The 57,671-nt window shown below is 56.9% G+C and carries 45 protein-coding genes and 1 pseudogene (1 of these 46 running past the window's edge); 19 read left to right on the plus strand and 27 right to left on the minus strand.

The features are described from left to right. The 5 genes from A8O26_RS21765 to gspG all read right to left on the minus strand — a co-directional run. Positions 1-1,409 (minus strand): secretin N-terminal domain-containing protein (locus tag A8O26_RS21765; protein WP_301336282.1); only part of this gene is annotated, 1,409 nt, incomplete at its 3' end. Then, on the minus strand, positions 1,406-1,951 hold the full coding sequence (gene gspM / locus A8O26_RS21770) for a type II secretion system protein GspM (RefSeq protein WP_064119807.1): 546 nt from the start codon (positions 1,949-1,951) through the stop codon (positions 1,406-1,408). The genes gspM and A8O26_RS21765, both read right to left, overlap by 4 nt. Continuing rightward, positions 1,944-3,122 (minus strand): type II secretion system protein GspL, encoded by a 1,179-nt coding sequence (gene gspL, locus A8O26_RS21775; RefSeq protein WP_064119808.1) that lies wholly within the window; start codon positions 3,120-3,122, stop codon positions 1,944-1,946. Before gspL ends, gspM begins: the two co-directional genes overlap by 8 nt. Continuing rightward, the gene (gspK, locus tag A8O26_RS21780; RefSeq protein WP_064119809.1) at positions 3,119-4,078 is read right to left on the minus strand and encodes a type II secretion system minor pseudopilin GspK; all 960 of its coding nucleotides are present in this window, start codon (positions 4,076-4,078) and stop codon (positions 3,119-3,121) included. Before gspK ends, gspL begins: the two co-directional genes overlap by 4 nt. 8 nt (positions 4,079-4,086) lie before the next feature. Beyond that, positions 4,087-4,545 carry a type II secretion system major pseudopilin GspG gene (gene gspG / locus A8O26_RS21785; protein ID WP_007918211.1) on the minus strand — a complete coding sequence of 153 codons (459 nt, stop codon included), beginning with the start codon at positions 4,543-4,545 and terminating at the stop codon, positions 4,087-4,089. A gap of 147 nt (positions 4,546-4,692) precedes the next feature. On the opposite strand from gspG, the gene gspI reads away from it, so the two are divergent. From gspI to A8O26_RS21800, 3 genes are all read left to right on the plus strand, one after another. Beyond that, positions 4,693-5,079, plus strand: coding sequence for a type II secretion system minor pseudopilin GspI (gspI, locus tag A8O26_RS21790; protein ID WP_064119810.1), 387 nt, complete (start codon positions 4,693-4,695; stop codon positions 5,077-5,079). A 593-nt stretch (positions 5,080-5,672) separates the two neighbouring features. After that, positions 5,673-6,146, plus strand: a complete 474-nt coding sequence (locus A8O26_RS21795) for a hypothetical protein (RefSeq protein ID WP_064119811.1) — start codon at positions 5,673-5,675, stop codon at positions 6,144-6,146. Positions 6,147-6,316: 170 nt separating this feature from the next. After that, complete coding sequence (locus A8O26_RS21800) at positions 6,317-6,706, plus strand: hypothetical protein (RefSeq protein WP_064119812.1); 390 nt, start codon at positions 6,317-6,319, stop codon at positions 6,704-6,706. Positions 6,707-6,863: 157 nt separating this feature from the next. Here the strand turns inward: A8O26_RS21800 and A8O26_RS21805 are convergent, their stop codons facing one another. Both A8O26_RS21805 and A8O26_RS21810 read right to left on the minus strand, forming a co-directional pair. Then, positions 6,864-7,223, minus strand: coding sequence for a DUF6124 family protein (locus A8O26_RS21805; RefSeq protein ID WP_008087957.1), 360 nt, complete (start codon positions 7,221-7,223; stop codon positions 6,864-6,866). 430 nt (positions 7,224-7,653) lie between these two features. Further along, positions 7,654-8,370, minus strand: a complete 717-nt coding sequence (locus A8O26_RS21810; RefSeq protein ID WP_064119813.1) for a hypothetical protein — start codon at positions 8,368-8,370, stop codon at positions 7,654-7,656. 128 nt (positions 8,371-8,498) lie between these two features. Here A8O26_RS21810 and A8O26_RS21815 point away from each other — a divergent pair, with 128 nt between their 5' ends. Further along, positions 8,499-9,041, plus strand: coding sequence for a hypothetical protein (locus A8O26_RS21815; protein WP_253756983.1), 543 nt, complete (start codon positions 8,499-8,501; stop codon positions 9,039-9,041). A 157-nt stretch (positions 9,042-9,198) separates the two neighbouring features. On the opposite strand, the gene A8O26_RS21820 is transcribed toward A8O26_RS21815, so the two are convergent. From A8O26_RS21820 to A8O26_RS21840, 5 genes are all read right to left on the minus strand, one after another. Then, positions 9,199-9,558, minus strand: a complete 360-nt coding sequence (locus A8O26_RS21820; RefSeq protein ID WP_064119814.1) for a DUF6124 family protein — start codon at positions 9,556-9,558, stop codon at positions 9,199-9,201. Positions 9,559-10,379: 821 nt separating this feature from the next. Continuing rightward, a complete protein-coding gene (locus tag A8O26_RS21825) occupies positions 10,380-11,213 on the minus strand; it encodes a DUF4435 domain-containing protein (RefSeq protein WP_064119815.1) in 834 nt (277 codons plus the stop codon). Beyond that, positions 11,206-12,609 (minus strand): AAA family ATPase, encoded by a 1,404-nt coding sequence (locus tag A8O26_RS29530; protein ID WP_081265236.1) that lies wholly within the window; start codon positions 12,607-12,609, stop codon positions 11,206-11,208. Before A8O26_RS29530 ends, A8O26_RS21825 begins: the two co-directional genes overlap by 8 nt. Positions 12,610-12,720: 111 nt before the next feature. Next, the gene (drt2, locus tag A8O26_RS29535) at positions 12,721-14,013 is read right to left on the minus strand and encodes an antiviral reverse transcriptase Drt2 (RefSeq protein WP_081265237.1); all 1,293 of its coding nucleotides are present in this window, start codon (positions 14,011-14,013) and stop codon (positions 12,721-12,723) included. 632 nt (positions 14,014-14,645) lie between these two features. After that, positions 14,646-15,077, minus strand: a complete 432-nt coding sequence (locus tag A8O26_RS21840) for a type II secretion system protein N (protein WP_064119818.1) — start codon at positions 15,075-15,077, stop codon at positions 14,646-14,648. A 120-nt stretch (positions 15,078-15,197) separates the two neighbouring features. Here A8O26_RS21840 and gspH point away from each other — a divergent pair, with 120 nt between their 5' ends. Together gspH and A8O26_RS21850 are read left to right on the plus strand one after the other, a co-directional pair. After that, positions 15,198-15,644, plus strand: a complete 447-nt coding sequence (gene gspH, locus A8O26_RS21845) for a type II secretion system minor pseudopilin GspH (protein WP_064119819.1) — start codon at positions 15,198-15,200, stop codon at positions 15,642-15,644. After that, complete coding sequence (locus A8O26_RS21850) at positions 15,641-16,249, plus strand: prepilin-type N-terminal cleavage/methylation domain-containing protein (protein ID WP_064119820.1); 609 nt, start codon at positions 15,641-15,643, stop codon at positions 16,247-16,249. Before gspH ends, A8O26_RS21850 begins: the two co-directional genes overlap by 4 nt. 145 nt (positions 16,250-16,394) lie before the next feature. Here the strand turns inward: A8O26_RS21850 and A8O26_RS21855 are convergent, their stop codons facing one another. The 9 genes and pseudogenes from A8O26_RS21855 to A8O26_RS21890 all read right to left on the minus strand — a co-directional run bounded on the left by A8O26_RS21855 (position 16,395) and on the right by A8O26_RS21890 (position 25,894). After that, positions 16,395-17,915 (minus strand): S-type pyocin domain-containing protein, encoded by a 1,521-nt coding sequence (locus A8O26_RS21855; protein WP_064119821.1) that lies wholly within the window; start codon positions 17,913-17,915, stop codon positions 16,395-16,397. Positions 17,916-18,023: 108 nt separating this feature from the next. Next, a pseudogene (locus tag A8O26_RS30475) lies at positions 18,024-18,101 on the minus strand (bacteriocin immunity protein); the annotation flags it as partial. Positions 18,102-18,138: 37 nt separating this feature from the next. Beyond that, on the minus strand, positions 18,139-18,615 hold the full coding sequence (locus tag A8O26_RS21860) for a DUF6392 family protein (RefSeq protein ID WP_064119914.1): 477 nt from the start codon (positions 18,613-18,615) through the stop codon (positions 18,139-18,141). Positions 18,616-18,900: 285 nt separating this feature from the next. Continuing rightward, positions 18,901-19,383, minus strand: coding sequence for a DUF6392 family protein (locus A8O26_RS21865; protein WP_064119822.1), 483 nt, complete (start codon positions 19,381-19,383; stop codon positions 18,901-18,903). A 146-nt stretch (positions 19,384-19,529) separates the two neighbouring features. Beyond that, the gene (locus A8O26_RS21870) at positions 19,530-20,009 is read right to left on the minus strand and encodes a DUF6392 family protein (RefSeq protein WP_064119823.1); all 480 of its coding nucleotides are present in this window, start codon (positions 20,007-20,009) and stop codon (positions 19,530-19,532) included. Further along, positions 20,006-22,579 (minus strand): S-type pyocin domain-containing protein, encoded by a 2,574-nt coding sequence (locus tag A8O26_RS21875; protein WP_081265238.1) that lies wholly within the window; start codon positions 22,577-22,579, stop codon positions 20,006-20,008. The genes A8O26_RS21870 and A8O26_RS21875 overlap by 4 nt, the downstream gene beginning before the upstream one ends. A 1,131-nt stretch (positions 22,580-23,710) precedes the next feature. Further along, positions 23,711-24,649, minus strand: a complete 939-nt coding sequence (locus tag A8O26_RS21880) for a FecR family protein (RefSeq protein WP_064119824.1) — start codon at positions 24,647-24,649, stop codon at positions 23,711-23,713. Between the two features lie 31 nt (positions 24,650-24,680). Beyond that, entirely contained in the window at positions 24,681-25,232 is a 552-nt protein-coding gene (locus A8O26_RS21885) for an RNA polymerase sigma factor (protein WP_064119825.1), read from the minus strand. Then, a complete protein-coding gene (locus A8O26_RS21890; protein ID WP_064119826.1) occupies positions 25,229-25,894 on the minus strand; it encodes a secretin and TonB N-terminal domain-containing protein in 666 nt (221 codons plus the stop codon). The genes A8O26_RS21885 and A8O26_RS21890 overlap by 4 nt, the downstream gene beginning before the upstream one ends. 207 nt (positions 25,895-26,101) lie before the next feature. On the opposite strand from A8O26_RS21890, the gene A8O26_RS21895 reads away from it, so the two are divergent. Then, positions 26,102-26,416 (plus strand): hypothetical protein, encoded by a 315-nt coding sequence (locus A8O26_RS21895; protein WP_064119827.1) that lies wholly within the window; start codon positions 26,102-26,104, stop codon positions 26,414-26,416. 19 nt (positions 26,417-26,435) lie between these two features. On the opposite strand, the gene A8O26_RS21900 is transcribed toward A8O26_RS21895, so the two are convergent. Next, on the minus strand, positions 26,436-26,876 hold the full coding sequence (locus A8O26_RS21900; protein ID WP_064119828.1) for a carboxymuconolactone decarboxylase family protein: 441 nt from the start codon (positions 26,874-26,876) through the stop codon (positions 26,436-26,438). A gap of 311 nt (positions 26,877-27,187) precedes the next feature. Here A8O26_RS21900 and A8O26_RS21905 point away from each other — a divergent pair, with 311 nt between their 5' ends. From A8O26_RS21905 to A8O26_RS21925, 5 genes are all read left to right on the plus strand, one after another. Next, a complete protein-coding gene (locus tag A8O26_RS21905) occupies positions 27,188-28,621 on the plus strand; it encodes a PLP-dependent aminotransferase family protein (RefSeq protein WP_064119829.1) in 1,434 nt (477 codons plus the stop codon). A 123-nt stretch (positions 28,622-28,744) separates the two neighbouring features. After that, positions 28,745-29,038 (plus strand): putative quinol monooxygenase, encoded by a 294-nt coding sequence (locus A8O26_RS21910; protein ID WP_016984406.1) that lies wholly within the window; start codon positions 28,745-28,747, stop codon positions 29,036-29,038. Between the two features lie 240 nt (positions 29,039-29,278). Continuing rightward, positions 29,279-29,683 carry a cupin domain-containing protein gene (locus tag A8O26_RS21915; protein ID WP_064119830.1) on the plus strand — a complete coding sequence of 135 codons (405 nt, stop codon included), beginning with the start codon at positions 29,279-29,281 and terminating at the stop codon, positions 29,681-29,683. Positions 29,684-29,911: 228 nt separating this feature from the next. Further along, on the plus strand, positions 29,912-30,625 hold the full coding sequence (locus tag A8O26_RS21920) for a hypothetical protein (RefSeq protein WP_064119831.1): 714 nt from the start codon (positions 29,912-29,914) through the stop codon (positions 30,623-30,625). A gap of 224 nt (positions 30,626-30,849) precedes the next feature. Continuing rightward, entirely contained in the window at positions 30,850-32,151 is a 1,302-nt protein-coding gene (locus A8O26_RS21925) for a hypothetical protein (RefSeq protein WP_064119832.1), read from the plus strand. A gap of 56 nt (positions 32,152-32,207) precedes the next feature. Here A8O26_RS21925 and A8O26_RS21930 read toward each other — a convergent pair whose 3' ends face one another. Both A8O26_RS21930 and A8O26_RS21935 read right to left on the minus strand, forming a co-directional pair. Continuing rightward, positions 32,208-37,103, minus strand: a complete 4,896-nt coding sequence (locus A8O26_RS21930) for an NAD-glutamate dehydrogenase (protein WP_064119833.1) — start codon at positions 37,101-37,103, stop codon at positions 32,208-32,210. A 480-nt stretch (positions 37,104-37,583) separates the two neighbouring features. Next, positions 37,584-38,978, minus strand: a complete 1,395-nt coding sequence (locus tag A8O26_RS21935; protein ID WP_064119834.1) for a hypothetical protein — start codon at positions 38,976-38,978, stop codon at positions 37,584-37,586. A gap of 282 nt (positions 38,979-39,260) precedes the next feature. On the opposite strand from A8O26_RS21935, the gene A8O26_RS21940 reads away from it, so the two are divergent. The 7 genes from A8O26_RS21940 (at position 39,261) to A8O26_RS21970 (ending at position 46,727) form a co-directional block, all read left to right on the plus strand. Then, the gene (locus A8O26_RS21940) at positions 39,261-39,614 is read left to right on the plus strand and encodes a hypothetical protein (RefSeq protein ID WP_064119835.1); all 354 of its coding nucleotides are present in this window, start codon (positions 39,261-39,263) and stop codon (positions 39,612-39,614) included. Positions 39,615-39,884: 270 nt separating this feature from the next. After that, a complete protein-coding gene (locus A8O26_RS21945) occupies positions 39,885-40,844 on the plus strand; it encodes an AAA family ATPase (protein WP_007913915.1) in 960 nt (319 codons plus the stop codon). Between the two features lie 5 nt (positions 40,845-40,849). Beyond that, positions 40,850-41,794, plus strand: coding sequence for a DUF58 domain-containing protein (locus tag A8O26_RS21950; RefSeq protein WP_064119836.1), 945 nt, complete (start codon positions 40,850-40,852; stop codon positions 41,792-41,794). Further along, positions 41,791-42,288: a DUF4381 domain-containing protein gene (locus A8O26_RS21955; RefSeq protein ID WP_064119837.1), complete on the plus strand. Its 498-nt coding sequence runs from the start codon at positions 41,791-41,793 to the stop codon at positions 42,286-42,288. The genes A8O26_RS21950 and A8O26_RS21955 overlap by 4 nt, the downstream gene beginning before the upstream one ends. Then, positions 42,281-43,360, plus strand: a complete 1,080-nt coding sequence (locus A8O26_RS21960; RefSeq protein ID WP_064119838.1) for a vWA domain-containing protein — start codon at positions 42,281-42,283, stop codon at positions 43,358-43,360. The genes A8O26_RS21955 and A8O26_RS21960 overlap by 8 nt, the downstream gene beginning before the upstream one ends. Beyond that, positions 43,357-45,093, plus strand: a complete 1,737-nt coding sequence (locus tag A8O26_RS21965) for a vWA domain-containing protein (RefSeq protein WP_064119839.1) — start codon at positions 43,357-43,359, stop codon at positions 45,091-45,093. The genes A8O26_RS21960 and A8O26_RS21965 overlap by 4 nt, the downstream gene beginning before the upstream one ends. After that, positions 45,090-46,727, plus strand: a complete 1,638-nt coding sequence (locus A8O26_RS21970) for a BatD family protein (RefSeq protein WP_064119840.1) — start codon at positions 45,090-45,092, stop codon at positions 46,725-46,727. The genes A8O26_RS21965 and A8O26_RS21970 overlap by 4 nt, the downstream gene beginning before the upstream one ends. A 201-nt stretch (positions 46,728-46,928) precedes the next feature. Here A8O26_RS21970 and A8O26_RS21975 read toward each other — a convergent pair whose 3' ends face one another. The 3 genes from A8O26_RS21975 to A8O26_RS21985 form a co-directional block, all read right to left on the minus strand. Then, complete coding sequence (locus A8O26_RS21975) at positions 46,929-47,384, minus strand: hypothetical protein (RefSeq protein ID WP_081265239.1); 456 nt, start codon at positions 47,382-47,384, stop codon at positions 46,929-46,931. 117 nt (positions 47,385-47,501) lie between these two features. Next, positions 47,502-47,843: a hypothetical protein gene (locus tag A8O26_RS21980; RefSeq protein ID WP_064119841.1), complete on the minus strand. Its 342-nt coding sequence runs from the start codon at positions 47,841-47,843 to the stop codon at positions 47,502-47,504. Continuing rightward, on the minus strand, positions 47,840-57,671 hold the 3' portion of the coding sequence (locus A8O26_RS21985) for a hemagglutinin repeat-containing protein (protein WP_253756986.1). It continues 3,227 nt past the right edge of the window; only the last 9,832 of its 13,059 coding nucleotides appear in the window; the start codon falls outside the window, past its right edge; it ends in the stop codon at positions 47,840-47,842. The genes A8O26_RS21980 and A8O26_RS21985 overlap by 4 nt, the downstream gene beginning before the upstream one ends.

Raw genomic sequence — 57,671 nt, forward strand, 5'->3', positions numbered from 1 at the left:
GCACGGCGCTGGTCGAGCAGATCGATCACCTCGCGCAGGTTGCGATACAACGGCTCCGGCGCGGAAATCAGCAAAGTGTTGGTGGTGGCGTCGGCCTGAATGGTTACGCCACCGGCACTGAAGGCGACGTTCTGTTCGCTGTTCTGCGTACCGCCGCTGCCGGTTGCGCTGCCGCTGCTGCCCTGCGCGTAACTGCCGCCCGTGCTGCCGCTGCTGTTAGTCGATGCAGTGCCGCTGCTTTGCGTGCTGCTCTGGCCGTTCTGCCCAGCGCTGCCACCGGTGCTGCTGCCCATCGAGCTGAGCACCGAACGCGCACTGTCACTGGTGCCGCTGTCACTCTCACCCGTCAGCAAACCACGCAAGGCCTGCGCCAGTTTCGCCGCTTGCGCGTTACGCAGATAAACCACGTGCAGATTGCTCGGATTGCTCTGCGCGTTATCCAGTTTGTAGATCAGATTACGCGCCAGCTCCGTGCGCTCTGGGCTGCCAGCGCGAATGATGATGGTGTTGGAACGCGGGTCACCAATCACGGCGATTTTCTGCGTCGGATCATTGCCCGGCGCATCGAGTAAATCCGCGACCATCGGCGCAATGTCGGCAGCGATGCCGTTCTGGATCTGCACCACATCCGTGTCGATCGCACTCGGCGAATCAATGCTCGCAATCAACTGCGCAACGCGGGTCAGGTTCTCGGCGTAATCAGTGATGACGATGGTGTTATTGCCGGGGTAAGCGTTGATCGGATTGTTCGGCGAAACAATCGGCCGCAGCACCGGAATCAGGTTCACCGCGTTCTCGTATTGCAGGCGAAACGTGCGGGTGAGCATGCCGTTACCCGCCGGTTTGTCGGCGCTGTAAATCGGCCCGCCGAGCAACTTCGCATCCGCCTCCGGCACCACCTGCGCGACACCGCCAACATCAACCACGCTGAAACCCTGCATGCGCAACGCCGCCAACAACATGTCGTAAGCCTGCCGCGCCGGCACCTGACCTTCCGAGACCAGCGTCAACGTGCCCTTGACCCGAGGGTCGACCAAAAACTGCTGCCCGGTCGAACGTGCTAACGCCCGAACCACCGCTTGAATATCGGCGTCGACAAAATTCAGCGTCACCGGTTGATCGCCCAACGGATTGCTCGGCAAGGCAATGCCCGAAGCCGCCGCACCGCTACGCGCACTCTTGCTGATGTTGTGCAATTGCTTCGGCACAGGGCGCGCTTGGGCCTGCGCACGTTCGCGGTCGAGCACCGCGTCGCCGCTGCGCTGGGTGTTGGCCAGCGGCCGCCCGAGTTCACTGTCGACCAGCAACGGCGGCTGATTCTGTGGTGTGGTGGTGTTGCTGCACGCGCTCAATGCCATCAGCAGCATCGGCAACGCCAGACGTGCCGGTTTGGATCCTGACCCCTTCATGAAGCTTCCTTAGCGCCCAGCGCCTGATCCATGCGAACGGTGCCTGACAAAGTGCCGGCGGTGACTTCGGTCGAGGGGTTGTCTGCGCGTTGCAAACGGGCCTCGACCACTTGCAGAGAAAGTTGTGCCGGGTTGCTCAACAGCCAGTCGAGCACGGCATCGGCCGGCGCCGCGTCAAAGGTCAATTGCCAGGCGCCCTGTGCCTCCTGTAATTGGTAATGCCCCGCCAGGCCGCTGGCCTGAAGGGTTTGCTCCAGCGACTGCGCCACGCTTTGCCCATCCGGGCGCACGCTGACTTCGCGCAGCAGCACCTCCAGCGCTTCGGTCTGGGCGCGCAGTTTTGGCGTTTCGGCTTGCCAATAAGCGATTTTCTTCAGCGGCGGCTGGACCAGCGCGACCCACAGCAGCAGGCCGATCAGCGCAATGGCCATGCCGGCGACCATGCGTTTTTCACGCAGGGCCAACGGCTGCCACCGCGCCTGCAGCTGAGCGTTAAAGCGTTGCCACTTGGCGCGATAAACCGCGAGCGAGGCCTTATTCATCTTCTTCTGCTCCGCCGCTGTCATCGCTTTCACTTGGGCTGGCTTCAGTGGCCGGACGCAAGGTCCAGCCCTCGTCGTCTGCCGTCACGCTGATACCGGCCTGCGCCAAGGTGCTTTGCCACTCCTGATCATTGCCGCCACGACGGGCTTCACTCAGCAGACTCAGTTGCAAGACGCCGTCGACAAATGTCAGCCGCTCGACACTGCCAGCCATCGACTGCATGCCGCTGCCCGCCTGCAACACCAGACGATTGAACGTCTGCGCCGGATCATCCGCCGCGCCCTTCTGCCGCGCCGCCAGTTGCTGACGCGCCTGTTGCAACGGGTTGAGGATCACCGGCAACTCGGGAAAGGTCTGCTTAACCCGCAGGTTCATCTGGGCTTTCAACTGCTGGCCCTGCCCGGCCTCGCGAGCGGCATACAGATTCAAACCGATCACCCAAACCGCCACGGCCAACGCTGAGAGGGCGATCGCCCTGCCCCAGCCGCGATGCTCGGTTTTTTGCTGCTGGACCGCGCCATGCATTCCCCAACCGGGTAACGGCCCGGTCCAGCGCTGCGCATCCGCCATCGGCAATTCAGCACCCGTCGGTGGTTGATCCCCGATCCAGTGCACAGTCGCACCCGGTTCCCACACGACACCGTCGAGGCCGTCATCGAACAACGGCTGCACCCGCGCCACTTGCACGCTATCGCGCAACAACAAATGCCCATCCTGCACGCAAGCAACGGTGCCCGGTAGCACCGGCAAGCTGTAAGGCGCCGGGTAGAGTCCGCGCAGGTTCAGCCCAGCGCTTTTCAGCAACTGGCCAAAGCGCAACAACGCCTGCCGAGGCGCCCAGGCGATCTGCACCTGCCCGGCCTCGTCCCGCGAGCTGTGCGCGATGTGCATCTCGCTGCTGTCGCCCAGCATCAACGCCTGCGCCGCACACTGCACCGCCGCGACAATCTTGTTGGCCGGCAGCGGCGGTAAATCGAGACTCGCCAACAGGCTGTCAGCCGGGTGCAGAAAACACATCAGCGGCGGCAGTTTCGACTGCTGGCTCAACTGGCTCAGACTGAGGCGATCTTCCCGCGTGACCTGGCCCTGACGATCCAGCCACGCGCAGTGCAACTCACTGTGCAAATCCAGTTCCGCCAAGGGCGGCAACGCGACTTTCAACTGGCTCATACGCCCACCCGCGACCAGATCACCTGCGGCAAGCGGTCCTGACTGCGATGCAACAACGCCTCAAGGCTGACCCGACGCTGATCGCGCCGCGCCTCACCGCGCAGGCGAAACCAGTCACTGGTGATGCCGACCTTGACGCTGGTCAGCTCCAGTTGCGGCATGCGCAAGCGGTTAACAAAATCGCCACGGTTGATAAACCAGCGCCCGGCATCACGCTCGGCGATCAGCGCATTGGCACGCTCCAGCGACAGCCCCGGCACAAACGCGGCCAAGACCGGCGCGGTGGCGGTGTTGCCGTTGAGCCACGTCGTCGCGGGAATCACCGTCAGGTACGGCGCCAGTTTGCCCATCACCGCCTCATTCACGCCGTCGACACCACGCAAATCATCGATGCTGCGCAGCATCGGCAGCGTCGGATTCTGCGGTTTGTGTGAAGCCCTTGGCGACGTCGCGCGGCCACTGTCGAAACCGCTTTTCGGCGCCTCGGCGATCTGCGCATTCAGCAGTCGTGGGTAGGACGCAATCACCCGCTGACTGATGCGCTGACTCAACCCGGCGCTGACTCCGATCAACTCGCACAAGCGCTGAAACGCCGCCACCTGCGCCTCATCGACCCGCTCATTGGCCACCAGATTGCGCAGGTTGAACTTGCCCTGCTCATCCTCCAGTCGTCCTTCAAAACCTTGCGCGGAGAGACGCTGCGCCCACGGCTGATCGAGCCGGGTCAACGGGTCGCGCTGACGTGCGTCCCACAACAATTGACGGCTGATCTCCAACCCGCCCAGCACCACCCAGCGTCCCTGCACACGCTGCTGATCCGCCTCCAGCGCACGGGTCGACACGCCCTGGCGCGTCAACATGCCCGCCGCAATCACCGCCACCACGGCCGCAATCAACAACGCGCTGATAATCGCCATGCCCTGTTGCTTCGCCCCCTCAGGCGAGCGGCTGTTCATGGCCGGCCTTACAACTGCCAGGAACCGATATCGGCATTCACGCCGTCGCCGTCCGGCTGACCGTCGGCACCGAGGGAAAAGATGTCGATCTCGCCATTCGCGCCGGGGTTGAGGTACTGATAAGGCCGCCCCCACGGATCGTTCGGCAAGCGCTCCAGGTACGAGCGCCAATTGCTGTTCTTCGCATCCGCCGGCCGCTCCACCAACACCTTCAGCCCCTGGTTCATGCTCGGATAAGTGCCGTGATCGAGGCGATACAACTTCAACGCCTGCATCAACCCACCAATATCCTGCTTCGCCGCCGTCGCCCGCGCCTGATCCGGCCGGTCCAGCACCTTAGGCACTACCATCGCCGCCAAAATCCCCAGAATCACCACGACCACCATGATCTCGATCAGGGTAAAACCCTGCTGACCACGCGGCGTGCGCAACGGTTGCTGAAGCGATTTGAAAGGTGCGATATCCATCTCGACATTCCCTGGCTTGATTCGATTCGACGCGCAGTGTTGCAAGAAGATATGTCAGGGATGTTGAAAATCCTCGGGTGTTTTCGTCGTCAAGCCGTCAAGGACGGGGGTTAGCGTCGAGGGCTGGGTTTTGGTTTTGGGCGGTTTATGCGTGCGCGTTCGCGGGAAGCGGGTTTCACGTTGATTGAGGTGCTGGTGGCGCTGGCGATTATTGCCGTGGCGATGTCGGCAGCTGTGCGAGTGGCGGGGTTGATGACGCAGAGCAGCGGGATTTTGCGGGATCGGTCGGTGGCGATGATTGCGGCGCAGAGTCGGATGGCGGAGTTGCGACTGGAAGGCAGGTTGCCGATGGGGATGAAAGCGCAGGAGTGTGATCAGGGGCGGTTGTTGTTGCGATGTGAGCAGGTGATTGGTGCGGCGGAAAATGGGCGGTTGCTCAAGGTTGGGATTCAGGTGTTTGACCGCAACCAGGATGCGCCGCCGTTGGCCAGGCTGGAGACATTGATGTCCCGAACGGAAAGCCCCTCACCCTAGCCCTCCCGAAACGTCGGACCGCCCAGAGGTAGAGGGAACTGATTCGGGGATATTCGAGAGCTACACCGACTTGAACGTCTTTCATTGAATCCAAATTCGCCAAGCTCACAAAGCAAATCGAAGGTCTTTCACCAAAGCCATAATCACCAAGGTCTTCCAGGTCGACGTACCCCGCAAGACATCTCGGTCGGCCCCCTCTCCCCCCGGGAGAGGGCTGGGGTGAGGGCCGCTTCTACTCGCAAAGTCCCAGAATCACCAAAGCCATAATCGCCAAGCTCTTCCAGTTTAAACGTTGGTGTTTATCGAGACAGAACTCCGTCAGCCTTCCCAGGTAGATCCGTCCACTTATCCCCGCTTACCCCTAGCTAAATGCCCAACCTCCGCCGCTCGCCGAAAACCGCGCGCCTCTGTCTGGCCCTCTACCCTTCTGACGTCCAGCGACTGAGTTACCGAAAGTGGTCAGGATGACTATGCTGTTGACTTACATAGCTGAAAAAATAGTCAGGCAATGCCGATACCGAGGTTGATGCATAGAACGCAAAAAACCGATCTGACACGAAATCGACCTGGTAACTAAAGCAACGGAGTGCGAGATGAAAGTCATCGCTTTTTTAGCCGTTTATCTCGCAGGTGGGGTTGCTCTGTTTCCTTTCCTCGACCTCATGCGTCCCGTAGGTGTGTTTCTCGACCATTTCTATTCACAAATTTTCCTGAGCTCCGGCGCTGATGTAGCAGAACGCCTAAGCCTGAGCTTTATCTACGCAAGTCTGTTTCATCTGGTGTGGTCGGCTTTATTTTCTGAATCTGCAAAAAACTGGGTATCCACGATTAACTTCAGAGACCTTTGCTATCTCGCCTTACGATGTCTGAGTTTTCTTTGCGTCAGCCTGATAAGCCTCGGGCTGGTTGGAATAACCAGCCAAAAAGTGCCCCGTACGGACTTTCATCAATATTTCACTTTTTTGGTGATCTGCATGCTTCTGGGTCTTTGGGCGTGGTCGCTCAAGGATTTTCTGGTGGCAGCCTTTCATTGCACCGGAAGAAGAATCACAGGAACGAATAAATAGAAGCAGGCAATAACCCAGGTCACTTTCACTAGGCTCGGCGCTAGGCCGAAAGCAGCAACAAGGGTGGCAGCACGTCCCGAAGGGCTGGCACCAAGAATCACCATCCTCCGCAACCTCATACCGAGGACCCGGAGTTTTTGTCGAGCTAAAATCGGCTATAGGAACTGTAATTGAAGGCCTCGACCCTCGTATTTTTCGCACTTTATTACACGGGTATCAGCGCAGCGTTTGCCGATGACTCACAGGCGCCAAACGACAATCGCGGGCCAGCAGGCATCGTCGCCGGTGAGCGTTTGGCCGCGGCCAGATCCAAGCTAGTCAAACAAGGCTGGAAGCCGACGCGGATGCATACCAACGACGGCTATGAATACAGTGGCGTGGAGAAGGAGCTGGCTACACGCAGTTTCTTCGAACTGGATAACTGCTCGTTTGATAGCTCGCGTTGCATCTTGTACTACGCGAAGAAAGGAACTTGCCTACGCGTCGATACCATCGGAGAGCAATTCAATGACATGACGGTGACGCGATGGACCCGCGAATGTCCTGAAGCGACTCAATAACCACACGAAGACGGCGCGGTACTAATCAACTGCTCCCACAGGTGTCAGCGTCGTACGCAACATCTGCAATCAGCATAAAACCCTGTGGGAGCGAGCCTGCTCGCGAAAGCGCCAGAATGAACACCCGATCAATCACCAGGTGATCCCGGCACCCGCATCACTCCGGCAATTGCAAATTATCCAGCGCCCGATTCACCGCCAGCTCCCCGAGCATGATCAACTGCGCAATCCCCGCCAGCGCATGGCGCTGCGATGCCGGCAACAGGCTGGAGACGTTCTGGGCGATGGTTTTGGCCGAAGCGAGTGTTGCACTGGCATCGACCAGCAGTTCTTCGGTTTTGTTGTCCGCCGTCACGGCGTACATCCCACGGTTTTTACGTGGCGGCGGCGTGGAACCGGGCGGACAGAGATAATGGTCGAGCGCGCGGTCGGCGGCTTCGTGGAGTTTTTTTGAGTCGATGGATTCGTAGGGGGAAACCGAGGCGGTTTCGGGCGGGTTGGGTGTTGGTTTGATCATGGTGAAGCTCCAAATTTATACCTGGTGGAACCACCAACACCTGTCGCTAAACAAGTAAGGGTGGCAGCTGTACGCGGGTTAGCGAACCGAGAGGTATAAGACCCGGCAGACCCGAAGGTCTCCCACGCACAGCCACCATATCGTCATCGCAAACGTCTGCGACAAACTGGAGCGTCGTTGTACTTATACCTGGTCAGGTCGCTAAACCCGGTCGCTGGGTTGCCAGCGACACGTAGACGATAAAGACCAGGTACAAAACGCACAAGCCGGCGGATTCTGGCGTAGCTGTAGGCAAAGGCGCAAGGATATGTAGCCTGAGAGAGTGACTGGAAATGTCTTTTTAAACACTGGCGTTTATCGGGGCCTTGCTGCGCAGCTCTCCCCCTTAACTGGGTCAAGCCCTTTCCCCCGGTTAAAAAATAACGAGCACTCATAACCGGGCATAGGCAGCTTCGAAATCACTGAGTGCTTGGTTTACTTTGTATCGAAGCATCAGCGATGCGGAAAGCTTCACCATTGCCTCAAATAGGACATGACCTGATTGAATCTGGCATTGCCCAACACAATGTCCGGCGTAATCGCCAGGTTCATACGCGTAAACAGTGTAAAAAACCCTGCCCGAATCCTCCCGACTCAACCCCGCCGTGAGATGTGTGACAGAGCTATCCGACACAGGGAGCTCAGATCGTGAAAACTCCAGAACATCATCGAAAGGAATGAACATCGCCGAAGCAGACATCACAAAGAGACTCGCGATATCCAACGCCTCCTCAACGTTTTTGAGCTCAGGTGTCGCGTACTCGTGCTCAAGAAAATTTCGCATATCGACAACTTTACGCAGCAGACTGGGTGCCAATAACCCTAGTGCCCTTACTCGCTCGATCTTCTTCGGCACGTTCCATCTAAGTGAAGGATAGCCAAAAGAGATCAACAACTGATCAAGCTGTCCGACAATGGCGCGTTTCACGTTAGTCGTTGCGTTAACAAGGGCTGCCAAACCGCCCCGTTCAAAATCGTCTTCCGCCAAAGTCAAAAATTCAATCGGAGAAATTTTCAGATCTGTCATTCCAAAACTTCCGCCTCCCGATGCCACTCCACTGCCGCTCAAATCAAATCCATGAGCGACGCAAAACTCTTTGATTTCCATCTCAACTCCCGGCTAATTGGCGGCTACAGGCATACGTTGGAAATCAGTTTATCAGCGAAATTTCGGCTACTCGGTCGATTAGAGTAGTTGGTCTACGTGCCTTCGGTATGCCTTTGGGGACGTATTGGTTGTTTCAGAAAATAGACCAGTCCCTAATTACTCTGGGCGCGATGGCGAAAGCAGCGATAAGGTGGGCGGCGCGTGCCGAAGGCCTAGGCAATAAACAATCCCACGCCCCCTTCCGCCGGGTATCCGGAGTTTTTGTCGAGCTAGAAATCGGCTGGAGAAACTATCAAATGAAAGCGTCGATCCTCGTACTTTCCGCACTTTACTGCATCGGTATCAGCATAGCGTTTGCCGATAGCTCAGAGGCCCCAAGCGCAGGCATCATCGTCGGTGAACGTTTGGTAGCGGCCAAGGCAAAGCTGATCAAACAAGGCTGGAAGCCGACGCGGATGCATACCAACGACGGCTACGAATACAGTGGCGTGGAGAAGGAGCTGGCTACACGCAAGTTCTTCGAACTGGATACCTGCTCGTTTGATAGCTCGCGCTGCATCTTGTACTACGCGAAGAAAGGCGCTTGCCTACGCGTCGATACCATCGGTGAGCAATTCAATGACATGACCGTGACGCGATGGACCCGCGAATGTCCTGAAGCGCCTCAATAACCACACGAAGACAGCACGGTAATAATCAACTGCCCCCACAGGTTTCAGCATCGTACACAACACCTGCAATCAGCATAAAACCCTGTGGGAGCGAGCCTGCTCGCGAAGGCGCCAGAATGAACACCCGATCAATCACTAGGTGATCCCGGCACGCGCATCAACCCGGCAATTGCAAATTATCCAACGCCCGATTCACAGCCAACTCCCCGAGCATGATCAACTGCGCAATCCCCGCCAGCGCATGGCGCTGCGACGCCGGCAACAGGCTGGAGACGTTCTGGGCGATGGTTTTGGCCGAAGCGAGTGTTGCACTGGCATCGACCAGCAGTTCTTCGGTTTTGTTGTCCGCCGTCACGGCGTACATCCCACGGTTTTTACGTGGGGGCGGCGTGGAACCGGGCGGACAGAGGTAATGGTCCAGCGCGCGGTCGGCGGCTTCGTGGAGTTTTTTGGAATCGATGGATTCGTAGGGGGAAACCGAGGCGGTTTCGGGCGGGTTGGGTGTTGGTTTGATCATGAGTGAATCTCCAAATCATAGAAAAGGAGCCATCATCTTTCGCTACCAAACGAAGGGGTGGTGGCCATACGAAGGTTGGTAGACCGGTGACTTGGAGAACCGGCGCGCCCGAAGACGCCCTGCGCATGGCCACCATAAATACACAGCCCCAAAAAGGCCTGTATCGAGTGACGCTATGCGCCAAGTCTAAGCCGGGCTACCAAACCCGATCGCTGATTCGTCAGCGACCGGACCACAATAGAATCCGACCCAAAAGCGCACAAGCCGGCGGATTCTGGCGTAGCTGTAGGCAAAGGCGCAAGCATGTGTAGCCTGGAAGAGTGTTTGGAGATGTCTTTTTAAACGTTGGTGTTTATCGGCGCCTCACTGCGTCACCTTTCCATTAAACAGAACCGTCACTTATACCCAATATTAGCGAATTCCCAGGGTTCCGTGGAAATGATCATAGAGATCAAGACGTAAAGTATGAGCTCAGCAATTCTATAGTTGGAAAGAACTTCGCCGAACTCGGCAGAACTGATTGACAACTCCGACCATAAGAAAGGTTCTATTTTTACCGGCACATCTCAATGTCGTGCATAGCTGACTAGCTCAATACTATGGCCGCTTTGCGACCAATGAATTCCAGGACGAGCATCCCACGAACGCAGCCTTCATTGCACTAGATCTACCTATAATTGCCTTTCGGACGCTTGATCATTTCCATAGGCTGCTATCGAAGAATTGCTCTCGTTTTATCTTGAGAAAATCTCTCGATCACGCCTGAACCCTTCATACTTCTGAAAGTTTAAAATGTTTTATAACAGCAAGCGAAAACGCCATTAAGTAACAGAAGCCCCCCTAGAAAGGTGCCATGCTGCAATTGAGCGATGAAGTTTAGTTTCGCGAAACTCAACCTCCTCTATACCAGATCTTAATACACTTTCAATTCTATCAGAGTCAACTTTCCCACCCCGCCCTATCTCACTAACCATCCCGCCCGCAAGAATATTTACTGCATCATGACCTCTTACATAACTCCAAGGATCAACCTCTGGCAAACCTTGAACTTTCGCATTTAAATCATCAACCGAAACACAAACTCCTTTTTCAACCGCAGTGCGAATCGCACTCTCAACATCGTATACCCACGCCCCCTTCTGCATGAAAGCTTGGGGCCCAAATTTTCTTAGCGAAACTCCGCCGTTTAGATCATTGACTGCTCTAATCTTACCAAAGTGCATCGCTACGTCACGTACATATTCAAGAACGGTACATTTCTTCCGCTCTTCAAATGCTTTAACTTTTACTGGGTCCGAGAACTCTGCCAAAACCTTAATATATGCACTTGATCTTAGTAGAACACCTTCTAAATCTCTTGGATCCGTAGTTATCACATTACTTGGCATTGAGCCGACTTCTAACAGCCAATCAATATCCGCATCAACGATGCCAAGCATTCGCTCTGAAACAGGATTTTCATTCAGTGCTTGTATTGAACCTATTACGTTTCGTTTGCCTCCACTCACTATGAGCTCGACCTCAGGCCTTTTTCTGGCTTCAAAAAATCGAATATCACTCGGACCTTCGAGCAACCAGTAAAGCCCCTTTGAGCTAGTCTCCATCATGATTATTTCAGAAACTATAATTCCTACATTTTTATCCCAGTCATTCATCATCAAGCTCCGCATCCAAGGCAGACATCAAGTCATGACGCCCCCCGACAATAAACGGAGAATGTGTAGCGACTACCGCGCTAAATCCTACCTCCTTTGCCACTGAAATCAATTCTGGCAAAAAAGCTTTCTGCCAACTCACATGCAAAGAAAGTTCAGGCTCATCAATAAGAACAAGCGTGCCGGACGGCACCTTAAACAACAACTCATACATAAGAACCAGTTCATGCTGTTCACCAGAAGACAAAGACTCTAAAGGTAGTTCGTCGCCTGAATCGAGTTTCACATAAAGGCCTCTAGCCTTGCTTAAAAGAACTCGTTTATTCCTAAATTTTTTCTCCATGCTACCTAAGAGAAGCTGAGTTCGTGCCAATAAGCTATCAAACACCGTGAGCTTTAGCTGACTATCTCTAACAAATAAACTCATTATTTCAAGCTTGTTAAAATCTATAGCATCAAAACTTTTAATATCGAAAGGCTGGACAGATTCCGCCTCAAGCAATCCTATAGCTCGTAGATCTCTGAGCTTATTAACTGTCTCGCTAAACTTGACTTTTAATTCGTCAATATCCATTGGAGGCTGGGATTCTGAAATAAATCTGTGCGGAAATGATTGATCCAGTTTTTGTGCGTTCGCACCATAACTTTTTAACGCTGAATTTATGTGCGCTACTAAATCTCGAGCACATTCATGTACAGTCGGTGTCATTTTACTGGATTTAACACCAATCACTCCAATATTCGCATTCGGGCTCGGCTCAATAGTCGATCGATACAATCTATTGGTTTCTACGAAGTGCACAGGAAATGCGTTTAATATGTCTTTCACAGCCTTAGAACCAGATCTTTTTCTGGTCTTTACATTTTCCTGTAAAACAATACCCTTATCATCCAACAAAAATTCATCACTCACATCCAAGTCGGGATGACTCTCAACATAACTCTTACTCTCTAAATAACTTCGATAAGTCTCTACCGCCGAAGCAGCGTGGGCCGAGGCAGCGATATTACTGTAGAATCGCGACAGATTGGATCGATTTTGCGAAATAGTATTAAACGTATGCCTAACTAATAATTTTTCATTTGAAAAAATTATAACCTCTAATTTTCCTGTTGGTAATGATTCCTTTCCGCCACCATTTGAAGAGGTGACTTTCAATTGCGTGACCAATATGCGCATCGCATTACTTAACGTAATACTCACCTTATTGAATGGAATCTTAATAAGATCTTCAAAATTCGATGAAAAAATATAACTTATGCATTTTAAAACAGCGGTTTTGCCAACACCATTTGGCCCATGAAGTATTGATATGCCGTCAGGATGATCAAGATCTATTTGGTGATTGTACAGCCCATATAAATGCTCAACATAAAACTCTGTAATCCTAGTCACTACTAATAACTCCTTATAAAATCTAAAAAATGAGACGGGTGTATTTTTTAAAAAAAGATCCTCGCATCATTTTTATACCCCGTTTCTGTTCAGAAGCTATACAGATATTGATTAACCACTTGATCTAGCATCAGCCAAAAGCTTATTTAGCTTTTTCCAATGGGAACGCAACTGTTTCCTAATAGATTGGGAATCCATAATATTTGCAGCCCTGAACCCATATGAAATAAAATTCCTGCGCCCAAGGTAGCTATAGCCTCGATAGATAGTACGAAGAAAAAGCTCCCGTGGAGGTTCCCCTCTTCCAGCCCGGAGCTCATTGCATCGATCCATTGCCTTCTTACTTACCCAAATACGCTTTCGAAGCTTTTTATAGTATCTCGTTATCGAAGATGAGCGAATATGCTCACGCTGCCCATCAAACGAGAAGCCAAGGTAATGCACCGGCTTATCAGAACTGAGCTTGCCAGCGGCATCGAACGAAAACTGCCTAATTTCCGTTTTCTTCTCCTGCAAATTCAACCCCAGCTTTCTAATTTCATCATTCACAAACTCATAAATCTCATCTTCCTTTTCTGAGTCACATATGACAAGTATGTCGTCGCAATAACGATAAAAGACCGACTCGGTCAAGGACAACTTAGAAAGTAAAGCGAGATCAAATTCCAACATATATATATTGGAAAGAAGCGCACTTATGGGAGAACCTTGCGGAATTCCTCGTGACTCAGGATTGATAGCAACAAGCCCTCCACCTCTTACATCATCACGGAATCGCTTAGCCGAACAGAGGCGCTTATCCTCAACTCGTGGATTATGGATCGACACTCCGAGCTTACTATAGAGAGCGACCTTATCAACACAAGAACTCTTAGTGATCGCTTTAAAAACAGCAAAATGGTCAGCCGGAAGCTTTTCAACCTCTAATAATTTAGCCCAAGCCGCCTTCAACCGAGAATGATTAAGACGATCAAAAAACTTTTCAACATCAAATGCAAGAACGCAGCACTGTCCCTTAGCCTTGATTTCGCAGAACGCATCATTTGCAAAATGAATATTACTTTTCCCATCAATGGAGCGAAAAGCCAGTATAGAAGTATGCAAACCACGTTGCACCAACTCCTTCTCGTACAGCTGATTTAAAAGGAAGCAATAATAAGCATATATGTGAGAATCCAAATGAGCAGCGTAACTTATCGGCCTAGGCTTAAGATTCTTGAGAAACACACCACGATCATTATCTAATCTATATTTCAAGACCACCGAAGTGTAGGTAATAAAAGGATAAAACGAATGAGCTGCAACTTTTTGAGGAGATGAAACGTAATCTAATGCGGCTTTCTGACCAACAGGACGATCAAAGTGAAGATATTTTCTAGGTTTATACCACAGCAACTCATCCATGCTCATACCTTGATAAGCCAACCGGTGGGACTAGGATGGCGGCAATCCCTGAACCGCCCCACCGGCTAAACTTAATGCTCTAAACATTATCCATCTTTTCAGACTAGGCCGCGTATTGCTAGAGTTGACGTATAGTGTCAGTATCACGATTACATTTGGAGGTTCTCAATGAAGAGATTCCGCGTGCTGTTGTTCGCCATGTGTATCCCGCTGATAAATAATCATGGGTGGCTTGACAACTTGTGATCCACCTCATGGCCTAATGCCACAAGCCTTATGAATCTAGCACAAGGAATATGATCACGCCTAGGGCGTGACTCATAATTCTTCACCCATCCCCGCCACAAAACCAAGATCCTTCCATATATCATTGTTTTATATCGAAAAATGCGATGCCGCACTCTAAGATGGTAATACTCCACATGCTTACTAAAGTGCAAACATTGCCATAGTGAATCCGATACTTAAATCGTCCATATTTTTCCTAGACACCTCCGACTGGCTACTATCGACCGAAAGCGTACATTCACGAAAGGCTTCTTCAGACCAAATGCAACCAAGTACATTCTCGACAATCCCGAACGCCCCACAACAACTAAAACACGAGGATAATTGCCTTCAACCCTCGCAAATCAAGGCCTCACCAACCTAGGCAACTCCACCCCCTCCGCCAACCTCTCCACCCCCAACCTTACCCTCTCCCCACCCTGCTCAATCACCACCCCATCCCCCTCCACCGCCACCAACTTCACCCCAGGCCCCACCTTCTCCCCCTGCAAAAAACTCCTCGGCGGCCCATCGTTCAGGCTCAGTATCGCCACCGCCCCCCGACTCCCCGCCATCACCCCGCTCACCTTGATGTCCATCGGTGCCGTTTGATTGGAAAACCACTGCAACGCCGGGCTATCACTGCGCGCTGCCAGCAATTGCGGGGCCGCTGCCGGGGTGTGGGATTCGGCGGTGGTCAGCAGCAGCGACGACCACGTCGCCACGCCGACCAGCGCCGCGAGCAGTGCGAGTGCCTGGACCATTTGGGGTGGGGAAACGCGTGCGGTGAAGGTCATGGGTTGAATCTCCTTTTTATCCCTGCTGTCAGCCTACGCGGCAATTCTCTCCGTTTTATTTCACACGCCTTACATGTTGGCCGTGCACGATGGCGCAGGACGCAAAGGAGCGCGCGCGCGATGAACAGGCAACAGGGTTTTACGCTGATCGAGTTGATGGTGGTGCTGGTGATCATCGGCATCGCCAGTGCGGCGATCAGCCTGAGTATCAAGCCGGATCCGTTGCAGTTGCTGCGCAAGGATGCCGAGCGTGTGGCGCAGTTGCTGCAGGTCGCGCAGGCCGAGGCGCGGGCGGATGGTCGGCCGATTGTGTGGTTGAGCGATGCCAAGGGGTTTCGGTTTAGTCGGCGCAGTGACAGTGGCAAGGGGTTTGATCATTTCGTGCAGGATCCGCAGTTGCGGCCGCGTGCCTGGCAGAGTCCGAAAATGGAGGTGCGGGTGGAGCCGAAACAGAGGGTTGTGCTGAACGCTGAGTGGATCAATCCGCCGCTGCAATTGACGTTGTCGGATGGGTTGAATCGCTTGAGTGTGCTGCGTGATGGCAGCGGGAGGATCAGCCTGCAATGAAGCGCCAACAGGGTTTTACGTTGATTGAGGTGATGGTCGCGATTTTGTTGATGGCGGTGGTGAGTTTGATTGCCTGGCGGGGGCTGGACAGTGTGACGCGGGCGGACAGTCATTTGCAGGCGAGCAGTGAGCAGAGTGACGGTTTGTTGCGGGCGCTGAATCAGTTGCAGCGGGATGTGGAGATGCGGGCGGGGATTGAGTTGACCGAGCCGAAGAAGGTTGGGGTGGATGATGAGCCGCCGAGCGCCCCGCCCGCTCTGACTGTGCGCAGTAGCGACAGTAAGGGGTTTCGGCTGGACATTATTCGGAGTGCGGCGGATCAGCCGGGGGCGTTGCAGCGGGTGCGGTGGTGGGTCAAGGGCGACACGTTGTATCGGGCGGTGGCTGAGGCGCGGAGTCGGTATCCGTTGCCGGCGCCTGGGAATGGGGTTGCTGTGTTGAGTGATGTCAGTGATGTGCAGGTGCGGGTTTGGGAGGTGGATAAGGGGTGGCGGCAGTTGAGTGCGAATCGGCGGGAGGATCCGTTGGGGTTGGAGATTCGGTTGAGTCGGGGGACGGCGCAGGGGGTGGAGAAGTATCGGCAGGTGATTGGGCCGTTGGAGTGAGGCTGCTTCACTCGATCTGTGTAGGAGCTGCCGGAGGCTGCGATCTTTTGACTTTGGTTTTCAAGATCAAAAGATCGCAGCCTTCGGCAGCTCCTACATTGGGATTGGGTGCGGTCAGTTAGAGATTGGTGGGCTCCCGCTAAGCTTAACCCTCGAACATCACATACACAGGCTCCAAATCCGAATTTGGAAACACCACAACATAGTCATCAAAAGTAACGTTGACCGAGCCAGGAAATGACTCTATCAAAGGTGTGTGCGGCGACTGGAGGCTGCTCATTCGATAATCGGCAATGGACGTCAGTGGAGAGGAAGTCTCCATTGTTTCTGGAAGACGCCAGATGACCGTGAACGGGGCGTTGCCATCAGCCGTGAAACTGTAGGTTCGCGAGGACTCGTTCCACGTTGCGGGACGCACTCTTACACCGGGTTCCAGTTCTGTGGCGCTGACTGGCGTTATTGCCACCTGGTGCAGGCTTTTGATTTCCCTGATGCCTTGAAACAGAGTTCCGCTCGGCACGGCATAGTTGCCGCTGCTCATTCTGAAAGGGACATCGACGTTCCCCTTCGTCGCGGCAAGGTATTGCCAATCCAGCCCCTCAACCACCAGAAACTCGGATAAAGGTACGCAAACTCCGTAACGACCCACCTCCGCGCGACTGCGAAACTCGAAACGCAATACAGCGGCATATTGAACTTGGTCCTTCTGCACGTTGGAGGTGATTTGCCACGTGAACTCCGCAACGGCCGAGCGAATGGATTTTTGCAGATCCACGCGATGGGATTCCAAAGTGCGCGACAGTTCGCCATCGATCAATACCGCCGGGCGTGCATTGACGCAAGCAAGCGGAGCAAACAGCTGCACAGGCGCCCGGGGCGGTCCTGCGTCCTGTCGATCGCGCAGCTCTACAAGTTGAGTCTGGGCCGTAGTCAACAGTGTCTCGGCCTCTTCTTGAAGCCGCTTGAGTTGCTGGTTAATGGCATTCAGGCTTGTCACATACCGGTCGTAGGTAGCGCCAATTTGCTGGGCAATGTTTTGCCACTGCCCACGCTCGGCTTGCGCGTAATTCACCTCACGTTGCGCATTGTCTCTCTTGAACTGAACGCGCATTTTCCACAACTTGTAACCGTGAACAGCTAAACGGGCATCGAACTCGGCGATTTCTACACTGCGTAAATCCTTTTCAAGCTCCGAAGCAGATGTTTGAGCATTCGAATGTCTGCGAAGGTCGCCAATTCTTTGTTCGAGAACATCGAGTGCCGCTTCTGCTGCTCGCTGTGAGGTAGCCAGATCGGCACTGGTTTTTTGACTATCAAACAATTGCTGGGCAATGCGCTGTTGGGTTATTTGCGCCCAATTCATCGGTGCTGGACTGGCCGGTGGTGCAGGCGCAGCAAGCGAGGCCTGTCCCTTGAATGCCACGCGCCCCTGTTGACGGTGCCAGTCCTTGACGTAATAGACGACAGAGCCCGCGGAGTTTGGATTAGGGTCGTCATCAGGGTGGTAGAACAGCAAATCGGCGCCCTTCGGATGACCTGCTATCTGGTCAAAATGATTGATCAACCGATCATGATCGGCCTTTGGTAAATCGACAGCCCAGATTCTATCGACCAAGGCCTGGTACTCGGGTTCGGTGTAGTCGTTGAGGGTTGGTTTCAATTGCATGACCTAAACTTCCTTGTTTATTAGTGCAGCGTTCAGCAACGGCACTCGCTCGGTGGGCGAGTAAATACCGTCGCAGAGGTCCTCGACTTGAATATGCTTACTGAGGTTTTAAACCGGTTTATTGTGACGTGCTCGCCACTCCTTAATTATTCGCAGTGCATCTTCAGGAGTGCTTTCGCATCCCGCTTTCGAGTAAAATCAGACAGCTTTTTACCCTTCAGAATTATCCGCGCGATTTATCAATCAATGTGAACACCAAGGTTTTGACTTTCATATCAGCGGTATATTGAAATACCACCTTCACACCGGGATAACTTTTCTGATCAAGCAGATAAGACTCCCAACCGCCTGTCTGCCCCATTGGCATTGGCATTTTTATCGGCCCTCTAGACTCAATGGGAACTCCAAAAATCGCATGAGCATCGGTTTGTGTCATAGCCAACTCGAAAGGTGTTGGAAGATCACCTTTATATCTGACAGTTAAAGGCATGGTCTTGATCAAGGTAATAAATAAGCTTTCCAGCTTTTTGGTTTCGGCTAAAAACGTCAATTCCACGCCGTTTTCAATCTCAAGATCTTGCAAATCACAACCCGGATAAAGCTCCACCAGAGGCTGCTCATCAAGTACTCCCCGTGCGACCAGAGACTCGAAAGTAAGCCCCACGCTTGCAATCAACTGACTAATTCTCAAAGACTTCATCAATACCACCCCTGATCTTTATGAAGCCTATGCAATGACGATCGTGCATTAGCTATATCCGTATCACTGAACCCAGCCTCCCTGAGGCCGGATTTCAGTGCGTCAATGTTGCTATCTACGGCGACTTCTAGATTCGAAGCGTCATTCATTTTTCTAGTAGCGTTGTTTCGGCCACCATACGTTTCGCTGAATTTTCTATGGACATGAGATGGTATGGCCACGCTTGGAGCTTTGCGTATGAAGCCATCTATTTAAGCGTCGCCCAACGGCAACTTCGCACTTCTATTAGTATCCCCGCCCCTTATCAATTAATGTAAAGACCAACGTATCAACTTGCATGTCAGCGCTATATTGAAAAACCAACTTCACTCCCGGATAAATTTTCTGATCGAGCAGATAGGACTCCCAACCACCTGTCTGACCCATTGGCTCAGGCATCCTTATAGGCCCGCGTGACTCTATCGCTTTTCCGAAAAGCGCATGAACATCACTGTGATCCATGCTTTTTTTATAGGGTAAAGGAAGCCTTCCCTGATAAACAGCAGTGGAGGGCGTCGTCTTTTTCAAAGTAACAAATAAAGTTTCCAATCTTTTTGTGTCTGCCCAGAAAGTCAGACTCAATCCAGCCTCTAACTCTATATCCAACAAGTCACAATCCGGGTACAGCGCATCTAACTTATGAGACTCACCTAGAAAACCTTTAGCCAGTAATACATCATGCTTTTCACCAAGACTAACTATCCACCTATTAATATCCAGCATGCTCATTCTTACCACCCGGGAATACTCGCACCAACCTGCCCTTCATCGACAGCCGGAAACGTCTCGTTTGCCGGTAGGATCGGGATGAATAGACTGAGGAATTAAAGCCACAAATACGTAAGTAGCCACCGGCAACTTCGCACTTTGATCAGTTACTCCCGCCCTTTATCAATCAATGTAAAGACCAACGTTTTAACTTGCATATCAGCGGTATATTGAAAAACCACTTTCACCCCCGGATAAATTTTCTGATCGAGCGGATAGGACTCCCAACCACCTGTCTGGCCCATTGGCTCAGGCATCCTAATAGGCCCGCGTGACTCTATGGCTTTTCCGAAAAGCGCATGAACATCACTTTGATCCATGCTTTTTTTATAGGGTACAGGAAGCCTTCCCTGATAAGCAGCAGTGGAGGGTGTCGTCTTTTTTAAAGTAACAAATAAAGTTTCCAGTTTTTTTGTCTCAGCCCAGAAAGTCAGACTCATTCCGGCCTCTAACTCTACATCCAACAAGTCACAATCCGGGTACAGCGCATCTAACTTATGAAACTCGTCAAGAAAACCTTTAGCCAGCAATACATCATGCTTTTCACCAAGACTAACTATCCACCTATTAATGTTTAGCATTTTCATTCGTACCACCCTTGACAGACATGGAGACTGTGAATCTCTGAGCGGGCTTTCTCTATAGATACCTCATCAAATCCGCTCTGCGACAGGCCAATTTTTATAGCGTCAAAATTAAAGTCTACGGCACGTCGTAGGTTTTCTGCGTCCGCCATCTGCTTATCCCTATTGTTCCGCCCACCATAAGTTTCACTAAACTTTTGGTGTACATAAGCTGGAATAGCCACACTTGGGGCTTTTTTCACAATATCTGCCCTTTCTTGCCGGTCAAGCTCAGGAAACGCATATCTCAGATGGAAATCCAACGCCCTCCGCGAAGGAATATGGTCAATATCCAACCCATCCCCCCTGCTCCGACCACTCAGTTCGTTATACGGCCCAACCTCCAGCGGCTCGACCGGTGGCCCGACGAAAACCAGATCCGGCGAAGGCAATTCCATATCCGCCGGGAACCCGGGAATACTCGCACCAACCTGCCCTTCATCGACAGCCGGAAACGTCTCGTTTGCCGGTAGGATCGGGATGACAGGCTGGCCGGGATAAACCACGGGCGTCGACGGAATAATCGGTGTAGTTGTAGATCCAAGCTGCTCCGTTCCCGGAGGGACAAGTGGCGTCCAGGTGCCGATTCCCACGGGAGGCACTGGCCAAGGCTGAATGCTTGGCAATACACCGCGGCGACCGTTGGCGCTTTGTGGTGTGGCGATGCTCATCCTGTCGAGGTTGAACGGGTTGGCACCCGCCTCTACGCTCTCCTGAAAACGCAGTTCGAATTCACGCCGCTCACCAACCCAAGTGCTTTTCGGGGCGTAAGGCGCGAAGCCTTTTTCGACGCGTTTTTTGTTGACCTCATCGAATTGCTGGGTGAGTGCCGGTTGCTCGCCAAGGGTTCGCCACAATGCTTCGTCAAAAGCACGGAATGAGGTGATTTCCCGGCCGCGAAGTTGATCCCCCATCTGGCTGGGTATGGCGGCACCAGTCGTGCCTGTCGAGCGCTTCCACCAATCGGCGGAGGCGGTCTGGCCGGTACCGGTGACAATGCCCGATCCCATGGGTGGTGGGCTGAAGGACAGGTACATCGGTGCCGAACCGGGCAAACAGATAATGCAATCCTGAATGCGCAGATCTGCGCCCGTTGGCAGGTTCTGCGTCAGCGGCGGGAATACTGCAACACGGGCTTGGCTTGAGGCGGTTTGCGTAACGGGCGTGTCCGCCGTGAACTGCAAATGCCTGGTCGGAGAACCGGCCACTTGTGCGGTGTAGCTCCCAGTCTGGGGATCAAATACCGCGTTGATGACCGGCACCTGGGCGCCGATCTCATTGCCAGTGGCGACCACAATCACTGCGGTGCTATCGGCTACCCGCTCAGTTTTGAGGCGGTAGGGCATCTCGACCGAACCGCCGGAATCGGCGATTGATCGAAGCGATTGTTCATCAGAAAGACCCAGTGTCTGAACGGGAACGGCGACAGACTGGAACAATCGCCGTCTCTGCTCTGGCGTCAGTTCACCATTGCCCAGTGTTGGCGAGTACACAGCCGCGAAGATCAAGACCGTCGATGGTTGAGGTACAAGCAACGAAAGGGAAAGCTGACTGACCGCTTTTTGCACAGCGGTTTCAATAAGCTTGGCCGCTCCTTCGGCCACCAACGAACCGGCTTGCGTCAAAAACGTCGCACCCGCCGCCAGCGGGACACTGAGTGTATTGACCTGCTTGAGCCGGGTTGCGCGGGCATCTTCATCCACCTGCTGCTTGAACCGGACTCGAGCCTCACGCTGTTCAACGAACTTGCGCTGGGCTTCCCAAATGGCTTCCCTTTCGCGCCAGACCACCGTTTGCTCTACGTGATGGCGGGCCAGCGCCGCTGATCTATCGCGTAGGGCATTGATTTGCGTCTCTAATAAACGCGCTTCATGAGCCGCGTTGTAGGCGTTCTCCCAGATCTGATGACCGTCATTGAGCGCTTGGCCGAACTGGCCCAGTCGTGTCAGGTAATCATTGGAGGTACGGGTCAGCGGATCGTGGCCATCGAAGGACCGGGCCAGTGCATTTTTTGCGTTGAGCTCTGCGGATTTGCGAGCGAGCAGTCCGTCTGTTTCGCTTTTTTCCTTGGTGATGGTGTAGAGCTGCCAGCGTTCGGTCTGGGTGGCTTGAGGTGGTCTTCTCGCGGCAAGAATTTCCTGTTCCAGCGCTGAGCCGAGTTGTTCGGCTTTTTGCGCGAAACGTCGATCGGCCTCGGCTCTGATCGCGTCATGGCGTTGCGCCAAGCCTGCCAAAAATTGCAAAAGCGCCTGATGCCGCGCCTGCTCCTGAGCCTGCGCTGCAGCTGCCTGTGCTTGAGCGGCTTCGGCCTGTGCTCTGGCATGCGCCTCGGCCTGCTGATTTGCCTGGGCCTGACGATGAGCCGCCAACGCGCGTTTTCGAGCTTTCTGCTTTTTCTTGCTGGTGCCACCGAAACCGCCGGAAACACCGCCGCCGCCACCAAAGCCGCTACCCGACCCACCACTCGAAGCCGGTGGCCCGGATCGGATGACGACACTACCTGACGATCCATCGTTGAATGTGTTTTGTGCCATACAGTCACTCCTTGTCTGTAGGGCACAGCGTGTCGATCAAGCGGAAGTCAGGTGCGGTACATAGTTATTGCGCATGTAAAAAATCGGGGCATTGAGCCTGCTAGTGATGGCGCGGCGTCAGTCACCTCTATTAGTGCCTGGTGGACCACTACCGCCAGCAAGGCTGGCTCACACAGTGGGATTGGGTGAAGTCAGTTGGGGATTGGTTGGTTGGTAGGCCGCCTTCGCGAGCAGGCTCGCTCCCACAATTGGATTGGGGGTAGTCAGTTGGAGATTGGTTGGCTGTTAGGCAGTCATTGCCAGCGGGCTGGCTCTCACAGTTGGATCGGGGGCGGTCAGTTGGGGATTGGTTGGCTGTGAGGTCGTCTTCGCGAGCAAGCTCGCTCCCACAAATGGATTGGGGGTAGTCAGTTGGAGATTGGTTGGCTGTTAGGCAGTCATTGCCAGCGGGCTGGCTCACACAGTGGGATTGGGTGAAGTCAGTTGGGGATTGGTTGGCTGGCAGGCCGCCTTCGCGAGCAGGCTCGCTCCCACAAATGGATTGGGGGTAGTCAGTTGGAGGTTGGTTGACTGTTAGGCAGTCATCGCCAGCGGGCTGGCTCTCACAGTTGGATCGGGGGCGGTCAGTTGGGGATTGGTTGGCTGGTAGGCCGCATTCGCGAGCAGGCTCGCTCCCACAGTGGGAATGGGTGAAGTCAGTGGGAGATTGTTTGGCTGGAGGGCCGCATTCGCGAGCAGGCTCGCTCCCACCGTTTTTAATGTGCGTGCAACCCAAGCGGCAAAGCCGCCCCACTCAACAGGATGAGCGTTAGCTCGGCTGCAGCTTTTGATCTTGATCTTGATCCACGGGCGACGTCGGAAGGCTGAGTGGAGGGATTTATCCGGGGGTGGGAGCGCAGCGACCGTTTGGCGAAGCCAAATGCATCGAGAGGAGGTGCAGCGAAGCAAACCGTAGGCGATGCGCCCGGATGGATCCCGCAGCGAAGGAACCCCGAGCTTTAGCGAGCGGGCCGCACGCAGGAGCAAGCGTTTTTGGTTACTTTTGAGGCGTTTGTCAAAAGTGACCCGCCGTAAGGGCGGAACCCTAAGCGGCCGTTACCGCAGCAACGGATATGTACCCAATCAACCCCACTAACTCAAAACAACGACGCCACCCGGCAACTCGGTGCATTTAATGCCGTAGGCATCCCGGATGAGCAGTGCGACGCCGGCGAGTTGGTCGAGGCTGAAGCGGGCCTGGACGCGGCGTTGGCCGAGTTCGCGGTTGAGCAGCAGCAACATGCCGGGGCGGTAGCGGTTGATCTCGTCGATCATCTGGCTCAGGGTCGCGCCGTTGAACACCAACACTTGCTGACGCCAATTCATCACCGCCGCCGTGTCGACACTCTGCACACTGCCAACCTGCCGCGCGTCATAGGTCACCTGCTGCCCCGGTTCAAGACGCAGACTACGACCTTCAACATCCACGTCAACCGCGCCATCAAGACAAGTCACACACACCTGCTGATCGGTATTACGCAAGTTGAAACGCCCCTGACTGGCCCGCAACCACCCTCCCCCAGCCTGCATCGCCAACGGCAAACGCGCGGTCTGCACTTCGACTTCGCCGCTGACCAGTTCAAAGCCCTGCACACCGTTATCGATGGAGCGCTGATTGATCCGCGTCTGCGTGTTCAGCTCCAGGCTCACACCCTGCGCCGGTTCAAATCGGCGCTGCTGGCCGACTTCAGTGATGTAGTCAGCACCCAGCCCTTCAAAGCCACCAGGAATCGTCCCGCGCACCAGCAAAAACGCCGCCGACGCAGCAATCGCCCCACCAAGAAAAGCACGTCGACCAAACCCTCGTGGTGCCTGCATTTGCTCCACGGCAGGCTGCAAGTTGTGCCACAACCGCTTGGCCTCTTCGAACGCGCGGGCATGCTCGGCACTCTGTGCGCACCATTCGCGCAGGGCGCGGGCGTCGGCCACGCTGGCGCGGCCGGAGGTCAGCAGGACCAGCCAGTCGCGGGCTTCGCTGTGCAGATGGTCGGCCGCCGATGGCTCGGCAGATGTCAGTCGAAAGATGTTCAAACGCGCAGATTCTCAACGAATTGATCGGGCACTATTCAGAAGACGGTTTTCCGGCCCCGCGACCGAACCGCTGAAACACTTTTCTTTCCAGTTTCGCGGCGCAGAAGCCCAATGCGGCTTTGATTTCCTTCTCGACCATGCGCGTGGAAATGCCGAAACGCTGCGAGATTTCCAGATGCGGCGCCTCTTCCAAGCGCGCCGCGATGAAGATCCTCCGGCGCCGTGCGGGCAGCTCGTACAACGCACTGAGCAGCGACTGAATTTCCTTCTGCCCGCCCACCACCCGCGCCGGGTCGAGGGCTTCGTCGCCGATTTGCAGCAGCTCTTCGACTTCCTCGCCGGTGAGCAGGCGCGCATCGGCCTGGCGGCGGTCGGCGGCGATGTTCAGGGCCATGCGATAGAGGTAGGCATTCGGCCGCAGGACGTTCGGCGGCGTCTCCATGCGGTCGACCCGCAGGTAGGTTTCGTGCAGCACGTCGTTGGCCAGATCTTCCGAACCTAGACGCCTGCGCAGGCGCACCCGAAAGTCCTCGTAGGACGTCAGGAACAGTTGGACCATCGAACCTTGTCCGGTGTCTTTCATCCCCCGGAAACTCCTTCCCATTTGGTGCATTCCATGCGTTTCCCTGACGACTCCGGTAACAACAGCAACGTGACCGGCTGACGCAAGGCGCTGGGCGTCGGCCGGTCGATTTTGAGGTTGCGAAAACTCTCCACCAGCGCGTTGTCGCGCCGTACATCTCCGGTCGAAGTCACCAACCGGTTGTGTTGCACCACGCCGTCGCGGCCGACCCAGACCTGCAACACCGCGCGATAACTGCCCGGACGGGTCAGCGGCGAGCGGCACAGGTTGCGCTCGATCGCCGCTTGCACCGCCGTGGCGTAACTGCGGTTGACCGCGACGCTTTCCGGCGTCTGTTTTTGTGGCGGCGCCGGCACGTCTTCGACCTGCGCCACTTGCAACGTAAATGCATCGTCGCGGGCATACCGCGCCATCAATCCACTCCCGCCGAGCAATCGACGCAGGGCATCGGCGGCGGTGTATTCACCGTCCACCGCGAGCGAACGTCGGCCACGACTCAACTGGCTGTCGACCAGCACCGCAACGCCGGTGGCGTGGCTGTACTGATCCAGCGCGTGTGCCAGATCCTGTGCCGGAATGTGCAGCGTCATGCGCAAGTCCGCCGGTACCGCATCAGCCATGGCGTGGCCCGCCGCACAGCCAAGCAGCCACCCCAGACACATCCGGCGCACAAGCCTCGTTGAACGCTGAAAACCGTCCGTGGAATTGCCTCGCTGCACGGCTGACGAATCCTTGCAAATCGTCATCCTGAGGGCTGTTTATGAATCTGGTGTGACGGGCGGTGCAAAAAAACCATCACGGGAATTGCGCACGGCTTGCACTAGACTCAAGCCATAGCGCGGCCCCGTCGGGCCGGCCAGGAGGCGAGCATGAATACACTGTGGCGATTGAGCCTTGGCGGGCTGTTGTTGATGGCGCTGTCGAGCGCTTATGCCGAGGAACCGTTGGGCTGTGTCGAGGTGACGGTCGGCGGCTACAAGGCGCCGAATTACGATTGTTTGAGCCAGCAGATGGGCAACAACCCGGAAGGGGCTGCGGCGGCGGAGAAGAATCAAGAGGCGTTGAATGTGCCGGTGAACAAGCGGCCGCCGAATCAGGTTGGACTGGCGACTCCGGCGGCGACCAGTACGCGGATGGGCAATACTTTTGGCACCTCGGTGAAACCACAGCGCCCGGCGAATTAAGGCTGCGATCTTTTGATCGTCAATCGCTAGGCGTTTGGCGGAAGCTCACTGCGAGACGATTCCAGCTGTTGATGGTGGTCACGGCCATGGTCAGGTCAACCATTTCGCCTTCGCTGAATTGCTCGCGCGCCTGCTGATACACCTCATCAGGCACGCGGCTCTCCGCCAACAACGTCACCGCCTCAGCCCAGGCCAGCGCCGCACGCTCACGCGGGTTGAAGAAGTTGCTGTCGCGCCACACCGCAATCGCATACAAGCGCCGATCACTCTCCCCGGCCCGGCGCGCGTCCACCGAGTGCATGTCGGTGCAGAACGCGCAGCCGTTGAGCTGTGAAGCACGGATGCGGATCAGCTGTAGCAGCGGCTGCTCGATACTGAGGTTGGCGGTCAGCGCCTCCATGGCAATCATCGCTTTCATCGCCTTGGGCGAAGCGTTGTAGTAATCCAGGCGCGGGGACATGGGCTAGTCTCGATAGACGGAATAATGACTTCACCGTAAACGCCGACAGCGATGCATTACAGCCCCAATTTGGCGAATTGTGGGTACACCACTGAATCGCGGATCCACACGATACCTGTGGGAGCGAGCTTGCTCGCGAAAGCGCCAATCCAGACACCCAATTCGGCGACTGATACACCGCATTCGCGAGCAAGCTCGCTCCCACAGGGGATCTAGGCCAATTTTGGGTTTTTCGGGTAGGCAACTGTTGTGGATCACGCTTCAGCGGTAATCTGGCGGGCACGCCTAATAGCCTCGGGAGCCTCGTCGGTATGGAACTTCACGTCGTGATCAACGGCCGCAAGGATCTCGCCGGTCAGTTGTATCAGCAACTGCGCGGCGCCATCGAATCCGGGCGCTTGGCCGCTGGCACGCAACTGCCACCCAGCCGCCTGCTCGCCGAGCAACTGGGCATCTCGCGCAAGACCATTTCCGACACCTACGCACAACTGACCTACGAAAACTTCCTCACCGGAGTGATCGGCAAAGGCACCTACGTCAACGCGCGCCCGGCGCAGATCCAGCGCAAGCAAAGCCACAGCGAACTGGCCAGTGCCGAGGTGATCGAAAGTTGGCGCAATCTGCCGGTGTTTTTGCGCCACCCCACACTGGAAGGCTCGCTGCGCTACGACTTCATCGGTGGCGCCACCAGCAAGGGCCAGTTTCCGCAGGATGACTGGCGCCGATGCGTCGCCCATGCGATGCGCCAGATGGGCCAGTCCAAGGGTTTCTACAGTGTCGCCGAAGGCCTGCCGGCGCTGCGCAATGCGATTGCCCGGCACATCGCGTTTTCCCGAGGGATCAACTGTCAGGACGAAGACATCGTGGTGTGCAACGGCGCGCAACAGGCGCTGGACCTGATCACCCGTGTGCTGATCCGCCCGGGCAGTCTGGTGGCGATGGAAGATCCCGGTTATCCGCCGGCGCGTCTGCTGTTCGGCACCCATGGCGCCGAGGTGGTCGGGATCCCGGTGGATGCCGAGGGCATTCAGGTCGAGCACATTCCCGATGGCACGCGCCTCATCTATGTCACGCCGTCGCACCAGTTTCCGCTGGGCATGCCGATGAGTCAGGCGCGCCGTGAAGCCTTGCTGGCTCGCGCTCACGAGTTGGGCGCGATCATCATTGAAGACGACTACGACAGCGAATTTCGCTACGAAGGCCGGCCAACCGATTCGCTGTTCAACCTTGATCAACGCGGCATCGTTGCTTACGTCGGCACCTTCTCCAAGACCCTGTTACCCGAGCTGCGTCTGGGTTACGGGATCCTGCCCCCAGCGATCATCGAAGCAGTCATCCGCGCCAAGCAACTCACCGACCTGCACGCCTCGACCTTGCCGCAATGGGCGTTGGCCAAGTTCATCGCCGAGGGCTGTTTGCTCAAGCATATCCGCCGCTGTCATGCGATTTATGCGCAGCGCCGCGAGCGTATTCTCGCGCGCATGGCCACTGATCTGGCGCCATGGCTGGAGGCGGTGCCGGCCAGCGCCGGGTTTCACATGGCGGTGTTCTGCAAGGTGCCGATCGACCTGCCGCTGGTGATCGAACTGGCGAAAAAAGTCGAAGTCGGTTTGTACTCGATCAACGGTTTCTATTATCAGCAACCGCCGAAAAACGGCCTGTACTTCGGCTTCGGCGCCATCGAAACCCTCGACATCGATATCGCCCTCGATCGCCTGCGCGACATTCTGCAGCAGGTCGCCTGAGTCATTGGCCTAAAGATTTAACCGCCGATTGGTTATTGGTGTTCTGGGGGTGCAGGCCTATTCTGCACAGGCGTTATCCCTCAATGAGCAGGATTCGTCCGGCCTGATTCAGGAGTGTGAGCAATGTCCAACGAAGTGATCAATACGGTCCAGGTGCAGGCTGCGGCCGGCCGCTCGGATGAACTGGGCAGGCAACTGCAAAAGATCGTCGAAACCCTGCGCGAGACGCCGGGCTGCGATTCCTACCTGGTCGACCGCTGCCCCGAGGACAGCCACCGCTGGACGGTCAGTGCCCGCTGGCAGTCGGAAGCGGCGATGCAGGCGCACTTCAACCGGCCCGAGGCGCAGGGGTTTATTGACTTGATCGATAGTCGGTTGGCCAATAGCGTGGATTTCAATAGTTTTCCTATCGTCTGATCTGGCCCCTTCGCGAGCAAGCTCGCTCCCACAGGGTTATTTGTTGTTCACAAAATAGGTGAGCAACCGCAGAACCTGTGGGAGCGAGCCTGCTCGCGAAAGCGTATTCCACCACACCGATAACCTTCCTGCCTCCCTCGCCGATTGGTCACCTGATCTTCCCGAATATTGGCCGTTTGAATGCCCCGCCCTGCGGACTACTGTGATCAGCAACACCCCAATCATCACAGGTAATCCGCCATGAAAGCCCTGCACGTCTTCGCTGCCGCCCTCACCCTGAGCCTCTGCACCTCGGCAGCCTTCGCCCACGACCCATCGGAAAAAGTCACCGTCCTGCAAGACCAGATGCTGAAAAACGCCCCTGGCAAAAAAGCCATGATGATCGAGGTGGACTACAAACCCGGTCAGTCTTCCATCGCTCACAAACACGACGGCACCGCGATGGCCTACGTGCTCGAAGGCGAGGTGATTTCCCAGGTGAAAGGCGAACAGGCGATCACCTACAAGAAGGGTCAGTTCTGGTACGAGCCGGCCGGTTCCGAGCATCTGGTGTCAAAAAATGCCAGCAAAACCAAACCTGCCAAGTTGCTGGTGTTCATGGTGCTGGCCCCGGATGAACAAGTGCTGATCCCGCTGAAAAACTGATGGATGTTTAATCAGCCATAAATAAAAAGGCTTAAATCGCTGATTTGGGCCTTTATATTTCCCGGCGCAATTAACCGCCGCGGGTTACAGCAAATAAAACTATTCAACCGTAACGCAGACAGCAAATTGTCAGGTTACTTGCAGCGCGGCGGGTTTAGTCTGAATTAACGGTCGTCAATAACGACCACTCAAACTTTCCGACTGATGTTGTTTCACGGGAGAAACACCATGAAACTTGCGTTTGCCAGTACGTTGGCGATATCGGTGCTTGCACTTTCCGCGTGCTCGGTGCCTACCGCACCCAAAGCAGTCTCGTCCCTCGACACACTCTTCACGCAACCGGTCGGCCGCAGCAACGCCGCCCAGGTAAAAAGCGGTCCCGGCGTGTCGCTCGGCGTGGTCTACAGCCCAAGCACCCAGACCAACCGCGAATACCTGCGCGACTATCAGGCCAACGCCGGCACCGGTTTCGGCCAGAGCCTGCTGGTGCAACCGATCCATGACGCCTACGTTGCCAGCTCGAAACCGGACATGGCGGTGGATTGGGTCAACGCGTCTTTACAGCGCCAGTTCGGTTCAGTGACGGTGTATCCGGACATGCAAAGCCTGCGTGCGGCCAAGCCTGATGTGGTGGCGATCGTCGATACCCACAGCCAGTTGATTACTTCACGCAGTTCCGACATCAAGGCCGATGTCAGTGCCGATTTTTATGATGCGCAGTTGAACTATATCGGTACGGCGAAAGGTTCGGATGCGCGGGAATTGACGCCGGTGTGGGCGGACTTCAAGCGGTCGGAAGAGATTGTCGCGGATATCAATCAGCAGCAGGATGTGCAAGTTCGGGCGTTGCAGAAGTTTGACCAGTCGCTCAACAATTTAGTGGCGCGACCTGCGGATAAAGTGTCGATGCTGAACAGTAAACCGGATAAAAAACTGTATTGACTCAGGCTTGCTCCCACAGGGTAATGCGGTCAATTGTGGGAGCGCCCTGCTCGCGAAGGCGGCGAGAACACAACATCCGTTCCATAGAAAAAACAGTCTGTCTACTGTCAGGCCTGACAGTAGACGTCCGTTTCACAAGTCCTTTCAATGTTCTGACTGCGTTGATCACGAGTCACCCCTGACTATCTGTGTCTGCAGCGTTCGCTCACCTCAAGGAGCATTGAATGAACACCCCATCGAACACATCGACTGCGCCAATCCTCGACCCGACTTTCGGCCCTGATGAAACAGGGATCACCTGGCTCCAATATCCCGACAGTGCCAGCAGATTTAGCCTGGGCATGAGCGTCGCACCGGACAACAAAATCCTGATCGCAGCTCGTTCCGGGATGGAGTTTTCCCTTTCGCGGCTGAATGCTGATGGCAGGCAAGATGACAGTTTTGGCAATCAAGGAACCGTGACGGGTGTATTTGCCGCTGGTCTCCGATCCACAGGTACGAACGTGCGCGTCCTCAGCGACCGGAATATTCTCCTCGAAGGCTGGTTTGAATTTGAGGAATTCGCGCCCCAGGAACGCGGGCTGGCATTGTTAGACGACAAGGGCGTGCCCGTCAAAAGCTTTGGAAATGGAGGGGTCACCGTCATCCAGCCCCTCAGTACCCCACAGTACCGACTTTCGGCAGAAGAGATTAAGCGCAAGGGCCCGGCTGCATCCAGTCAACGTGGCAATACGATTGAGTTGCCCGATGGCAAGCTCATGGTTCTGAGCAATCACCGGTACAGCTACTATGACGAAGTGGGCGTGTTGATGAGGCTGAATAAAAATGGATCGCTGGATACAACCTTCGCCGACGGCAAAGGCTACATCCTCATTCAATACCTCGCTAATGCGACCTGGGCAAGCTCCTTGATCGTCCTCAAGGATGGAACCTTTGCCGTTGCTGGAACTGCATATATCGAAGATAAAACGTTTGCCATGATGGCCCGATTTGACACGCAAGGTAGCCCAATCAAGGATTTTGGAATCAACGGCTATATAACGTTTGATTTCGAAGGTGAATTCAACGTACTAACCGAACTGATAGAAATGCCTGACAAGAGCATCATCGGTGTCGGCAGTAGCCACTTGGCCTTAGTTTTCAAGAGCGTTTTGGTGTGCGTCGATGCCCAAGGCAAAGCGGTGCCGACATTCAATCGAGGCAAGCCTGTTTTCACGACTTATCCGCAAGCTGAAGGAGGAATCCAATGGTCTGGTGCTGTGTTGCGCACAGGTGGTCGGATCCTCACAGTCGGCAACCCCCTGCGGGAGGAAAACTCGAAAATCGTCCTTGCCCAGTTCAAAGCAGACGGCACTCTCGATGCGGCGTTTGGCAATCAAGGGCTACTGATCCTCGATTTGACTGACCACCTCGACATAGCTGAGGCTGTGGCAATTCAGTTGAATCAGATCATTGTGACGGGTAATGCCCTGTCACCCATCACGGTCACGCGCAACTTTGCCTTGCGCTGCTCGCCTCTCTACTGAGGCATAAAAAAGCCCCGGCATCTCACGACACCGGGGCTTTCTCATTCAGTCACTACTTACGCCAATTCAAGCTCGGCATTCGCAGCAGCCGCAGGCACTACCGCTTGCCCACTCAACGCCAGGTCCAGCAGTTCACGGTTGGCCACTGCATACATGGCGTAGTCCGTGCCGCTCGCCGCACGGATTTCCACCAGCATGGCGCGCCAGCGCGAGATCATGCTTTCGTGCTGTTCCATCCACAGCGCCAGACGTGCTTCCACGTCCAGTGTGCCGTCGCCCTGTTGCAGGACGGAGATGGTGATCGCACGTTGCTGCCAGTCGACGTCGTCACGGAACGCTTCACGGGCCAGGGCTTGCCAGTTGTTTTCAACCGGCAGTGCGCTGATCTGTTGCAGGTACCAGGTGATGTCCAGCGCACTGCCCACGGCGAAGTAAGCTTTCGCCACTTCGGCAGGGTTCTGGCCAGTCACGTCGGAGGCTTCGATGATCGGCAGCAAGGTGTACAGGTGCGAGGTGCCCGCAACCATACGCGCCAGCAATTCCGGTACGCCGGCTTCGACGTACGCCTGATAACGCGCCTGCCAGTTTTCACGGATTTCGCCGCTCAACAGTTCGTCGAGTTTCAGGCCCAGCTCTTTGAGGTGCGGACCGAAGTGCGCGACGTCACGGGCAGCGTTCTGCTCGTTGCGACGGGCACGCAGGAACCAGCGCGTAGCGCGACGGCCCAGACGCATCAGCTCGTCCATCAGTTCCAGCTGCACGTCAGCGCTGACTTGGTAGTCCAGCGCTTCGATCTGACGGAACCAGTGCGGGAGGTGGAAGATGTCGCGCACGATCACATAAGCGCCAGCGACGTTCGCCGGGCTCATGCCGGTCGACTCTTTGAGTCGTTGAACGAAGGTGATGCCCATGTGGTTGACCAGGTCGTTGGCGATCTGGGTGCTGACGATCTCGCGCTTCAGACGGTGACGACGCATGGCTTCGGAGAACTTGCTGACCAGGGACGGCGGGAACGCCGTTTCCATGTCGCGGGTCAGGTAATCGTCGTCCGGCACCAAGGAGCCCAGCAGCTGCTCTTTGAGGTCGATCTTGCTGTACGAAATCAGCACCGACAGCTCAGGACGGGTCAGACCGTGGCCCTCAGCAATACGCTCGGCCAGTTGCTCTTCGGTCGGCAGGAACTCGATGGCGCGATCCAGCTTGCCACGGCCTTCCAGATCGCCCATCAGACGCTTGTACTCAGCGATGCGCGCATACGCACGACGCGCCGCCAGGGACAGGGCCTGAGTCTGCTTGTAGTTGTTGCCCAGCACCAGATTGCCGACTTCGTCGGTCATGCTCGCCAGCAACTGGTTGCGTTGCTTGTCGGTCATGTCACCGGCCTGAACCACTTCGTTCAGCAGAATCTTGATGTTCACTTCGTGGTCGGAGCAGTCCACGCCACCGGCGTTGTCGATGAAGTCGGTGTTGGAGCCGCCGCCATTCAGACCGAACTCCACACGACCCAGTTGGGTCATGCCGAGGTTACCGCCCTCGCCCACCACTTTGCAGCGCAGCTCGTTGCCGTTCACGCGCAGTGCATCGTTGGCCTTGTCGCCGACATCGGCGTGGCTTTCAGTGCTGGCCTTGACGTAAGTACCGATACCGCCGTTCCACAGCAGATCCACCGGCGCCTTGAGCAAGGCGTTCAGCAGTTCGGTCGGGGTCAGTTTGTCGGCCTTGATGTCGAAGCGTTCCTGCATCTGCGGGGAGATCGCGATGCTCTTCGCGCTGCGCGAGAAGATACCGCCACCTTCGGACATGATGCTGGTGTCGTAGTCGGTCCAGGCCGAACGCGGCAGGTCGAACATGCGCTGACGCTCGACGAAGCTGGTGGCCGGGTTCGGGTTCGGGTCGATGAAGATGTGCAGGTGGTTGAAGGCAGCGACCAGTTGCAGCTTGTCGGACATCAACAGGCCGTTACCGAACACGTCACCGGCCATGTCGCCGACGCCGACAACAGTGATGCTGTCTTCCTGAACATTGATGCCGCGCTCGCGGAAGTGACGTTGTACGCCCACCCACGCGCCTTTGGCGGTAATGCCCATTTTCTTGTGGTCGTAACCGGCCGAACCACCGGACGCAAACGCGTCACCCAGCCAGAAGCCATAGTCGATGGCGATGCCGTTGGCGATGTCGGAGAAGGTCGCAGTGCCCTTGTCCGCTGCCACTACCAGGTACGGGTCGTCATCGTCGTGGCGAACCACGTTCAATGGCGGCACCAGTGCGCCGTCTTTCAGGTTGTCGGTGATGTCCAACAGACCGGAAATGAAGATGCGGTAGCAGGCAATGCCCTCGGCCGCGATCTCGTCACGGCTGCCGCCCAGTGGCAGGCGACGCGGCAGGAAGCCGCCCTTCGCACCCACTGGCACGATGACCGAGTTCTTCACTTGCTGGGCTTTTACCAGGCCGAGGACTTCGGTACGGAAGTCTTCTTCACGGTCGGACCAGCGCAGACCACCACGAGCGACGTTACCGAAGCGCAGGTGCACGCCTTCAACGCGTGGCGAGTAGACGAAGATTTCGAACTTCGGCACGGGCTTCGGCAGTTCAGGGATCGCGTGCGGGTTGAACTTGAAGCTGAAGTACGACTTGTTCTGGCCGTTGGCGTCAGTCTGATAGAAGTTGGTGCGCAGCGTGGCTTTGATCAGGTCGAGGTAACGACGCAGGATGCGGTCTTCGTTGAGCACCTGGACGTCGTCCAGTGCGGTCAGAATCGCTTGTTCCAGACGCTGTTGCTTGTCTTCCAGATCGTCATCGCTGAGCTTGCGCGCCAGATAGAAGCGGGTCTTGAACAACCGGGTCAGTTCGCGAGCGATGTCGGTGTGGTTGTTCAGGGTGCTGGCGATGTAACCCAGGTCGAAGCCCAGACGAATCTGCTTCAGGTAACGCGCGTAAGCACGCAGCAGCGCGACGTCGCGCCATGGCAGGCCGGCGGTCAGTACCAGACGGTTGAACGCATCGTTCTCGGCTTCGCCACGGACGATGTGGACAAAGGCGTCCTGCAGGGTGTCGTTGAGTTGCTGGATGTCGAGGTCCAGGCCTTCAGCGGCAGTGAACGCGAAGTCGTGAATCCAGAACTCGCGGCCATTGGTATGACGCAGACGGTACGGGAATTCACCCAGTACGCGCAGGCCGAGATTTTCCAGAATCGGCAGCACGTCGGACAACGCCAGCGGCGTGTCGGCGTGGTACAGCTTGCAATGCAGCTCGCGCTGGCCGGAGACCTGACCGAGCGGCTGATAGAAGCTCATCACCAGCGGATTTTTTTCGTTGAGGCTCAGCAGGTGCTGCATGTCGACCACGGCCGAATGCGCAGCAAAACGCTCGCGGTAACCGGCCGGGAAGCCTTTCGGGAAGTCGGCCAGCACGTTGGTGCCGTGGGCTTCGCCGAAGCTTTCGACGGTCAGTGCGGCGTAGTCGTCCTGCCAGCTGCGGCAGGCTTGCACGACTTCTTTTTCCAGCAGCACCGGGTCGATGTCGAGACGGTTTTTCGGATCGACACGCAGGATCAACTGCACGCGCGCCAGTACCGACTCGGAGAAGAACGTCCAGAATTCGCAATCGGAAGCCTTCAGGCGCTCCATCAGCACTTGCTGGATCTTCTGGCGAACTTCGGTGGAATAGATGTCGCGCGGCACGTAGGCCAGGCAGTAGCAGAAACGACCGTACGGGTCTTTGCGCAGGAACACGCGGATCTTGTTGCGTTCCTGAATCTGCACGATCGACATCACGGTGGTGAACAGTTCGTCGACCGGGGTCTGGAACAGGTCATCACGCGGCAATACTTCGAGCACCTGCGCCAGTTCCTTGCCCAGGTGAGCCTTGGACTGGAAGCCGGAGCGCGTTTCGATTTCTTCGACCTTGCGGCGGATGAATGGGATGACCCGCACGCTCTCGCCATACACCGAGGAGGTGTACAGGCCCATGAAGCGGTGTTCCTTGATGACTTTGCCGTCAGCGTCGATTTCACGGATCGACACGTAGTCCGGGTACGCCGGACGGTGGACACGGCTTGGGTGCGCAGCCTTGGCGAACGACAGCAGGGTCGGTTCGCGCAGGTAGTTCACCGCGTAGTCTTCGATGCGCAGGTCATCGTAGGTCAGGCCGGTGCGCAGCAGTTTGGTAAGGCCGAGGAAGGAGTTCTGGTCGTACTCGATGTGGCCGCCATCGGCCTGATCGGTGACCACGAACTCTTCATAGCCGAGGAAGGTGAAGTGGTTGCCCACCAGCCATTCCAGGAAACTTTTGACTTCGTTCTTCTCGTCGGCATCGACGGCGAAGGCGCTGTTATCGAGTTTGGTGAGGATTTCCTGCACCTTGGCTTTCATTGGCTCGAAATCGGCGACCGCGACGCGGACTTCACCGAGAACCTGTTCCAGCTCTTTGCTCAGCACATTCAGTTCGGCCGCGTTGGCGCAGCGGTCGATTTCCAGGTACATCAGCGATTCATGCAGAACGCCTTCGCCGGTGCTGCCCTTCGGCAGGATTTCCAGCAATTCGCCCTTGCTGCCACGACGCACGCTGAGCACGGTGGTTTGCAGGGTGTGGATGCTGTAGCCGCGACGGTTCAGCTCGGTGCGGACCGAGTCGACCAGAAATGGCAGGTCATGGTGCAGGACTTCGACCGCGGTGTGGGTCGACTGCCAGCCATGACGCTCGTAATCAGGGTTGTAAACGCGCACTTGCGGTTGCGCGTGATCGAAGCGCTCAAGCAGGCGCCACGCGGAAAGAGTACAGCCAGCGAGGTCGGAGAGGCGACGTTGAGTCAGCTCGTCCAGAGAAATGATGCCGAAGAATTGTTCAGCGAACAGCGCCACTTGTGGCAGTGCCTGTTCACTGATGTGCTGCGCCAGTGCCGCTTGCAGTTGGTGCTGGAAGTCGGCTTTGCTGGCTGCGGTGAAGAACGCCATCTGTGGTACTCCGCTTAAGCTTGTTATTGATGGAAAGCGTCGCGTGCAACACCCCTTTCGGGGCTTGTGTCGCCCTGTTCCTGATTCTCGGGCAGAGGAAACAGGGGGACAGGTGGGTGAAGCTGGACGGGACACTCAGGTCACATTCACCTTCCATTGAATGGGCATCTGCAAAAGCGACTGCCAGCGGTGCCGACAATGCCTTTACGGGTGCTCATCCGTTGCGCAGCTTAAAGGGTGCGACAATGTGTCTGCTTGCGGTGCTGCGACATATTCGGTCATTGGCACGTAAACCGAGGGTTTGGCACCGGTAAACACTAGCACTCGTGGCGCAAAACGCCGGGTTGCCCCCCCGTATTTACGGGACATCCGTCCCAAGTGCAGACCTTTTACCTTTACATATCCAGAAACGAAAACGCCCAAGGCCGTTTTATCGACCTTGAGCGTGGCATCGGGTTCAGTATCGAAGTTTGACCCGGATCAGTCCGGCAACTCTTCATAAGCGCGAAATTTGCTCACTGTGGCGCAGTCGTAACACATCATTTGCAGGTTCATTTTGTCCATGCTGGCGTCGATGTTGCTGGAGTCGCACTCTCGGCAGAACAGTTGCGGATGGTCGAATTGCGGCGCGGCGACCGGCGAACCCGTGAGAAACCGAGGCACAAACTCGTCTCGCCAGAACAGCCCAGGCGACTTGGAAAAACCGGCACCACTGTCCTTGAGCACGACGTCGTAAAGCAGACGGGTCATGGCGGGCTGCGGCACGCGCGAATCGCGGTAGCTGTCCTTGCGCCAGTTCTCCGCCAGGGCGAGTTGCGCAGTGCTCTGCATGTTGCGCGGGATCGTGTTGGAGGCGTGGGTGCGACCCTTGGAGTTGCCGGTTGCATAGAAGTGCGCGGCACTTTTCACTGCCACTCTGGCGAAGTAGTAGATCTGGCTGACCGAGAAATTCTGCAGCAAAGTGCCGATCACCGAGTCGGCGCGGGCTTCGGCGGTGAACGCCATACCGACCTGATTGGCCAACAGGTGCACGTATTGAGTCGATTCCTCCCGCGCGAGCCTGAAGATCAATGCGTACAACTCACGCTTCCACCCTGGCAGCACAGGCCCGGACAACTCTTCGTATAGCGCCAGATAGAGCGTATCGCGCGTGCAGCGCACGCCTTCGTCCAGAGCGACGTTGGCTCGCCAGTAAATGGTCGAATAAGTGCTGATGCTGAAATCGTCGGCCCGATTGAACGCCCGAATGTCCGATGCCGTATCGACCTGCAAGGCGCCCGCCTCGTGCAGGCCTTTCACCAGCTCTTCACTGAAAGTGTCAGTGGACGTGAGCTTTTCTCCTCTGAGTTCAGCATCAAGCGCGGCAATGCGTTCGCCTGCGCCTTGGCCGCCGTCATCCAGTAACGCCAGCAGAGCAAGTTTTTGCTGGAATCCAAGACTGGTAAAGGGCACCGGTGGGCTTGGCGTGCCGTAGCGCATGGCTAAATCACTGCGGTCACGTTCGGCCTGATCGGCGATTTGCTGTTTGCGCAGCCGGACACAGGCATCACAACCACACACGTTGCGTCGCGAGCCAAAACCGGCGGTGAAGTATTGATGCTCGCAATTCACACATTTGTAAGCGCTGCGCAGGGAAACCGGGGTGCCGCGGGCAGGCCGGCGCATCCACATCGGCAAATCGCAATACGGGCATCTCAGATCGGCGCTGACGATCGGTGGCAGCACTTTCAGCACACTGCGTACTGTGTCCGCGAGCTTGTATTCGGCGATCAAGTCAGCGGTTTTCTCGCCGTTGAGATAGCGCTGGTAAAGCGCTTCAACCTGTTCCTCGGACAGATGCCGGATTTCTTGCGCCCATTCGAAATACTGCTTCATCAAAAGAGATCCTTTTTTTCATGTTGTCCATCGCACTCCTTGCGCTTGAGCAGCAAAATCTGACGGTAAAAAGCCGCCAAAACAAGCGAAAACAGGTCTAACTCACGCCATCTATCGGCTTTTCAAAAAGCCTACGAGGCCGTCGGACATTTCGTACTTGTTTAGATGAAACGTCCTTAAGAGCACGCCCTGGCTTAACGATGTTCAGCAGAATTTTCCTCAGGCTGGCAAAATCGCCTTTTTGCGTCCCGCCTGCCGCGCCCGCCCAACCAGGAATTGACCATGCAAATGACCACCGCCCTACTGATCGTCAACCCGTGCGATGACGAAGAAGACAACATGGCCATGCTCTGCTGCCACAGCGACAAGGGCGATATGTTCCTGATGAGCCGCTACCCGGATGAGGATGAGCTGGAAATCACCCTGGATGGCGAGCCTTCGACCCTCGACGGGGTGAAAGTGACTTTGACCTCGACGCTGTTGAAGATCGAGATCGCGGCGGCGGATGCTGATGCGCTGAACGGGGATGATGTGCTGGAGATCAGTTTTAACCCGGATATGGTGGATATGGATGAGGTGGTCGAGACCTTGACGAATATCCTCGACGGGACTGGCACGTTCATTAACGAAGTTTGATAGCGCCTGAACCGGCCTCTTCGCGAGCAAGCTCGCTCCCACATTGACGGATGTACGCCGCTCAAATGTGGGAGCGAGCTTGCTCGCGAAGGTGTCCGAAAGAACACCGCGCTTTCCCGGCACTACAAAAATCCAACAAATCCCCCAGTCATTTCCCGCACTTTGCGCAAAATGCCGTTAGTCGCCACCCCCGCGATGGATTAAAGTAACGCCCCCAGCCCCGGCGTTATCCGAACGCCTGTGGCCACCCCTTTCCAGGAACAGTCACCGATGGAACATCGTGAAGCGCTGCTCGCGCTGCGAACCTTTCTTTCAACGCAGATTCTCGGCCAGGAAAAACTCATCGAGCGTTTGCTCATCGCCCTGCTCGCCGACGGCCACATGCTGGTCGAGGGCGCGCCGGGTCTGGCCAAGACCAAAGCGATCAAAGAACTCGCCGAGGGCATCGAAGCCCAGTTCCATCGCATCCAGTTCACCCCTGACCTGTTGCCAGCCGACATCACCGGCACCGAGATCTATCGCCCGGAAACCGGCAGCTTCGTGTTCCAGCAAGGGCCGATCTTCCACAACCTGGTGCTGGCGGACGAAATCAATCGCGCCCCGGCCAAGGTGCAATCGGCGCTGCTCGAAGCCATGGCCGAGCGTCAGGTCAGTGTCGGCCGCAGCACTTATGAGCTGTCGCCGCTGTTTCTGGTGATGGCCACGCAGAACCCGATCGAGCAGGAAGGCACGTATCCGCTGCCGGAAGCGCAACTCGACCGTTTCCTGATGCACGTGAAAATCGGTTTCCCGGACGCTGCCGTCGAACGCCGCATCCTCCAGCAGGCCCGTGGCGAAGCGTTGAACGGTGAGACCAAGCCCGAACGTCGTGTGAGCCAGCAGGCGATCTTCGCCGCGCGCAAGGAAATCCTCGGCTTGTACATGGCCGACGCCGTGGAGGAATACCTCGTGCAACTGGTCATGGCCACGCGCAACCCGGCCAAGTTCGACCCGGAAATGGCCGAGTGGATCGCCTATGGCGCCAGTCCGCGTGGCTCGATTGCCCTCGACCGCTGTGCCCGCGCTCACGCCTGGCTGGCCGGTCGCGACTTCGTCAGCCCGGAAGACATTCAAGCGGTGCTGTTCGATGTGTTGCGCCACCGCATTATTTTGTCGTTTGAAGCCGAAGCCGCCGGCATCGATCAGGATCGGGTGGTGCAGCGGATTCTCGACGTCGTAGCCGTCGCTTGACCCCCATGAACGCCCCCCTGCCGTCCGCACCGGGCACCCGCGTCAGCCTCGCCGAGCTGATCGAGATGCGCCACCGTGTGCGCGAGGTGCAGCTGTTTTCCACGCCGAGCCAGCGCAGCCCGCTGATCGGCCTGCATCACTCGAAATTCCGTGGTCGTGGCGTCGACTTCGATCAGGTGCGGGTTTATCAGGCCGGCGACGACGTGCGCACCATCGACTGGCGCGTGACCGCGCGTACCCAAGAGCCGCACACCAAGCTGTTCCACGAAGAACGCGAACGGCCGATTTTCATCATGGTCGAGCAAAGCACGCGACTGTTTTTCGGCTCGGGGCTGATGTTCAAATCGGTGCTGGCGGCGCAAGTCGCGGCACTGATCGGCTGGGCCGCGCTTGGTCACAATGACCGGGTTGGCGGGCTGGTGTTCGGCGACAACGAGCACTATGAAATCAAACCGCGGCGCAGCAAACAGAGTCTGCTGCAATTGCTCAACCGTCTGGTCAAGGTCAATCAGTCGCTGCACAGCGAGCGTGAGCCGGATCGCGATGCGTTTGGCGTGGCCTTGCGCCGTGCCCGCGAAGTGCTGCGCCCCGGCAGTCTGGCCATTGTGATCTGCGATGAGCGCGCGTTGTCCGACAGCGCCGAGCAACAGCTCAGCCTCTTATCGCGGCATTGCGACCTGTTGATGTTGCCGATTTCCGATCCACTGGACCACGCCCTCCCCGCTGCCGGCCTGCTCAGATTCGCCGAACGCGGCGCGCAACTCGAACTCGACACGCTGAATTTCGACCTGCGCCAGACCTATCGCGCCCAGGCTGAAGCACGCATCGCCCGCTGGGAATTGCTCGCGCAAAAGCTGCGGGTGTTGCTGATGCCGCTGAGCACGCAAAGTGAAATGGTCGAGCAGATGCGCGAATTCCTCAATCCGCAGCGTCCGGGGAAAGGTCGATGAACGGCCTCGAACAACTGCAACCGCTGATCTCGCCGCCACCGATCGCCTTTTGGCCGCCAGCGCCGGGCTGGTGGTTGCTGCTGTTGTTATTGCCGCTGCTCGGTTTCGCCGCGTGGAAGCTGCGCCGCTTCATTCCCATGAAGAAACGCCCGATCGTGCGTGCCGAACAACCACTCGATCCGGTGCGCATTGCCGCTCTCGCTGAACTGGCACAAATGCCCAAACCTTACGACGGAGCCCCGGCCGGCGCCTGGCTGCAGCAACTCAATGGCCTGCTCAAACGCCTGTGCCGCAACCACTATCCCTACAGCCAGAGCCACACCCTCAACGGACGAAAATGGCTGGCCTTTCTCGACAACCGCTGCCCGGCCGCCGGCTTGACGCGCTGGATGGTGTTGGTCGAGGGCGCGTACAAACCAGAATGCAAACTCGACGACAAAGCCATCGCCGGCCTGACCCAGGCGGTCGACACGTGGATTCGCAAACATGTTTGAGTTCGCCTGGCCGTGGATCTTCGTGCTGTTGCCGCTGCCGTGGCTGATGCGCCTCGTGCTGCCAGTGGCGGACAGCGGCGAGCCAGCCTTGAAAGTCAGTTTTCTGTCTGACCTCGAAGGCCTCGCCCGCCGTCGCGCCCGCGCCAATTTACCCGCGTGGCGGCAACAAGCGCCGTTCATGCTGTTGTGGCTGTTGCTGCTGACCGCCGCCGCTCGCCCGCAATGGCTCGGCGAACCACTGCCGATTGCCGCCAGCGGCCGAGATTTGCTGGTCGCGGTGGATGTGTCTGGCTCCATGGATTTCCCCGATATGCAGTGGCAGGACGAAGAAGTCAGTCGCCTGTCGCTGGTGCAGCATCTGCTCGGTGATTTCCTCGAAAGTCGCGATGGCGATCGCGTCGGCCTGATCCTGTTCGGCAGTCAGGCCTATCTGCAAGCGCCGCTGACTTTTGACCGCCACACCGTGCGCGTCTGGCTCGACGAAGCGCGGATAGGCATTGCCGGCAAAAACACCGCCATCGGTGACGCCATCGGTCTGGCGCTGAAACGCCTGCGCATGCGTCCGGCGCAAAGTCGCGTGCTGATTCTGGTCACTGACGGCGCCAACAATGGCGGCGAAATCGATCCGCTGACGGCAGCAAAACTTGCTGCGAGCGAAGGCGTAAAAATCTATCCGATCGGGATTGGCGCCAATCCCGAAGACAGTGGTTCAACCGGCCTGCTCGGCGTCAATCCGAGTCTGGACCTAGACGAACCGGCGCTCAAAGCCATCGCCGAAGTCACCGGTGGCCAGTATTTCCGTGCCCACGATGGCAAGGAACTGCAAGCAATCAAGGACACCCTCGATCAACTCGAACCGGTGACTCAACAACCGACTCAGGCGCGCCCGGCACAAGCCTTGTATCACTGGCCTTTGGCGCTGGCGCTGTGGTTGAGCCTGTTGCTGGTCGCGCGTGAATTGTGGCCGGACAACCCGCTGCAACGCCTGTTCACCAAGGAACTGTATCTGCAAAGTCCGCTGCCTGACTGGCGCGAGCGCCTCAAGCGCCTGCGTCTGCGGAGGCGCCGATGATTGCGCTCTGGCCGCACTGGTTCCGTCCTTGGTGGCTGCTGTTGTTGCCGCTGCTCGGTTGGTTGCTCTGGCAGCTCTGGCACCGGCAAAAACGTGCCGGACGCTGGCAGATGATTCTGCCGCCGGCGTTTCATGCCACCCTGCTCAGCGGCGGCAGTGGGCGCGACAGCAAGTTGCCGTGGGTTGCCCTCGGCGTGGCGTGGTTGCTGACGATTCTGGCGCTGCTCGGACCGAGTTGGGAGCGCGTCGAGCAGACCAGCCAGAAGCCTGCCGACCCACTGGTGGTGGTGCTGGAACTGACCCCGGAAATGCTCGCCACCGACTCGCCGCCGACGCGACTGGAGCAGGCGCGGCGCAAGCTGTTCGACCTGTTGCAGGCGCGCAGCGATGCGCAGACCGCCATCGTCGTCTACGCCGGCAGCGCGCACACGCTGGTGCCGCTGTCGGATGACTTGGCGACCAGTCGCAATTTGCTCGATGCACTCAAACCATCGCTGATGCCCGAGAGCGGCCATCGGGCCGATCTGGCCGTGGCGAAAGCGTTGGCATTGTTGAAACAGGGCGCCCTCGGTCAGGGGCGGATCCTGCTGGTCGGCTCGTCGCTCGATGAAGAAGAACGCCAAGGCATTCGTCGCGCCCTCAGCGGGCAATCGACGCAGTTGCTGATGCTCGGCGTCGGCACTGCCGAAGGTGCGCCGATTGCCCAGGAGGACGGCAGCTTCCTCAAGGACGAGCAAGGCGCGATCCGCGTGCCGCAACTCGACAGTCCGGGGTTAAGTGCTTTCCTCAGCAGCGTTGGCGGCGACTACCACCCTGCCCGTCTCGACGAAGCCGATCTTGGTGCGCTCGGCCTGCTCAGCGGCCCACGCAGTTTGCGCAACGACGGCCAGACCGTGCGCCTCGATACCTGGGCCGATCAGGGTTATTGGCTGCTGTTGCCGCTGTTGCTGCTCGCCGCGTGTGCCGGGCGACGCGGTTGGTTATTCTGCCTGCCGTTACTGTTTTGCTTGCCACAGCCCAGCTACGCTTTTGACTTTGAGGATTTGTGGCTGCGCCCCGATCAACAGGGCCTGCACCTGCTCAAACAAAAGCGCCCGGCCGAAGCCGCGCAGCATTTTGACGATCACCAATGGCAAGGGGTGGCGTTGTACGAAGCCGGCGACTACAGTGGCGCCGCTCAGCGTTTCGCCGAAGGCAGCGATGCCCGCGCGCACTACAATCGTGGCAACGCGTTGGCGCAAAGCGGTGAGCTGGAAGCGGCGATCGACGCCTACGAACAGGCACTGGAGTTGCAACCGGATTTGCGTCCGGCGCAGACCAACAAGGCGCTGGTGGAAAACCTGCTCAAGCGCAAAAACACACCGCCGCCCACCGAGCCGGAAAGCAAACCGGCCGAACAGAGTCTGCCCGGCGACGAACCACCGCCCGCGACCGCACCGCCACCGGCGGTCAAAAGTGAAACCCAGAGCGAGGCGCAACCGAGCGAATCGGCCAGCGAACCGCCACCGACCACGCCGCCGCAGCCAGGCCCCAACGAAGTGCCGGGCAGCGACGAGGAAGAACAGACGGACACCGTGCCGACGTTGCGCCCGAGCGAGGACAACCTCGAAGGCGAGCAACGTCAGGCATTGGAGCAATGGCTGGGCAAGATCCCGGACGACCCGGGCGAACTGCTGCGACGCAAATTCTGGTACGAACAGCAACAACATCAGGATCAGGAAAACACTCGATGACCCGCTTCACCGCTCTCTTGCTGCCCCTGCTGCTCTGCACGGCCACCGCCCAGGCGGCCGAGCTGACCGCCAGTGTGGATCGCAGTCGCCTGAACTCCGGCGAGACGGTCGAGCTCACCCTCGAAACCAGCGACGTCACCCAGTTCGGCAAACCCGACCTGACCCCGCTGGACGCGTTGTTCGAAGTGCGTGGCACGCGTCAGGTCAACCAGCTCAACACCCTCAATGGTGACAATCGCGCCACCACGCGCTGGATCATCACCCTGTTGCCGAAAGAGAACGGCAGCGTGGTCATCCCGCCGCTGCAACTGGGCGATGTGCAGAGCCAGCCGATCACCGTGCAAGTGGTCGAAAGCGACACCCGCGAGAACAAGAACAGCCTTGACCCGGTGTTCATCGAAGCCAGCCTCGATCAGTCCAGCGTCTATGTGCAGGCGCAGGCAATCCTGACCCTGCGTATCTACCATTCGGTGTCGCTGTACGACGACAGCAGTCTGACGCCGCTGCAAATCGCCGATGCGCGCATCGAGCAACTGGGCGACACGCGCACCTACGAAAAAGACCTCAACGGTGTGCGTCATGGCGTGATCGAAATGCGCTATGCGATCTACCCGCAACACAGCGGCTTGCTGACCATCGCGCCGCAGACCTTCAGCGCCACACTGGTCGACACGCAGCCGTCTCAGGACGCGAATGCGCAGGGGCCGAAACCGGGCAAACTGATGCGCGTCAGTTCCGCCGAAATCCCCCTGACCGTCAAACCCAAACCCCTGACCTACCCCATCGACGCGCCATGGCTGCCCGCGCGCAGTCTGAGCCTGAGTGAAAGCTGGAACCCGGAACCGGAACATATCCAGGTCGGTGACTCGATGACGCGTAGCCTGACCCTGAAAGTCGAAGGCCTCGCCAGTTCGCAACTGCCAGTACTGCCCGCCACCGACGTTAACGGCCTGCGCCGCTACCCCGACCAACCGGTGCTGAGCAACCAGAGCACTGACCGGGGCATTGTTGGCAGCCGCGAAGAACGCGAAGCGCTGGTGCCGAGCCGCAGCGGCACCATCGACTTGCCGACGGTGGACGTGGTCTGGTGGAACACCTTCGAAGATCATCTGGAACACAGCAGCCTGCCCGCGCGCACTCTGCAAGTGGCGAACAACCCGAGCCTGCAAGTCGACACCCCGGCCGGCAACCTGCAACCGAGCGTCGTCGATAACGACGTGTTGTGGTGGTGGAAACTCAGCACCCTCATCCTCGCCTGCACCACCCTGCTCGGCTTCGGCCTGTGGTGGCGCGCACGCTGGCAACCGGCGGTGCATCGCGCCGCCCAAACCGGCCCGAGCCCGCGCACCTTGATGGACGACATCAAACGGGCGAGCCAGGCGAATGACCCGCAAGCAACGCGGCAGGCACTGGATGCGTGGGCGCGGCAGCAACCGGAGACATTGGCGGACATGGCGGCGCGGTTTGTGCCGTTGTCGGATGCGCTGGATGGGTTGAATGGTGCGCTGTACAGCGAGACGGGGCAGCATTGGCAGGGTGAGGATTTGTGGCGGGCGATTCGCACGATTCCGGCGGCGGAACGGGTGCAGGATCCGGTGGGTGACAGTGGGTTGCCGCCGCTTTATCCGAAGTAAATGAGCAAAAGATCGTAGCCTTCGGCAGGTCCTGCAGAGTGGGCACGTATCCCCTGTAGGAGCTGCCGAAGGCTGCGATCTTTTGATTTTGATTGAGGTAGGGCGGTAGGCGGCACGCAGATCGACACGGCGCTTGACGGCGTTTATCTGTACTCAACCTCATCCCCCATATTACGCTCAGCGGAGCGACCGTTTAGTTGCTCAAGCATCGACTTCCATCTTCAATTTTTCTTTGAAACTGAGCACTTCCGAAAGAGGTACGACCCATTCGGAAATCTTGTCGCCATCTTCGTTAACCACCTCGCGCTCACCGACGTAAGTATTGACATCGCTCCCATTAAACCCGGGAACAACGTCGTCTAGAAAAACCACACTATTCTGAATCTGAACAGACTCTCCAACAAAATACAAAACCCAAACCATCAGGAAATTTGCCAACTCTGGATCAAGCATTGAAGTGACCAATACAGAGTGCTGTCTCCTTTCGAGACCACGGCAAAGCGATGAGTACCAGCTACTCAAGTATTCCTGCCTGCCCCAAAAGGAGATCGGAGCAAAGAAGCTTTCCTCTTCGTCACCCAGTCGGATCAAGCCACGTAGAGCCTGGACTCCAAAGTGCTCGGAAGGCTCTTTCTCCAGCAAGATTTCAAAGCTCATTATTTAATCCTTCACCCGGTTCAAATCTTTATCGGAGTAAAACGGAGACAGACTACGTTTTCGCAGTACTTTCTAAACGTGGTCTGTCCTCCCGCCCGGGATCCAGCCAGCGGCCTCTTAATCCGAGATTTTTTCGTAATCAAAACCTTTGGGGATTTCCGGCCAAAAAGGTTTTTTTACCAACGCATCGAGATCGTCATAAATATCGCGGAAAAAATTAGCCAGATCCATGAAGTCCACACGTGAATTCATCAGCGCAACTTTCAACATGACATCGTCTGCATTTTCCTTGGCGGATGCCGCTCTGGACATATTGTAGAAAGCGTTCCCCAATCTTTCGGAAAGCTCAGCCTCCCAGTCCAGCTTGTAATCGGCCTCCAAACTATTGCCATCAAAGCTACCCGTCTTTTCTTTCATCAGCTCGATGATCAGCTGTTTCACCGACTCAAAATCATTCATCTCAATTTTCTCCCATCGGCAAGGGCCTTAGCCGTTTTCTCATTGTTTTTTGAGCCATCCAAATTCAAAACGTACTTCACATCACCAAATTTATCGAACACTTCCAAATGGTCTTTATGAAGATTATCCAAATAAATCTGGTCGCCTTTCTTAATATTTGGCGCAATTTTCTCGGTCGCTTGATAAACGGTCTGACCTTGAAATCTCTTTGAGGTTTTTCTAGTAGCGTCGGCTAATTGGCCGCCAAAACCTGGCTGATTGAAAAAATCCTCCATTTTTTCAATTTTCGTTACTTGGGGTCGAGTCGGAGGGGATGCTGGATCAGAACCAGAGTTTTTGCCACCCGTTTTTCTACTGACCTCAAGCACCCGACCGGTCGCCTTGACTCCCAAGGCCTTAAACTCACCTAACGCCGCATCAATCAGAAAACGCGAGGCAACGACATAGCTATCACCTTCCAGAGGATACTTGACGGTGTTGCCATTCTCATGCTCACCCTTTGCAAGCTCGTTGCTCTTCCTCAGGCTTTCCTCTGATTGACCGGTAAAGAAGGCTGCCAATTTAATCGCTGCGCCATCTTTTAACTCTTCAACTTCCTTTCCTGCTGCGGCATTAATCAGAGCGTTTGCAGTAAAGCTCACCATGAATTTCATGGGTCCCATTACAGCTTGAGCTGCAATGGCAACGGTTTTGAGTTGATCACGTTTTTCCTCCGGCAATGAATTGGCCAGCACGAGCAGGTCACCCAGTTCTGAAAGGGCCGCCTGCCCCATGGGAATGACCTTCTCGCTCACGGTGGTCCTATCGAGATAGACGACGTTGGTTCCCCCGCTACCGTCGTTCTTGGATTCAATGGTGATGTTGCCCTGATCAACCTCCTTCGCCATTTCCTTATCGTAATCGGCTGCCAGATCGGCAAATCGCTTGAGTCCAGCAAGCACTTCGGGGTCAAGGGAATCCATATCCGAAGGATTCTTCCCCTGCCGAACAAAGTTCTTCGTGACGGCCAGTGCCTGCTCATCACCAAGCTCATTGCGAAGCGAAGGAGACACCTCACTGATATCAACTAGCTGAGCATTGATTGCCAGTTTCAGATTTTGCAGAAAGCTGGCACCGGCCAAAGCCTGGTTGAGCATGTTCTTCTTGAAATCTGTAACGCCGTCACCCCAACGGTCCAGCGTCTCCAGCGGATGGCTGACGGCATCAATGGAGGAACTGCTCGCATACAACGTCGTGCGATGTTCCTCATCCTTGGTGATCTCATACGCCTTGTTCACATCACGATTGAGTCCCGCCGTGGAATCCTGGCCGGTAGCCTTGTCGTTACGCACGACAATCTGGCCCTCGCCCACCGTGGCGTTTAGCGTCTGCTGACGGTCCTTGTCGTACTTGTAGCCCTCCACGGCCCAGCTGTTTTTGCTCTCGCCTTCCATGCCCTTGTTCGGCTTGTCGGCCTGGGCGCCACCGCCCCCGCCATAACTGCCACTGACATTGAGGTAATAACCGTGCTCGTTATCCTTGCCGGTAATGTTGCGGTAGCCGAGGGTGTCGGTGTCGAGTTTCAGATTGCCGTTGTCGGCACTGATCACCGAGCCATCTAGCTGGGTATGTTTTTCAGTACGGATATCGACTTTGCTTTTGCCACTGATAACAGTCTGGTTGTCGACCCAGTTGGTTTTGCCGTTGGTCTCGCCATAACCCAGCGAGCCGCTGACCGTTGCACCGAAGCTCACCGCAACCGTCAGGCTGGCGTCGAACTCCTTGCCTTCGACCTTGCCGGTGTTCGGCACAGAGGTCACGGTCAGGTTGCGACCGACATCACCGATGACTTCGTCGCCACGCAAAGTCGCGCCAGCGATATTGGTATCGCGACCGCTTTCGAAGCCAAGTTTGTTGCCGGCATACAGATAGGCTTCTTGCTGCTTGACGCCCTCACGGTTGAGATCGCCGATGCCCACATTCGCCGAACCATAAACACCGAAGCCGTCCTGGCCGGCGATGATGCCGCCCTCCGCGCCCCAGCTACGCCGATCGTGCGAACTCTCGTAGGCGTTTTGCGCCGAGAGAATATTCAGATCGTTACCGGCCTTGAGGGAGATATCCCGCTCGGCGGTGGCCCGAGTGCCGATCAGCGTCAGATCATTTGTCGCGTCCAGATTGATACTGCCGCCGGCATTGAGCTGCGTAGCAGTTGAAGTACCCTGGTTCGATTTGTCTTCTGTGCCGGCATTGCTGACACCTACGCCCAGTTTGAAGCCGCCGGTGGTGCCCCCTTTGACGCCGCCCTTGCTCTGGGTCGAATGCCCGTCGCTGCTTTCTGATCCATGCGCAACGTCAAAGGTGATGTCCTTGCCTTTGACGTTGATGTCACGGCCGGCATTGAACTGGCTACCGCTGACGTTGACGTTGTTGCCAGCGTCCAGCGAGATGTCATTGCCTGCAGAAAGCGTCGACGGACGTTGAGTGACAGATGTCTGAGTCTGGCTGGAACTGACGCTCGAGCCACCGATATGTCCGTCAAATTTCGGTCCACTGAAGAATTGATCCAGCGTATCAACCGACTTCAGAACACTTGAGCCTTTGCTGACCCCATCCTCACCTTTGCCAGTGCCTTTGAGGCCATCCATGGTGTTGCCGATGTTGTAGGCTGTGGTCACGGTGATGCCGTTGCGCTTGATGCTGTCACGGATGGTGACTTCGCTTGCCTCTTCCTTGGCATCGATGTTGATGTCGCGATCAGCCTTGAGCCGGATGTTGTTCTCGGCGGTCAGATCGGAGCCTTGCTGGTTGATGTCGCGACCGGCGTTTACATTGATGTTCATCCCGGCGTCGATGGAGCTGCCCGCTGCGGTGTAGCCCTTGCTGTTGACGCCATGTTGAAGGGTTTCGCTGCCAACGAACGTGGTGAAGGCATTGCTGTCGATGGTCTGTTTGATACCAACGGTCTTGTCTGTCTCCCAGCTGTTGCTGCGGTGGCTGTCGATTGAGGCGACCACATTGACATCGCGACCCGCATCTAGCGAAACGCTGTTGTCGGCGCTGATACCGCTGCCAATGACATTGATGTCACGCGACGCGTTGAGAATCGCATCGTGCCCGGCATTGACCTGGCTACCGATACTTTCAGAGCTGACAACTTCCCGTCCGCCGTTATGGGAGGTGGCGAAGGTCATGTCCGCGCCGAACCCTGGCGTTCCGGCAGCCCAGCCGATAGCGTCCTTCAGTGAAAGACCGAGTTTCTTCTTGTACTCTTCGGCACGGCTGTACGCCTGATCATCGGCGGACGACAGGGTGATATCGCCTTCCTTGTCCACCAGGCCAGCGTGGAGTTCGGCATCGTTTTTGGCGTTGACTTCACTGGCGTTCACACGAACATCGCGCCCGGCGAGAACTACGGCGTCATGTCCTGCATTCAACTCGCTACCGACCTGGGTAACAGACGTCTGCAAATGGCTGCTGCCACTTTTCGACAGGCCGAAGGTGCCTGTTTTGGTTTTTTTGGTGTAGGAGCCAGACTCCTCGGTGGCAGAAAGAACCGCCACATCGTTCTTCGCACCGACGACCAGATCGTTACCAGCGTTCAATTGGCTACCGATGATGGTGACGTTACGCCCGCCATCCAGACTGACGCTGCCATCTTCGTCCTTGGACGAGTTGACGGTCAGGTCGCGTCCGGCTTCGATCACGGAAGCGACGTTCTCGCTCTCATAACTTTCTGCCGTGGTGGTTTTGCTGCGCCCGAACGAGCCGTTTTTCTTCTTGTAGTAATAAGAAGAACTTTCGTCTTTGGCCGAGGCAACGGTGATGTCCTGAGCCGCATCGAGGCTGACATCTTCCGTAGCCTTGATCCGGCTGGCGATGATGCCCAGATCGTTACCCGCGTTCAGCGCGATATCGCGACCGGCGTTCAATACCGACGACTGTTGCGTGATGCTGTGGGTTTCGTTCGCGCGCTTCTTGCTGCGCGAGACGTAATCACTCTCGTCGGCGGCCGAAGTAATGACAATGTCATGGCCTGAATCGACGCTGAGATCGCGCTTGGCATCCAGTCGACTGGCAACTACTGCCACATCACGATCAGCACTGATCGACAGGTCCCGCCCGGACGTCACTTCAGCGCCGTGCTGGGTAATGGTCTGATTGAGGTAACTGCCACCCCGCGCATCGGTGCTGCGAACCTGAACCGAGGTGATATTCACATCGCGATCAGCATCAAGCTTCATGTCTTGACCGCTTTTCAGCACCCCGCCGATGTTGTTGATGTCCTGCCCAGCCTTGATCGTCAGATCATTGGCCGCTTCAATCCGAGCAGCGTTATCCAGATAGTCGCGGTGGTACACACTGCCACCGCGGCTGACATCGACACTGGTCACATCGCGCTGGTTGATCACACTGCCGTTGGTGGCTGTCAGGCTGACATCCTTGCCCGAGATAATACCGCCGGATTTGTTGATGATGTCGTTGCCGGCCTTGAGCGTGAGGCGCTCGCCGGCTTCGATCAGTCCGGTGTTGGTGAGGTTGTTACCGGCCTCGGCCGACAGGTTGTTGGAGGCGCGAAGTGTGCCGGCGTTATCGAGGTTGCCGCCGGCGATCAGAGTGACGTCGCCGCCCTGAATCAACGCCCCGTTTGGCGCCAACCGATTATTGGCCTGGGCCATATATAGCACCGGCACCAGCACTTTTTCGCCGTTCACTTCGTGCTCTTCGAGCCAGACGATGTCGTGCGTCAGTGCCGCCACTTGCTGCGCGGTCAGGGTGACGCCCACCGATAGGTTGAGCTGATCCTTGCTGGCGATGGCGTTGTTCATCAGGTACTTGAACATGCCTTCGTCAGAGGTCTGGCCGTCGATGAAGCGTTGGCCGGTGCGGGCGACCACGGCCTGCTGCACCATGCGCTGCTCGAACAGGCCATCGCCCAGACGCTTGGCGCTGGTGTCGGGGTCGTAACCGAGCTTGCCCAACAGATAGTCCGAGCTCATGAACTGCTTGAGGTTGGTCAGTACCGGGTTGGTTTCGATCAGGTATTTGTGCGGGTTGGAGCGCACGCTGGTGTCGGGCAAACCTTGTACGCGCGGCACATCGAAGGTGCCGTTGCCACGCGCAGGCACCAGCACGCCGACCGGACCGTCAGCCGCAGTTGCACCCACGTTGAACTGAGCCGTTCTGTCGTTGAGATTCAGCGACGCGGCATCACTCAGCGCCAGGTCGCGTTTTTTCATCGAGACCGGATCGTTCTTGTCGATCTGGAAATCGGTGGCATGTCTGACCGGCATTCCGGTGGTATGTCCAGAGGATGCAGCCGTGATCGAGCCGATTGCCCAGTCTTTGATCGGAGAGTTCGCTTGCTCGCTGCCGTCCTTGCGGCTGAGGCGGAACAGACCGTTATCACCGGTTGGCAGGGTGAAGCCCGGCAAGGCCAGCGGGTTGACCTGTTGTTGGGCGAGGTCTGGCGGTAGCTGTGAGTTGATGCGGATGACAGTAGGCGTGACCTGGCCGGCCAGTTGGGTGGACCCCAGACGCGATGCGCCGGCGGCCGATGCATTGCCGTTGCGAACCACGCCGTTGTCCAGTTTGTTGGTCGCGTTTATGTAAACGGCGCCGCCTGCTTGAACCACGGCGTTGGCATTCGCTGTCGGACTGCTTTCGGTAGTAAAGGTGTTGAAAGGTGTCGCGTTCTTGATGATGTCCGGGGCTTCTGCGCGCACGCCAGCGTCGTAGCCAGGAGGAGCGTAACGGAGATTCCCGGAATCGTATTCGATGGCGATCGAACCAAACAGAAGATACCTGATAGCCTCACGACCACCTTGACGCCCGCCTATCCGGGTGAGTGATTCAACCGTATTCATATCCCAAGTGTGGATATTGGGAACCATCCTGATCTTTCCGTTCACAACACCGGTTTGGCCCGAGTCATAATCCGGGTCGTTTGCGGCGTTGTAATTCAATACGTCCTGCCAGAAGTCCGGGCCCCTGCTCGCCCTGGGCGCATCAATCCAGCGCGTGATGGTGTAATCCCCGACCGTTGCCCCTTGGTTAGTGAAATTTTGTACGTTGAATGTCAAATCTCGACCGGCACTGACTGTCGAGGCGTTATTGATGAATTCGCGACCGTTGCCCGTCAGATTGCGCCCGGCCGTCAATGTGCCCGAAGCCGAATCCTTGACAATGGTTGAATGGTATTTTTCAACCCAGACCAAGTGGCTAGGCAGGCGACTCTCGAAGTTAATGCCGCTGAATGAAGTACACGTCGTGCAGCGAACGCCAATTGTTCCCGAAACGAGCCCGCCACCCGCGGCTACCTCAAAAACATCCTTGCGGTTCTCGATGTGATCAGCCGCCAGACTCAGATCGCCAACACTTTCAATCGTCGCCGAAATGTTATTGATCGATGAACTCCATCCATTGCTGTCATCGCGGGCAATGCTGATGTTGCCCATGCCGTAAATATCGGAATAACGGTTGGTGAGCGAACCCACGCGCAGGTTCATGTCGCGGCCGCTGAAGATCAGCCCGTTCTGGTTGAGCAACGAGTCGCTGGTGACCCGCAGATTGCCGGCACTGCCCAACGTCCCGTTGTTGACCAACGACGCGGCGTTGACGGTCAGGCTGTCAACAGCTGTGAGGCGCCCCAGATTGGTCAGGTTGCCGCGACTGGTCAGCGTGGCGGTGGATGCACCGGTGATACTTGCAACACTGCTCAAGTCAATGCGCGAAGCAAGCAGTCCCAGATCGCCGACACTGCTCACCCGACCATTGCCGCCGTAGTTGCCGGACAGCTGGATATCCATGTTGCCATCACTGGCGATCAAGCCTTCGTTGCTCCAGTTACCGCCACGTCCCACCAGTTGATTGGAAGCAAGCAATTGCCCGCTCGCAGTCTGCACAAAATTGCCGACATTCACCGTCAACCGCCCGGCCTGAATCACGCTGCTGTTGGTCCAGCTGTCCGCGTTCAGGGTCAGGCCACCACGGGTCACCAGCGAGCCGCCGGCATTCATCACGTTGGCGGTGGAGATGCCGAACTCACCCAACCCGACATGCGTCACCGAGCCGCCGGCATTGAGGAAACCTGGTGCAGCGAGGGTGAAATCGGTGTTGGCGGTTTCCACCAGACCATTACGGTTATCGAACTGGCTGCCGATCTGGAAATCGGTTTTGCCGCTGGTGCCGAGCGCGCGCAGCTTGCCGTTCTGGTTGTCGAGGTTGGCGGCGCGAATCGCCAGTGTGCTGGCGCTCTCGATCAGGCCGCTGCGGTTGCTCAGGTTGCCGTCGGCACCCAGCTCGATGCTGCTGCCGCTGATCTGGCCGTTGTTGTTGTTCATCGAGCCGGCGAAGGTTTTCACCACGCCTTTGGCATAGATCCCGCCGCCGCTGTTGTCGAGGGTGTTGCCGCCGGCGTTGAGCAGGATGTTGCCGGTGTTGGCGGCGATTCGTCCGCCGTCGCTGTAGATACCGCCGAGTGCCTGCAGGTCGAGGCGACTGCCTTCGATCTTGCCGCCCTGACCGTTGCGCAACATGCCGCTCAATCGGGTTTGCAGCAGACCTTTGAGGCTTGAAAGCACACCGCCACGGCTGTCGAGGCTGGCAGCGTTGAGGGTCAGGTCGCCGTTCTGGGCGATGATTTTGCCGCCCTGGTTGTCGATCGCGCCGCTGCCGGTGTTCACGGTCAGCGCGGTCATGCTTTGCACCGCGCCTTTGGCGTTGTTCAGTGCGGCGGCAGTGAGGGTCACGCCGGCATCGCGGCTGGACAGCAAGCCATCAGCGTCGTTGCGCAACGTACCCGCCACGGTGAGATCCAGTTGGCCGTTGGCCGAGACGGTGCCGCGTTGGCTGTTGTTCAGATCGCCGCTGGTAAGCAGGCTCAGCAGGGTTTGGCTGATCAACTGGCCGCCCTGGTTGTCGATGCTGGCCGAGCGTTTGATCAGCAGCGCAGCGCCGCTGCCGAGTGCGCCATTGACGTTGGTCAGAGCGCCGAGCAGATCGAGAGTGACGCTGTCGTCACCGACCAGACTGCCCTTCGTATTGTTCAGCGGGCCGCCGGTGAAGGTCAGGGCTTTTTTTGCCATGACGTTGCCGGAGGTGTTGTTCAGGCTGGCCGCGCGGATGTCGAGGGTGTCGCCGCTTTTGATCAGGCCACCGGAGGCGTTGCTGATCGCGCCGCCGCTCATGGTCAGGGTTTGTTTACCGCCACTGCTGACCGTGCCGGCGCTGTTGTCGAGACTGGCCGCCGTGATGGTCACTTCGCCGAGGCCACCGATGCCGCCCTTGCTGTGGTTGAGCAGCGCGCCGCTGAGGTCGATGTTGACGTTGCCGAGCTGGCTGGAGATCGCGCCTTCCAGGCTGTTGTCGAGGGTGCCGCCGCTGAGGCTTAGGCCTTTCCAGCCGGAGAGCAGACCGTTCTGGTTTTTCAGGTCGGCCGCATTCACGGTCAGTTGATCGTTGCTGATCAGGTTACCGCCACGGTTATCGAAACGGTTGCCGGTGAGGCTGAAGCTGTTGACGCTGGAGATTTCGCCTTGCTGGTTATTCAGGTCACGCAGGGTGGCGATGCTCAGCACGCCTTTGCTGTTGATCACGCCATTCTGGTTATTCAGGTCGCGCAGATGGGCAATGCTCAACCCGCCTTTGCTGCTGATCACACCGTCCTGATTATTCAGGTCCTGCGCGTTGGCGCCCAGGTCCATATTCAGGCCGGAAACGCCGACCAGCGTGCCGCCCTGATTGTTCAGACCGGTGCTGTTGAGGGTCAGTCGTTGCGCGGCGCGGATGCTGCCCTTGTTGGTGTTTTTCAGCAGACCATCGACAGTGACCTCGATATCGCTGTCACTGAGCAATACACCGCCATCGCTGTTGTCCAGACTCGCCGCGCGAACCTGCAACGCAGCGGCGGCAATCGTGCCTTTGATCGAGGTCAGCGCCTTGTCGAGGGTCAGGGTGAGTTTCTGGTTGCTCAGCAGTTGGCCGCCGCTGTTGTCCAGCGACTTGGCGATCAGTTCAAAAGCCTGATCGCTGGAAATCTCACCGCCACGGTTGTTCACGTCGGAGAGGTTTTTCAGGAGTAACTGGTCCGGCGCGTTGATCACGCCGCCCTGGTTGTTCAGCGCGCCGCCGTTCAGATCGACGTTGACGGTGCCGCCGCTGAACAGTTTGCCACCCTGCTGGTCGAGGCCTTGGACATTGGCGGTCAGCGTCTTGCCGGCGCCGAGGCTGCCAGCGGTATTGGTGACTTGGCCGGCATTGATCTCAACGTGGTCGGCCGCGTAAATATTCGCTTGGCTGTTGTTGAGTTCGCCAGTACTGATGTTGAGGTTGGCCTTGCTGCTGATCACACCCTTTTTCTGGTTATCCAGCGCGCTGCTGTTGACGGTCAGATCGCCGTCAGTCAGCAGGTTGCCGCCCTGATTGCTGACGGCGCCGCGTGTGTCGAGGGTGAGTGCCTTGGCGCTCGAGACGGTGCCGCCATTGTTGTTGAGGCTTTGCGCAGTAATCGCCAAAGCGCCTTCGTTGACGAGGCTACCCTGCGCATTATTCAGATCTGCAGAGAGGTTGATCGCGAGATCTTTCTGGCTGGTCAGGCGGCCACTGTTCTCCAGCGTTTTACCGGTCAGTGTCAGCCCGGCGTCGCCAGACAGCAGGCCTTTATTGCGGTTGATGACCTCATTGACGGTCAGCGCCAGATTGCCACCGGCGAGCATGTAACCGCTGTCGCTGTTATCCAGCCAGGCGCCGATCAGGCTGACATCACTCTTGCTCGACAGCTCGCCGCTGCGGTTGTCGACACGGTCGACGTTGAGTTTCAGCGCTTGGGTCGAACCGATCAGACCTTCC

Source organism: Pseudomonas fluorescens (assembly GCF_001648775.1).
Taxonomy (GTDB): Bacteria; Pseudomonadota; Gammaproteobacteria; order Pseudomonadales; family Pseudomonadaceae; genus Aquipseudomonas; species Aquipseudomonas fluorescens_M.

Excerpts from the sequence above, each read along its gene's own strand:
- gspM (WP_064119807.1), bottom strand. The coding sequence starts at position 1,951 with ATGAATAAGGCCTCGCTCGCGGTTTATCGCGCCAAGTGGCAACGCTTT.
- gspL (WP_064119808.1), bottom strand. The coding sequence starts at position 3,122 with ATGAGCCAGTTGAAAGTCGCGTTGCCGCCCTTGGCGGAACTGGATTTG.
- gspK (WP_064119809.1), bottom strand. The coding sequence starts at position 4,078 with ATGAACAGCCGCTCGCCTGAGGGGGCGAAGCAACAGGGCATGGCGATT.
- gspG (WP_007918211.1), bottom strand. The coding sequence starts at position 4,545 with ATGGATATCGCACCTTTCAAATCGCTTCAGCAACCGTTGCGCACGCCG.
- gspI (WP_064119810.1), top strand. The coding sequence starts at position 4,693 with ATGCGTGCGCGTTCGCGGGAAGCGGGTTTCACGTTGATTGAGGTGCTG.
- A8O26_RS21795 (WP_064119811.1), top strand. The coding sequence starts at position 5,673 with ATGAAAGTCATCGCTTTTTTAGCCGTTTATCTCGCAGGTGGGGTTGCT.
- A8O26_RS21805 (WP_008087957.1), bottom strand. The coding sequence starts at position 7,223 with ATGATCAAACCAACACCCAACCCGCCCGAAACCGCCTCGGTTTCCCCC.
- A8O26_RS21810 (WP_064119813.1), bottom strand. The coding sequence starts at position 8,370 with ATGGAAATCAAAGAGTTTTGCGTCGCTCATGGATTTGATTTGAGCGGC.
- A8O26_RS21820 (WP_064119814.1), bottom strand. The coding sequence starts at position 9,558 with ATGATCAAACCAACACCCAACCCGCCCGAAACCGCCTCGGTTTCCCCC.
- A8O26_RS21825 (WP_064119815.1), bottom strand. The coding sequence starts at position 11,213 with ATGAATGACTGGGATAAAAATGTAGGAATTATAGTTTCTGAAATAATC.
- drt2 (WP_081265237.1), bottom strand. The coding sequence starts at position 14,013 with ATGGATGAGTTGCTGTGGTATAAACCTAGAAAATATCTTCACTTTGAT.
- A8O26_RS21840 (WP_064119818.1), bottom strand. The coding sequence starts at position 15,077 with ATGACCTTCACCGCACGCGTTTCCCCACCCCAAATGGTCCAGGCACTC.
- gspH (WP_064119819.1), top strand. The coding sequence starts at position 15,198 with ATGAACAGGCAACAGGGTTTTACGCTGATCGAGTTGATGGTGGTGCTG.
- A8O26_RS21850 (WP_064119820.1), top strand. The coding sequence starts at position 15,641 with ATGAAGCGCCAACAGGGTTTTACGTTGATTGAGGTGATGGTCGCGATT.
- A8O26_RS21855 (WP_064119821.1), bottom strand. The coding sequence starts at position 17,915 with ATGCAATTGAAACCAACCCTCAACGACTACACCGAACCCGAGTACCAG.
- A8O26_RS21860 (WP_064119914.1), bottom strand. The coding sequence starts at position 18,615 with ATGAAGTCTTTGAGAATTAGTCAGTTGATTGCAAGCGTGGGGCTTACT.
- A8O26_RS21865 (WP_064119822.1), bottom strand. The coding sequence starts at position 19,383 with ATGAGCATGCTGGATATTAATAGGTGGATAGTTAGTCTTGGTGAAAAG.
- A8O26_RS21870 (WP_064119823.1), bottom strand. The coding sequence starts at position 20,009 with ATGAAAATGCTAAACATTAATAGGTGGATAGTTAGTCTTGGTGAAAAG.
- A8O26_RS21875 (WP_081265238.1), bottom strand. The coding sequence starts at position 22,579 with ATGGCACAAAACACATTCAACGATGGATCGTCAGGTAGTGTCGTCATC.
- A8O26_RS21885 (WP_064119825.1), bottom strand. The coding sequence starts at position 25,232 with ATGAAAGACACCGGACAAGGTTCGATGGTCCAACTGTTCCTGACGTCC.
- A8O26_RS21890 (WP_064119826.1), bottom strand. The coding sequence starts at position 25,894 with ATGTGTCTGGGGTGGCTGCTTGGCTGTGCGGCGGGCCACGCCATGGCT.
- A8O26_RS21895 (WP_064119827.1), top strand. The coding sequence starts at position 26,102 with ATGAATACACTGTGGCGATTGAGCCTTGGCGGGCTGTTGTTGATGGCG.
- A8O26_RS21900 (WP_064119828.1), bottom strand. The coding sequence starts at position 26,876 with ATGTCCCCGCGCCTGGATTACTACAACGCTTCGCCCAAGGCGATGAAA.
- A8O26_RS21905 (WP_064119829.1), top strand. The coding sequence starts at position 27,188 with ATGGAACTTCACGTCGTGATCAACGGCCGCAAGGATCTCGCCGGTCAG.
- A8O26_RS21910 (WP_016984406.1), top strand. The coding sequence starts at position 28,745 with ATGTCCAACGAAGTGATCAATACGGTCCAGGTGCAGGCTGCGGCCGGC.
- A8O26_RS21915 (WP_064119830.1), top strand. The coding sequence starts at position 29,279 with ATGAAAGCCCTGCACGTCTTCGCTGCCGCCCTCACCCTGAGCCTCTGC.
- A8O26_RS21920 (WP_064119831.1), top strand. The coding sequence starts at position 29,912 with ATGAAACTTGCGTTTGCCAGTACGTTGGCGATATCGGTGCTTGCACTT.
- A8O26_RS21925 (WP_064119832.1), top strand. The coding sequence starts at position 30,850 with ATGAACACCCCATCGAACACATCGACTGCGCCAATCCTCGACCCGACT.
- A8O26_RS21930 (WP_064119833.1), bottom strand. The coding sequence starts at position 37,103 with ATGGCGTTCTTCACCGCAGCCAGCAAAGCCGACTTCCAGCACCAACTG.
- A8O26_RS21935 (WP_064119834.1), bottom strand. The coding sequence starts at position 38,978 with ATGAAGCAGTATTTCGAATGGGCGCAAGAAATCCGGCATCTGTCCGAG.
- A8O26_RS21940 (WP_064119835.1), top strand. The coding sequence starts at position 39,261 with ATGCAAATGACCACCGCCCTACTGATCGTCAACCCGTGCGATGACGAA.
- A8O26_RS21945 (WP_007913915.1), top strand. The coding sequence starts at position 39,885 with ATGGAACATCGTGAAGCGCTGCTCGCGCTGCGAACCTTTCTTTCAACG.
- A8O26_RS21950 (WP_064119836.1), top strand. The coding sequence starts at position 40,850 with ATGAACGCCCCCCTGCCGTCCGCACCGGGCACCCGCGTCAGCCTCGCC.
- A8O26_RS21955 (WP_064119837.1), top strand. The coding sequence starts at position 41,791 with ATGAACGGCCTCGAACAACTGCAACCGCTGATCTCGCCGCCACCGATC.
- A8O26_RS21960 (WP_064119838.1), top strand. The coding sequence starts at position 42,281 with ATGTTTGAGTTCGCCTGGCCGTGGATCTTCGTGCTGTTGCCGCTGCCG.
- A8O26_RS21965 (WP_064119839.1), top strand. The coding sequence starts at position 43,357 with ATGATTGCGCTCTGGCCGCACTGGTTCCGTCCTTGGTGGCTGCTGTTG.
- A8O26_RS21970 (WP_064119840.1), top strand. The coding sequence starts at position 45,090 with ATGACCCGCTTCACCGCTCTCTTGCTGCCCCTGCTGCTCTGCACGGCC.
- A8O26_RS21975 (WP_081265239.1), bottom strand. The coding sequence starts at position 47,384 with ATGAGCTTTGAAATCTTGCTGGAGAAAGAGCCTTCCGAGCACTTTGGA.
- A8O26_RS21980 (WP_064119841.1), bottom strand. The coding sequence starts at position 47,843 with ATGAATGATTTTGAGTCGGTGAAACAGCTGATCATCGAGCTGATGAAA.